At 64.7% G+C, this 56613-nt stretch carries 47 protein-coding genes and 2 tRNA genes (1 of these 49 only partly in view); 11 read left to right on the top strand and 38 right to left on the bottom strand.

Going from position 1 to position 56613, the window contains the following annotated elements; all coding sequences use genetic code 11:
* Positions 1-350 precede the first annotated feature (350 nt).
* Positions 351-1262, top strand: a complete 912-nt coding sequence (locus E8F06_RS20630) for a glycerophosphodiester phosphodiesterase (RefSeq protein ID WP_280370511.1) — start codon at positions 351-353, stop codon at positions 1260-1262.
* Here E8F06_RS20630 and E8F06_RS20625 read toward each other — a convergent pair.
* Complete coding sequence (locus tag E8F06_RS20625) at positions 1243-2007, bottom strand: SDR family oxidoreductase (protein ID WP_280370510.1); 765 nt, start codon at positions 2005-2007, stop codon at positions 1243-1245. The two genes, E8F06_RS20630 and E8F06_RS20625, sit on opposite strands and share 20 nt — an antisense overlap.
* A 470-nt stretch (positions 2008-2477) precedes the next feature.
* Here E8F06_RS20625 and E8F06_RS20620 point away from each other — a divergent pair, with 470 nt between their 5' ends.
* Entirely contained in the window at positions 2478-2801 is a 324-nt protein-coding gene (locus tag E8F06_RS20620; protein WP_280370507.1) for an antibiotic biosynthesis monooxygenase, read from the top strand.
* Between the two features lie 19 nt (positions 2802-2820).
* Here E8F06_RS20620 and E8F06_RS20615 read toward each other — a convergent pair whose 3' ends face one another.
* The 8 genes from E8F06_RS20615 to E8F06_RS20580 all read right to left on the bottom strand — a co-directional run bounded on the left by E8F06_RS20615 (position 2821) and on the right by E8F06_RS20580 (position 12383).
* Positions 2821-3753 carry an ornithine cyclodeaminase family protein gene (locus E8F06_RS20615; protein WP_280370505.1) on the bottom strand — a complete coding sequence of 311 codons (933 nt, stop codon included), beginning with the start codon at positions 3751-3753 and terminating at the stop codon, positions 2821-2823.
* A gap of 104 nt (positions 3754-3857) precedes the next feature.
* Positions 3858-4574 carry an ABC transporter ATP-binding protein gene (locus tag E8F06_RS20610; RefSeq protein WP_280370504.1) on the bottom strand — a complete coding sequence of 239 codons (717 nt, stop codon included), beginning with the start codon at positions 4572-4574 and terminating at the stop codon, positions 3858-3860.
* Positions 4571-5446: an ATP-binding cassette domain-containing protein gene (locus tag E8F06_RS20605; RefSeq protein WP_280370502.1), complete on the bottom strand. Its 876-nt coding sequence runs from the start codon at positions 5444-5446 to the stop codon at positions 4571-4573. The genes E8F06_RS20610 and E8F06_RS20605 overlap by 4 nt, the downstream gene beginning before the upstream one ends.
* A complete protein-coding gene (gene livM, locus E8F06_RS20600; RefSeq protein WP_280370500.1) occupies positions 5443-6729 on the bottom strand; it encodes a high-affinity branched-chain amino acid ABC transporter permease LivM in 1287 nt (428 codons plus the stop codon). Before livM ends, E8F06_RS20605 begins: the two co-directional genes overlap by 4 nt.
* Positions 6730-6732: 3 nt before the next feature.
* Positions 6733-7647 (bottom strand): branched-chain amino acid ABC transporter permease LivH, encoded by a 915-nt coding sequence (locus E8F06_RS20595; protein ID WP_190831501.1) that lies wholly within the window; start codon positions 7645-7647, stop codon positions 6733-6735.
* A 341-nt stretch (positions 7648-7988) separates the two neighbouring features.
* On the bottom strand, positions 7989-9110 hold the full coding sequence (locus E8F06_RS20590; RefSeq protein ID WP_280370498.1) for a branched-chain amino acid ABC transporter substrate-binding protein: 1122 nt from the start codon (positions 9108-9110) through the stop codon (positions 7989-7991).
* Positions 9111-9596: 486 nt separating this feature from the next.
* Entirely contained in the window at positions 9597-10880 is a 1284-nt protein-coding gene (locus tag E8F06_RS20585; RefSeq protein WP_280370496.1) for an FAD-binding oxidoreductase, read from the bottom strand.
* A gap of 12 nt (positions 10881-10892) precedes the next feature.
* Positions 10893-12383, bottom strand: a complete 1491-nt coding sequence (locus E8F06_RS20580) for an aldehyde dehydrogenase family protein (protein ID WP_280370494.1) — start codon at positions 12381-12383, stop codon at positions 10893-10895.
* Positions 12384-12588: 205 nt separating this feature from the next.
* Between E8F06_RS20580 and E8F06_RS20575 the strand changes: the two genes are divergently transcribed.
* Positions 12589-13482, top strand: a complete 894-nt coding sequence (locus E8F06_RS20575; protein WP_280370493.1) for a LysR family transcriptional regulator — start codon at positions 12589-12591, stop codon at positions 13480-13482.
* 282 nt (positions 13483-13764) lie between these two features.
* Entirely contained in the window at positions 13765-14784 is a 1020-nt protein-coding gene (locus E8F06_RS20570) for a DUF1338 domain-containing protein (protein ID WP_280370491.1), read from the top strand.
* A gap of 168 nt (positions 14785-14952) precedes the next feature.
* On the opposite strand, the gene azu is transcribed toward E8F06_RS20570, so the two are convergent.
* The gene (gene azu, locus E8F06_RS20565) at positions 14953-15402 is read right to left on the bottom strand and encodes an azurin (protein WP_280370489.1); all 450 of its coding nucleotides are present in this window, start codon (positions 15400-15402) and stop codon (positions 14953-14955) included.
* Positions 15403-15523: 121 nt separating this feature from the next.
* On the opposite strand from azu, the gene E8F06_RS20560 reads away from it, so the two are divergent.
* The 4 genes from E8F06_RS20560 (at position 15524) to E8F06_RS20545 (ending at position 17868) form a co-directional block, all read left to right on the top strand.
* The gene (locus tag E8F06_RS20560) at positions 15524-16147 is read left to right on the top strand and encodes a LysE family transporter (RefSeq protein WP_280370487.1); all 624 of its coding nucleotides are present in this window, start codon (positions 15524-15526) and stop codon (positions 16145-16147) included.
* A 251-nt stretch (positions 16148-16398) separates the two neighbouring features.
* Positions 16399-16986, top strand: coding sequence for a TIGR00730 family Rossman fold protein (locus tag E8F06_RS20555; RefSeq protein WP_280370485.1), 588 nt, complete (start codon positions 16399-16401; stop codon positions 16984-16986).
* Positions 16987-17044: 58 nt separating this feature from the next.
* Positions 17045-17416, top strand: coding sequence for a DUF393 domain-containing protein (locus E8F06_RS20550; RefSeq protein ID WP_280370483.1), 372 nt, complete (start codon positions 17045-17047; stop codon positions 17414-17416).
* Positions 17417-17421: 5 nt separating this feature from the next.
* Positions 17422-17868, top strand: coding sequence for a GNAT family N-acetyltransferase (locus E8F06_RS20545; protein ID WP_280370482.1), 447 nt, complete (start codon positions 17422-17424; stop codon positions 17866-17868).
* A gap of 197 nt (positions 17869-18065) precedes the next feature.
* On the opposite strand, the gene E8F06_RS20540 is transcribed toward E8F06_RS20545, so the two are convergent.
* The 7 genes from E8F06_RS20540 to E8F06_RS20510 form a co-directional block, all read right to left on the bottom strand.
* A complete protein-coding gene (locus tag E8F06_RS20540) occupies positions 18066-18914 on the bottom strand; it encodes a mechanosensitive ion channel family protein (protein ID WP_280370480.1) in 849 nt (282 codons plus the stop codon).
* A 191-nt stretch (positions 18915-19105) separates the two neighbouring features.
* Positions 19106-20041: a transglutaminase family protein gene (locus tag E8F06_RS20535; protein ID WP_280370478.1), complete on the bottom strand. Its 936-nt coding sequence runs from the start codon at positions 20039-20041 to the stop codon at positions 19106-19108.
* Entirely contained in the window at positions 20041-22539 is a 2499-nt protein-coding gene (locus tag E8F06_RS20530) for a circularly permuted type 2 ATP-grasp protein (RefSeq protein ID WP_280370476.1), read from the bottom strand. The genes E8F06_RS20535 and E8F06_RS20530 overlap by 1 nt, the downstream gene beginning before the upstream one ends.
* A gap of 93 nt (positions 22540-22632) precedes the next feature.
* On the bottom strand, positions 22633-25920 hold the full coding sequence (locus E8F06_RS20525) for a transglutaminase family protein (protein WP_280370475.1): 3288 nt from the start codon (positions 25918-25920) through the stop codon (positions 22633-22635).
* Positions 25921-26281: 361 nt separating this feature from the next.
* Positions 26282-27391 (bottom strand): SO2930 family diheme c-type cytochrome, encoded by a 1110-nt coding sequence (locus E8F06_RS20520; RefSeq protein ID WP_280370473.1) that lies wholly within the window; start codon positions 27389-27391, stop codon positions 26282-26284.
* Positions 27388-28623 carry a parallel beta-helix domain-containing protein gene (locus tag E8F06_RS20515; protein WP_280370471.1) on the bottom strand — a complete coding sequence of 412 codons (1236 nt, stop codon included), beginning with the start codon at positions 28621-28623 and terminating at the stop codon, positions 27388-27390. The genes E8F06_RS20520 and E8F06_RS20515 overlap by 4 nt, the downstream gene beginning before the upstream one ends.
* 165 nt (positions 28624-28788) lie before the next feature.
* Positions 28789-31083: a YgiQ family radical SAM protein gene (locus E8F06_RS20510; RefSeq protein ID WP_280370469.1), complete on the bottom strand. Its 2295-nt coding sequence runs from the start codon at positions 31081-31083 to the stop codon at positions 28789-28791.
* Between the two features lie 211 nt (positions 31084-31294).
* On the opposite strand from E8F06_RS20510, the gene E8F06_RS20505 reads away from it, so the two are divergent.
* Positions 31295-33202, top strand: coding sequence for a diguanylate cyclase (locus E8F06_RS20505; RefSeq protein WP_280370467.1), 1908 nt, complete (start codon positions 31295-31297; stop codon positions 33200-33202).
* Between the two features lie 68 nt (positions 33203-33270).
* Here E8F06_RS20505 and alr read toward each other — a convergent pair whose 3' ends face one another.
* From alr to rnr, 8 genes are all read right to left on the bottom strand, one after another.
* Positions 33271-34347, bottom strand: a complete 1077-nt coding sequence (gene alr / locus E8F06_RS20500) for an alanine racemase (RefSeq protein WP_280370465.1) — start codon at positions 34345-34347, stop codon at positions 33271-33273.
* A 93-nt stretch (positions 34348-34440) separates the two neighbouring features.
* Positions 34441-35835 (bottom strand): replicative DNA helicase, encoded by a 1395-nt coding sequence (gene dnaB, locus E8F06_RS20495; RefSeq protein ID WP_280370464.1) that lies wholly within the window; start codon positions 35833-35835, stop codon positions 34441-34443.
* Between the two features lie 113 nt (positions 35836-35948).
* Positions 35949-36395 carry a 50S ribosomal protein L9 gene (rplI, locus tag E8F06_RS20490; RefSeq protein ID WP_190831467.1) on the bottom strand — a complete coding sequence of 149 codons (447 nt, stop codon included), beginning with the start codon at positions 36393-36395 and terminating at the stop codon, positions 35949-35951.
* Between the two features lie 21 nt (positions 36396-36416).
* Positions 36417-37310: a hypothetical protein gene (locus tag E8F06_RS20485; RefSeq protein WP_280370463.1), complete on the bottom strand. Its 894-nt coding sequence runs from the start codon at positions 37308-37310 to the stop codon at positions 36417-36419.
* A gap of 36 nt (positions 37311-37346) precedes the next feature.
* The gene (gene rpsR, locus E8F06_RS20480) at positions 37347-37577 is read right to left on the bottom strand and encodes a 30S ribosomal protein S18 (protein WP_016495030.1); all 231 of its coding nucleotides are present in this window, start codon (positions 37575-37577) and stop codon (positions 37347-37349) included.
* 28 nt (positions 37578-37605) lie between these two features.
* Positions 37606-38013: a 30S ribosomal protein S6 gene (gene rpsF, locus E8F06_RS20475; RefSeq protein WP_280370462.1), complete on the bottom strand. Its 408-nt coding sequence runs from the start codon at positions 38011-38013 to the stop codon at positions 37606-37608.
* 206 nt (positions 38014-38219) lie between these two features.
* Complete coding sequence (gene rlmB / locus E8F06_RS20470) at positions 38220-38969, bottom strand: 23S rRNA (guanosine(2251)-2'-O)-methyltransferase RlmB (protein WP_271471159.1); 750 nt, start codon at positions 38967-38969, stop codon at positions 38220-38222.
* On the bottom strand, positions 38966-41713 hold the full coding sequence (gene rnr / locus E8F06_RS20465; RefSeq protein ID WP_280370461.1) for a ribonuclease R: 2748 nt from the start codon (positions 41711-41713) through the stop codon (positions 38966-38968). Before rnr ends, rlmB begins: the two co-directional genes overlap by 4 nt.
* A gap of 208 nt (positions 41714-41921) precedes the next feature.
* On the opposite strand from rnr, the gene E8F06_RS20460 reads away from it, so the two are divergent.
* Positions 41922-42008, top strand: a tRNA-Leu gene (locus tag E8F06_RS20460).
* Positions 42009-42117: 109 nt separating this feature from the next.
* Positions 42118-42204, top strand: a tRNA-Leu gene (locus E8F06_RS20455).
* 115 nt (positions 42205-42319) lie between these two features.
* Here the strand turns inward: E8F06_RS20455 and E8F06_RS20450 are convergent.
* The 13 genes from E8F06_RS20450 to E8F06_RS20390 all read right to left on the bottom strand — a co-directional run.
* On the bottom strand, positions 42320-44254 hold the full coding sequence (locus E8F06_RS20450) for a methyl-accepting chemotaxis protein (RefSeq protein ID WP_280370460.1): 1935 nt from the start codon (positions 44252-44254) through the stop codon (positions 42320-42322).
* A 155-nt stretch (positions 44255-44409) separates the two neighbouring features.
* The gene (locus E8F06_RS20445) at positions 44410-45705 is read right to left on the bottom strand and encodes an adenylosuccinate synthase (RefSeq protein ID WP_280370459.1); all 1296 of its coding nucleotides are present in this window, start codon (positions 45703-45705) and stop codon (positions 44410-44412) included.
* A 103-nt stretch (positions 45706-45808) separates the two neighbouring features.
* A complete protein-coding gene (locus E8F06_RS20440) occupies positions 45809-46993 on the bottom strand; it encodes an ATP phosphoribosyltransferase regulatory subunit (RefSeq protein ID WP_190831457.1) in 1185 nt (394 codons plus the stop codon).
* A gap of 34 nt (positions 46994-47027) precedes the next feature.
* Positions 47028-47213, bottom strand: coding sequence for a DUF2065 family protein (locus E8F06_RS20435; RefSeq protein WP_003453007.1), 186 nt, complete (start codon positions 47211-47213; stop codon positions 47028-47030).
* 107 nt (positions 47214-47320) lie between these two features.
* The gene (gene hflC / locus E8F06_RS20430; RefSeq protein WP_280370458.1) at positions 47321-48190 is read right to left on the bottom strand and encodes a protease modulator HflC; all 870 of its coding nucleotides are present in this window, start codon (positions 48188-48190) and stop codon (positions 47321-47323) included.
* Entirely contained in the window at positions 48190-49362 is a 1173-nt protein-coding gene (gene hflK / locus E8F06_RS20425) for an FtsH protease activity modulator HflK (protein ID WP_280370457.1), read from the bottom strand. The genes hflC and hflK overlap by 1 nt, the downstream gene beginning before the upstream one ends.
* Positions 49363-49458: 96 nt before the next feature.
* Positions 49459-50760: a ribosome rescue GTPase HflX gene (hflX, locus tag E8F06_RS20420; protein WP_280370456.1), complete on the bottom strand. Its 1302-nt coding sequence runs from the start codon at positions 50758-50760 to the stop codon at positions 49459-49461.
* Positions 50761-50772: 12 nt separating this feature from the next.
* Positions 50773-51027, bottom strand: coding sequence for an RNA chaperone Hfq (gene hfq, locus E8F06_RS20415; RefSeq protein WP_003453015.1), 255 nt, complete (start codon positions 51025-51027; stop codon positions 50773-50775).
* A 103-nt stretch (positions 51028-51130) separates the two neighbouring features.
* On the bottom strand, positions 51131-52105 hold the full coding sequence (gene miaA / locus E8F06_RS20410; protein ID WP_280370455.1) for a tRNA (adenosine(37)-N6)-dimethylallyltransferase MiaA: 975 nt from the start codon (positions 52103-52105) through the stop codon (positions 51131-51133).
* Positions 52106-52107: 2 nt separating this feature from the next.
* Positions 52108-53985, bottom strand: coding sequence for a DNA mismatch repair endonuclease MutL (gene mutL, locus E8F06_RS20405; protein ID WP_280370454.1), 1878 nt, complete (start codon positions 53983-53985; stop codon positions 52108-52110).
* Complete coding sequence (locus E8F06_RS20400) at positions 53982-55418, bottom strand: N-acetylmuramoyl-L-alanine amidase (protein WP_280370646.1); 1437 nt, start codon at positions 55416-55418, stop codon at positions 53982-53984. Before E8F06_RS20400 ends, mutL begins: the two co-directional genes overlap by 4 nt.
* Positions 55419-55426: 8 nt before the next feature.
* On the bottom strand, positions 55427-55894 hold the full coding sequence (tsaE, locus tag E8F06_RS20395) for a tRNA (adenosine(37)-N6)-threonylcarbamoyltransferase complex ATPase subunit type 1 TsaE (protein WP_280370453.1): 468 nt from the start codon (positions 55892-55894) through the stop codon (positions 55427-55429).
* A protein-coding gene (locus E8F06_RS20390) for an NAD(P)H-hydrate dehydratase (protein ID WP_280370452.1) crosses the window boundary here: on the bottom strand, positions 55882-56613 show its final stretch. Its footprint extends 768 nt past the window's final position; 732 of the gene's 1500 nt are visible here — the last part of the coding sequence; the start codon falls outside the window, past its right edge; the stop codon is at positions 55882-55884. Before E8F06_RS20390 ends, tsaE begins: the two co-directional genes overlap by 13 nt.

The raw sequence follows: 56613 nt of genomic DNA, 5'->3' as shown, positions 1-56613 counted from the left end.
CCCCACAAGAAAAGCGCGATGCCCCCAGGCGGCATTGCTGGCGGTCTCTCGGCCGGGGCCGGAGTGTGGTTGTTGGCGGGCTAGCACGCCCGGTCACCAAACCCTGTGGGGGCGATTTCAATCGCTAAGCAGACCGCAGGTCTGCCGTTCGGCCTCGCAAATTGGGGCAGCTGCGCTGCCCTTTGCGAATGAATTCGCCCCCACAAGAAAAGCGCGATGCCCCCAGCGGCATCGATTTACTTACCCACATCCCACCCCGATCACATCCCCCTCGCCTCACCGTCACGTCTTTGTCATAGTCCCCGCGTTTGATTCGGCACGCCCGTCCACGTCTTACGGATAAGAACAACATGAAGCGCTTCGCCCGATTCTTTCTCGCTCCCCTCTTCCTCGTCGTCGCCGGCCTGCTCGCGCTGGCCCTGACCAGCAGCCCGGCGGAACGGCCCGGCGTGCTCGCTGGCTTCGGTGATCAGCCCCTGGTCATCGCCCATCGCGGCGGACGTGGCCTCTGGCCGGAGAACACCCTGTTCGCCTTCGAACGCGCTGCCGCCCTCAAGGTGGACATGCTGGAAATGGACGTGCGCCGCACCCGCGACGGCCAACTGGTGGTACTGCACGACGCACGGGTGGATCGCACCACCAATGGCGACGGCAAGGTGGCCGACCTGACCCTTGCCGAGGCACAGGCCCTGGATGCCGGCTACCGCTGGAGCGCCGATGGCGGCGAGAGCCATCCCTATCGTGGCCAGGGCATCCGCATCCCCACGTTCGAGGAAGTGCTGGAGCGCTTCCCGGAGCAACCCAAGGTGGTGGAGATCAAGGTGCCCGACGCCGGGCTGGAAGAGCAGCTGTGCGCCCTGCTGGACAAGCACGAGCAGCGTGAACGGGTGCTGGTGGGAAGTTTCTACGAGCGCAGCCTGAAGCGCTTCCGCGAAGTCTGCCCCGGCGTCGCCACCTCGGCCGGCCCGACTTCAGTGCGCCTGCTGGTGGCGCTGAACTGGGTCGGCCTGGGCAGCCTGGTCAGCCCGTCCTACCAGGCACTGCAGATTCCCGAGAGCAGCGGCGGCCTGCAGGTGGCCACCGACAGCCTGATGAAGACCGCCCTGCAACGCGGCCTGGCGGTCCAGATGTGGACCATCAACGAGCAACCGGCCATGCGCCACCTGCTGGACATGGGGGCGAATGGCCTGATCACCGATTACCCGGATCGCGCCCTGCAATTGCTCGGGCGCTCGACGCGCATCACGTCGCTGAGCGATTGACGGCGAAACCCGCCCAGGTCTGGCTCACCGGCATCAGCTCCAGGCTGTTGATGTTGATGTGAGCCGGCTGGTTCATGATCCAGAAGATGGTTTCGGCGATGTCTTCCGGCTGGATGGCTTCGGCGCCGGCGTAGGTGGCGTCGTACTTGGCCTGGTCGCCGCCGAAGCGCACCAGGGAGAACTCGCTCTCGCACAGCCCTGGCTCGATGTTGGAAACACGCACGCCAGTGCCCACCAGGTCGTTGCGCAGGCTCAGGGAAAACTGGCCGACGAAGGCCTTGGTGGCGCCATACACGTGGCTGCCCGGATAGGGCCAGTTGCCCGCTACCGAACCCAGGTTGACGATGCTCGCACCACGGCCGTGGGCGATCAGGCGCGGCAACAGCAGGCGAGTGCTGTACATCAGGCCTTTGATGTTGGTGTCGACCATGGTGTCCCAGTCATCCAGGTCGCACTTGGGCGCGGGGTCGGCGCCCAGGGCCAGGCCGGCGTTGTTGATCAGGCCACGAATCTTCTCGTACCCGGCCGGCAGGCCGGCGATGGCGGCTTCCATGGCCTTGCGGTCACGCACGTCCAGCTCCAGGGTGAGCACGTCGGTCTGGGCCGAGAGCTCATCCTTGAGTGCCTGCAGACGCGCGGCGCGGCGGCCCGTCAGCACCAGCGACCAGCCGGCCTGGGCGAAGCGCCGGGCGCAGGCTTCGCCGAAACCCGAGGTGGCGCCGGTGATGAATACGGTGGAAGTCATGCTGTTCTCCTTGCTCTGGGGCACGGGCCCGTTGCGAATAGACCGGCATAGGTTACGCCATCCACAGGGGCGAGCTCCTGGCGAAAAAATCGCCAGCACCATACAGCCCGCGCCGCAACTGCACCGCAGCGATTACTCCCAAGTTTATCCACAGCTTTTCGCACAGTTGCCGGGGACAAGTCCGGGTAACCGTGCAAACGCCTGGCCGGTCGTATAACCCACTGTTTCCGTGGGATAAACCGGGAGTGATCAAATTTTGAACGTCGCAAGCCACGCAACGGAAACCGGGCATTCCAGACAGGTATCACCAAGTTATCCACAAGGTGCTTCACAGAGATTGTGAGCAGAAGCCGGGTGCAGGCCGTAACTCCGCGAGTGGCTGTCTGTGGATATCCCTATCGGACGGGCGGGACCGCCCCATCTGTTCACGGACCTAGACTTCCCTGGCTAACCACAGAGGAGATCCGACCATGGTCAAAGTCGCCTTGCTGGTACGCCTGGAAGCCAGGCCGGGGAAAGTCGCCGAAGTGGAGGAATTCCTCCGTGGCGGCCTGCCGCTGGTGCAGGCAGAGCCCGAAACCACGGCCTGGTTCGCCTTGCGCATGGGCCCCCAGAGTTTCGGCATTTTCGATGCCTTCGACAGTGAACGTGGGTTGCAGGCCCATATGGCCGGCCAGGTGGCCGCCGCCTTGATGGAACGTGCCGGAGAACTGTTCAGCACGCCGCCACAGATCGAGCGAGTGGAGGTGTTGGCGGCCAAGTTGCCCGAGGCCACGGAGGAAGAAGAGTTCTGAACATCTGTGGGAGCGCTACCTACGCGGCCTGGGACAACAGCACCTGCGCCGCAATCAGGTCTTCCAGGGCGTAGCCCACGGACTTGAACAGGGTGATCTCGCTGTTGGTCTGACGATGGCCACGGCCATGCAGCAGGTCAGCAAGTTCGAAGTGGATGCTCTGCTCGGTGATGGCACCCTCGGCGATGGCGAAGAGCAGGTCGCCGGCCTCCTCCAGCGCACCGGCGCGGGTGTCGACCACGATGCGCGAGCGGGCCACGGCGGCGCAGTCGGTTTCCCGCATGCTGGGCAGGAAGGCGCCCACCAGGTCGAGGTGGGTCCCCGGCCGCAGCCAGTCACCGAGGATCAGCGGCGAGGTGGAGGTGGTGACGCAGCTGATGCAATCAGCCTGCTGGGCGCAGGTCTGCAGGTCGGGCGCCACGTGCACGGGGTAGCCCTCGGCGGCCAGCGTGCGCACCAGTCCGGCGGCCTTCTCCGGGTGGCGTCCCCAGATATCCACACGCTCGTACTGCCGCACCACGCAATGGGCGCGGACCATGTGCGCGGCCAGGGTGCCGGTGCCCACCACCAGCAAGCGGCTGGCGTCGTGCCGGACCAGCGCGCTGGCGGCCAGGGCCGACGTACAGGCGGTGCGCCGGGCGGTGAGTTCGGAAGCCTCCAGCACCGCCAGGGGCTTGCCGGTGGCGTCGTCGAACAGGGTGAACAGCGCGGCGACCGAGGGCAGGCCCTTTTCGCCGTTGTGGGGATAAACCGTGACCAGCTTCACGCCGACGCCCTGCCCCTGCTGCCAGACCGGCATACAGAGCAGCGTGGCGTCTTGTGGCAGGGCATGGCAGGCGCGCACCGGAGCCTCGGCCGGATTGGCCAGGCCGTGGCGCAAGGCTTCGATCAGTTGTGGATAAGGCAACGCCGCGGCGACGTCGGCGTTGGTGAAAAAGCGAAGGGTTTGCATCGCGGACTCCCTGGTGGACCTGGGGTGAGCAAACAGCCCTCTCCCCCGGCCCCTCTCCCTGAAGGGAGAGGGGAGACGCTCGGGGAAAGGTTGGAGGCGGCGGGTCAGTGCCCGCCGAGGTAGGCGTTGCGGACTTCCTGGTTGCCCAGCAGTTCCTCGCCCGTGCCGCTCATGCGGATTTCACCGGTGACCATCACGTAGGCGCGGTCGGAGAGCTTGAGCGCGTGGTTGGCGTTCTGCTCCACGAGGAAGATGGTCATGCCGGTCTGGGCCAGTTCCTTGAGGGTCTGGAAGATCTGCTTGACCACGATGGGCGCCAGGCCCAGGGAAGGCTCGTCGAGCAGCAGCAGCTTGGGCCGGCTCATCAACGCGCGGGCGATGGCGAGCATCTGCTGTTCGCCGCCGGACATGGTCATGGCGCGCTGGTTTCGCCGTTCCTTCAAGCGCGGGAAGAGGTCGAACATGCGTTGCATGTCCTCGTCCGCATGGTCCATGCCGATGGGAATGGTGCCCATCAGCAGGTTCTCTTCCACGCTCATGTCAGGAAACACCCGGCGCCCTTCCGGCGACTGGGCGACGCCGTTGGACGCGACATAGTGCGCCGACCTGTGGGTGATGTCGGTGCCGCCGTAGACGATGGCGCCGTTGGCCGCGCGCGGCTGGCCGAAGATGGACATCAGCAGAGTGGACTTGCCCGCGCCATTGGCGCCGATCAGGCTCACCGTCTCGCCTTCGTTGATGTGCAGGCTGACCTTTTTCAGTGCCTGGATCGGGCCGTAGAAGACGTCGACATCCTTGAACTCCAGGAGGGGTGCACTCATGCCACTTCCTCCTCTTCGGCGCCGAGGTACGCGGCGATCACCTTGGGATCGTGGCGGACATCGTGGGGGTTGCCTTCGGCAATCACTTCGCCGTGGTCCAGCACCACGATGTGGTCGGAAATGCTCATCACCATGCCCATGTCGTGTTCGATCAGCAGTACGGTCTGGTCGTGTTCGTCGCGCAGCTTGCGGATGATCCGGCTGAGCGCTTCGGTCTCGGCCGGGTTGAGGCCGGCGGCGGGTTCGTCGAGGCAGATCAGCTGCGGCCGGGTGCACATGGCGCGGGCGATCTCCAGGCGGCGCTGCTGGCCGTAGGAGAGTTCGCCGGCCAGGCGGTTGGCGCAGTCCACCAGGTCCACCACTTCCAGCCAGTAGAAGGCGTGGTTCAGCGCATCGTCCTCGGCCTTGCGGAAGCCCGGGGTGTTGAACACGCCGGCCAGCAGGTTGCGGTTGACCCACATGTGCTGGGCCACCAGCAGGTTCTCCACCACCGACATTTCCCGGAACAGGCGGATGTTCTGGAAGGTTCGCGCGAGGCCCGCGCGGTTCACCAGGTGGGTGCCGCCAAACATCTTGTAGTGCAGGCGGCTGGCGAACTGCGCCGGGTTGACGAAGTCGGTGGGCTGGAAGGGCTCGCCCAGCACCTTGATGATGTCCGTGGTCGCGCCACGGGTGTTGAGCTGGATGCGTCCGCCGGTGGCCTTGTAGAAGCCGGTCAGGCAGTTGAATACGGTGGTCTTGCCGGCACCGTTGGGGCCGATCAGCGCGGAGATCGAGCCGCGCTTGATCTTCAGGCTGACGTCGTTGAGCGCCTTGATGCCACCGAAGTGCATCATCAGGTGCTCGACGCTGAGGATGTTTTGGTCGCTCATGGGGCTACTCCTTTACGCGGGGTGAAGCCGACACGGCTGATACGGATCAGCCCGCGCGGTCGCCAGATCATCATCACCACCATGAGCACGCCGAACAGCAGCACACGGTAGTCGGCGAAGGTGCGAAGCAACTCCGGCGCGACAGTGAGGACGAAGGCGGCGATCACCACCCCGACGGTGGAACCCATGCCCCCGAGCACGACGATGGCGAGAATCAGCGCCGACTCGAAGAAGGTGAAGGACGAGGGGTTCACGAAGCCCTGGTAGCTGGCGAAGAACACCCCGGCAAGCCCGGCGGTAGAGGCGCCCAGCATGAACGCCGAGAGCTTCACCAGCACGTGGTTCAGGCCCATGGCGCGGCAGGCGATTTCATCTTCGCGCAGCGCTTCCCAGGCCCGGCCGACCGGCATGCGGGTCAGGCGGTGCTTGATGTAGAGCACCAGCAGCACCACCAGGAAGAGCACCACGTAGATGAACAGGAACTTCAGGTTGGGGTTGTAGGCGAAGCCGAAGTACTCGTGGATGGGCACCCCGCCATCCTTCGCCCGGCGACCGAACTCCAGGCCGAAGAAGGTCGGCGACGGTACCGACATGCCGTTCGGGCCACCGGTGAAGCTCAGCCAGTTGTTGAGGATCAGGCGGATGATCTCGCCGAAGCCCAGGGTCACGATGGCCAGGTAGTCGCCGTGCATGCGCAGCACCGGGAAGCCCAGTAGCGCACCGGCCAACGCTGCGGTGAGCGCGGACAGCGGCAAGGCGGCCCAGAAGCCGAGGCCCAGGTGGTCGTAGCCCAGCGCCAGGCCATAGGCACCGATGGCGTAGAAGGCCACGTAGCCGAGGTCGAGCAGGCCGGCGAGGCCGACCACGATGTTCAGGCCCAGGCCCAGCAGCACGTAGATCAGGCCGAGGATGACCACGGTGAGCAGGTACTTGCTGGCGAAGAACGGGAAGATCACCGCGGCGACAATCAACAGCGGCACGATCCAGCGCAGCCGGCTCTTGTAGTCGGGCGCACGCACGTGCACGCCGGAGCCGGTGGTCTCGAAGCGCTGCATCAGCACTTCGCCGCGCGGGGTCTGCAGGTAGAGGCTGAGGAAGAAGCGGCCGAGCATGACCACGGCCATCATCACGCCGACGCGCTTGAACTCCAGGTTGAAGCTGTAGCCATCGAGCACCACGCCCATGATGGGCCCGAAGACGATGAGGGCGAGCAGACCGGCGATAACGGCGTCGATCAGGCTCTTCTTGATATCCAGGGGTTTCCTGGCAATGGCAGAAGTCATGATTTACACCTTGGCGACGTGCGGACGGCCCAGCAGGCCCTGGGGACGGAAGATCAGGATCAGCACCAGCAGCGAGAAGCTGAACACGTCCTTGTAGTCGGTATTCACCATGCCGGAGAACTGCGCTTCGGCGATCCCGAGGATGATGCCGCCGAGCATGGCGCCGGGCAGCGAGCCGATGCCGCCGAGCACCGCGGCGGTGAACGCCTTGATGCCGATGATGAAGCCTGCGTAGAAGTCGAAGGTGCCGTAGTTCATGGTGATCAGCACGCCGGCCAGGGCAGCCATCGCTGCACCGATGACGAACACGTAGGAGATGACCCGGTCGGTGTTGATACCGAGGATCGACGCCATCTTGCGGTCCTGCTGGGTGGCGCGGCACATGCGGCCGAGCTTGGTGCGCTGGATGATGTAGGTCAGCACCCCCATGCCGATGAAGGCCGCCACCAGGATGAACACCTTGGTGTAGGTGAGCTGCACGAAGCCGTCACCGATATGGAACTTCAGCGCGCCGTCGAGCAGGGTGGGCACGCCTTGCTGGCGGGCGCCCTGGCTGAGCTGCACGTAGTTCTGCAGGATCAGCGACATGCCGATGGCGGAGATCAGGGGCGCCAGGCGGGTGGAGTTGCGCAGCGGCTTGTAGGCGATGCGCTCAATCACGAAGCCGTACACGCCGGTCACCGCAATGGTGAACAGCAGGGTGCCAAGGATCAGCAGCGGGAAGGATTCGAGTCCGAAGAAGGCCAGGATGGCCAGGGTGATCGCGGCGATGTAGGCGGAGATCATGTACACCTCGCCGTGGGCGAAGTTGATCATGCCGATGATGCCGTAAACCATGGTGTAGCCGATGGCGATCAGACCGTAGACCGACCCGAGGGTCAGCCCGTTGATCAGCTGTTGCAGGATAATACCGTCCATCACTCTGTCTCGTCTTTTGGGGGTCCGGCCTTGGGTTCGGCCAGCTCCCGCGAGTGGAATCAGACGGGCACCACTGAAAAACCATGTCAAATCGAGCGGTTCCCCGCCCGGCTCAAGCAGAAAAGGACTTCAGCAGTTTCCCGGAATACACCGACCGGCCAGATGCGGGTGGCATCTGGCCGGTCAGCCGAGCTATATCCAGTGTCGGATCAGGATCGAGCGAGCTAGAGCCGGACAAGGCGGAAAGGGTTGAGGGACGCGGAGTTTACGACTGTAAATGAGCAGTCCCGAGACCCTTTCCAACGCTGGCCGGCCGACGCGCAGGCGATCCTGGCCGACACTCACTGCTGGGCGTATTTACCTTTGTCATCCCACTCGTAAATTACGTAGTCGGAGACTTTCAGGTCGCCCTTGGCATCCCATTCCTTCTTGCCCATCACGGTCTGCACCGGATGGCTCTTCAGCCATTCGGAAGCCTTGGCCGGTTCGTTGGAGCCTGCGCCATTGAAGCCGGCAGCCAGGGCTTGCAGGGTCGCGTAGGCGTACAGGGTGTAGCCTTCCGGCTCGAAGCCGCTGGCGCGGAATTTCTCGATCACGGCCTTGCCGTCGGCGATCTTGCGCGGGTCGGCGCCGAAGGTCATCAGCACACCCTTGGTGTACTGCGGACCGCCGGCAGTAGTGACCAGTTCGTCGGTGACGATGCCGTCGCCGGAGAGGAACTTGGCGGTCAGGCCCTGCTCACGCATCTGGCGAACCAGCGGGCCGGCTTCCGGGTGCAGGCCACCGAAGTAGACGACTTCGGCACCGGAGGCACGAATCTTGGTGACCAGGGCGTTGAAGTCCTTCTCGCCACGGGTCAGGCCTTCGTACAGGACTTCCTTCACGCCGCGCTTGGCCAGCTCCGCCTTGGTGGCATCGGCCAGGCCCTGACCGTAGGTGTCCTTGTCGTGGATGATGGCGACCTTGGTGGCCTTCAGCACGTCGACGATGTAGTCACCGGCCACGATGCCTTGCTGGTCGTCACGGCCGCACATACGGAACATGCCGGACAGGCCGCGCTCGGTCACTGCCGGGTTGGTGGAGCCGGGGGTCATGGCGATGATGCCCGCCTCGTCATAGACCTCGGAAGCAGGGATGGTGGAGGAGGAGCAGAAGTGACCGACAACGGCGATGGCCTTGTCCTGGTCGACGAGACGGTTGGCAACGGCCACGGCCTGTTTCGGCTCGCAGGCGTCGTCAGCTTTCACCAGCTTGATCTTCTCGCCGTTGATACCACCGGCGGCGTTGAGGTCTTCGGCGGCCTGGGAGGCGCCGCGCCAGTATTGTTCCCCAAAGGAGGCGTTCGCGCCGGTGTGCGGCCCGGCTACGCCAATGACTACATCAGCCTGTACTACGGAAGAAACGCCCAGTGCGGTGGTAACCGCCAGAGCCAGAAAGCCTTTTCTGAAAATCTTCTGCGACATGGAGTTTTGCTCCTGAGGTTTTTAGGGTTAGCGCTCGTGTTCAGCAAGTGGCGTGCCATTAATTCTTGTAGTTGCTCCGCGCCCTGAAAGGCTTTTCCCACCTCCTAGGTTTCTTATTTTTATTCTTTAAAATCAGTAACTTCCAAATCGCATCAAGAAAACCTGAGACAGGCCTGGAAGCCGCACAGCATCAAGGTGCCAGCACGTGCGGTAACAATAGACTCGCGGTACTCATTTGCACATCGCTGGTGCGCGAATATTCCCACTCTGCACTGTTACTGCCCCGCTCTGGACTCCCCAATCCTGCAAGAAACAACCCTGCGCCTCATAGCGGTGCAGTGCAACTTTTTTGCGACTTGCATCACGTCCCCAATGACCAGTCAGAGCTTTTCGCAGGGTGGAAATCGCTTTTCATTTCCACCGTTCGAGACCGCCCATGGTGGACCGGTGAAGCGTGGTCCACCCTACTCCAATCTTCCCTTCCTGCTAGATCACCACGCGCAGGCACTGCCCTGCGTGATAGAGCGAAAAACCCGCTTCGTAGAGCGAACTCCTGAGCCCCACCGCAGACACCGCACGCATGGGCTGGAAGGGCATCGGCAACACCGTTTCGTCACCGCTCAGAAGGTAATCGGCGAAGGCCTTGCCCACCACGCTGCCGGTGGTCACACCACGGCCGTTGTAGCCAGTGAAGGCGAGCAGCCCGGGCGCCGGCTCGTAGAGCCGCATCAGGTGGTCGGGGGTGAAATCGATGCAACCGGTCCAGGTGAATTCCCAATCCACCTTGCCGAGATAAGGGAAGTAGTGGCGCTGGATACGGTCGGCCCAGGCACGCAGGAACCAGGCCGGCTTGCGCGAGCCGTTGCCCAGGCTGCCGAGCAGCAGGCGGCCGGCGGCATCGCGGCGGATACTGCTGAGCACCTGGCGGGTATCCCAGGAACCTTGCCCGCCCGGCAGGATACGCGCGGCGGCCTCGCCCGAAAGCGGCGTGGAGGCCACCTGGTAGTAGAAACCGGGGAAGAAGTGGCGCCGCAGTTCGGTCCACTCGCCTTCGGTGTAGGCGTTGGAGGCGATCACCACCTGCGGGGCGATAGCCACGCCGTGTTCGCCGTGCACGCACCAGTTGGCGCCCTGGCGTTCCAGGCGCAGCACGGGGGAATGTTCGAAGAGCTGGCCGCCGAGGTACTTCACCGCGCGGGCCAGGCCACGGGTGTAGCCCATGGGGTTGAGGGTACCGGCGCGGCGGTCGAGCAGCGCGGCGGCGATCTTGTCGGTGCCGGTGGCTTCGCGGCAGGCGGCGCCGGTCAGCAGCTCGACCGGTGCGCCACGGCGCTGCCACTGCTCGCAGCGACTGGCGAGATCGGCCTGGCCACGGGCGTTGTGGGCCATGTGCAGGGTGCCTTCGCGGCGCAGCTGGCAGTCGATGTCATAGCGATCCACCAGGGAAAACACCAGGGACGGCGCGGCCCCCAGGGTGCGGTTGAGGCGCTCGCCAACGGTTTTGCCGAGGCCGGCTTCGATCTCATCCGGCGGAATCCACATGCCGGCATTGACCAGTCCGACGTTGCGCCCGGAACCGCCATGACCGGCGGTGTGGGCCTCCAGCAGGCAGACACGCTTGCCCGCCTCCAGCAGGTGCAACGCGGCGGAGAGGCCGGTAAAACCGGCCCCGATCACGCAGACATCGGCCCTGACCTCGCCGTGCAGCACAGGGCTTTCCGGCAGTTGTGGCGTCAGATATTCCCAGAGGCATTCCTGGCGCAGGGTCATCGAGTGCAATCCTTAGTCGAAGGTGATGCCCTGGGCCAGCGGCAGTTCGTGGGAGTAGTTCACGGTATTGGTCTGACGACGCATGTAGGCCTTCCAGGAGTCAGAGCCGGATTCGCGACCGCCACCGGTTTCCTTCTCGCCACCGAAGGCGCCACCGATTTCCGCGCCGCTCGGGCCGATGTTGACGTTGGCGATGCCGCAGTCGCTGCCCACCGCCGACTGGAACAACTCGGCCTCGCGCACATCGGTGGTGAACACGCAGGACGACAGGCCCTGGGGCACGGCGTTGTTGAGGGCGACGGCGTCTGCGAAGTCGCTGTAGCCGATCACGTAGAGAATCGGGGCGAAGGTTTCGTGGCAGACGACCGCGCTCTGGCCGGGCATTTCGACGATGGCCGGGGATACGTAGTAGGCATTCGGGAACTGCCCTTCGAGCTGGCGTTCACCACCGAATACCTTGCCGCCTTCGGCACGCGCCTGCTCCAGGGCGCGCTGCATGCCCTCGAAGCTCTGCTTGTCGATCAGCGGGCCGATCAGGTTGCCTTCCAGCGGATGGCCGATGCGCACCTTGGAGTAGGCAGCCTTCAGACGCTCGACGATCTCGGCCTTCACCGATTCGTGGGCGATCAGGCGGCGCAGGGTGGTGCAGCGCTGGCCGGCGGTGCCGACGGCGCTGAAGAGAATCGCACGCACCGCCAGGTCGAGGTCGGCGCTGGGGGCGAGGATCATGGCGTTGTTGCCGCCGAGTTCCAGCACGCTGCGGGCGAATCGGGCCGCCACACGAGGCGCCACTTCGCGACCCATACGGGTGCTGCCGGTGGCGCTGACCAGGGCCACGCGCGGGTCATCCACCAGGGCTTCGCCGGCTTCGCGAGCACCGATCACTACCTGGCTGAGGTGGGCGGGGGCCTCACTGAAATTCTTCGCCACGCGCTCGAACAGCGCCTGGCAGGCCAGGGCGGTGAGCGGGGTCTTCTCCGAGGGTTTCCACACCACCGGGTTACCGCAGACCAGCGCCAGCGCCGCGTTCCAGGACCAGACGGCGACCGGGAAGTTGAAGGCGCTGATCACACCGACCACGCCCAGCGGGTGCCAGGTTTCGCGCATGTGGTGGCCGGGGCGCTCGGAGGCGATGGTCAGGCCGTAGAGTTGGCGCGACAGGCCGACGGAGAAGTCGCAGATGTCGATCATTTCCTGCACTTCACCCAGGCCTTCCTGGGTGATCTTGCCGGCTTCCCAGGACACCAGTTCGCCCAGCTCGGCCTTGTACTGGCGCAGCACTTCGCCGTACTGGCGGATCAGCTCGCCACGGCGCGGCGCCGGCACCTTGCGCCAGGCCTGGAAGGCATCAGCGGCACGGGCGATCTTCGCTTCGACTTCGGCGCGGCTCTCCAGGCGGACGGTGCCGATGCGGCTGCCGTCGATGGGCGAATGAACGGCGTGATCGCCTTGCTGGTAGAGGGACGAATCGACACCAAGACGGTCAAGCAGTGCGGCAACCATGGGGAACTCCTGTCTCAACGAACTGATGGCCCTCTGCAGGAGCGAGCTTGCTCGCGAAGCCTTCGCCAGCAAGCTGGCTCCTACAAGTTGGGAGCCAGATGGGAATGGCACCAGTAATAGCTGCGAAAAGGGCTTGCCAACAAACGACCTTTCCGACACATATCATTCCGTTAATTCATGATCCTGCCCGCCACGAGAAACCCCGATGCTCAAACGCCACATGCCCTCGATCACCGCCCTGCAATGTTTCGAGGCAGTGGCCCGGCACCTCAGTTTCACCCGTGCGTCCGAGGAGCTGAGCCTGACCCAGAGCGCGGTGAGCAAGCAGGTGGCGCAACTGGAAGAGTTGCTCCAGCACCTGCTGTTCCGCCGTGTGCGTCGGCGCCTGCAACTGACCCCGGCCGGCTCGCTGTACCTGACCGAAGTGCGCAAGATCCTCGCCCAGGTAGAGATGTCCACCCACTACATGCTGTCCTACGGCGGCGATACCGAGGTCCTGCGCGTGGCCACCCCGCCGACCTTTGGCGCGCGCTGGCTGATTCCGCGCCTGAAGGGCTGGCGCCTGCGCCATCCGAACATCCACCTGGACCTGCGCAACGAGCTGGAGCCGAACGCCCTGGTCCAGGGCCGCAGCGACGTAGCCTTCTACTTCGGCCACGGCGCCCTGCCCGGCGCCGAGTGCATCCGCCTGTTCAGCGAGGAAGTGGTACCGGTCTGCGCCCCCGGCGCGATGCCCGAGAAACCCTTCACCGAGCCGACCCAGCTCACCGACCTGGTGCTGCTGCAGAACGCCACTCGCCCCGAGGCCTGGCACGAGTGGTTCCAGAGCCAGGACCGGCACACCGAGCACAGCTACCACGGGCCGCGCTTCGACACCTCCTACATGTGCATCCGCGCCGCCCAGGCCGGCTGCGGCGTGGCCCTGCTGCCGCGCTTCCTGGTGGAAGAGGAACTGGAGGAAGGCAAGCTGGTGATCCCCTGGGACCATCCCCTGCCCAGCCGCAATGCCTATTACCTGGCCTACCCCGAGCACGCGGCGGAAGTGCCGAAGGTGAAGGACTTCGTGCGCTGGATGCTGGAGCAGTTGGATCAGGAATGACCGGGGAAAATGGACCGAGCACTGCCCTGTCATACGGCGCGGACTTCTCTTCCGTAGGGGCGAATTCATTCGCCAAGCAGGCCGCAGGCCTGCCCCAACGCGGACTCCCCCGGGGGCCGCTTCGCGCCCCTTGGCGAATGAATTCGCCCCTACAAGTGATGCAATCCATCCCGTTCTGGGCTTCAGGAAAAAACGGAATGAACCCGCCGGTTTTTTTCGTTTGCTCCGCCGCCGCCGGGCTGCTTGGATAGGCTCATCTTTCCTTCAGCCCGGAATCGCTCCATGTCCACCAACGAACGCCTGTTTGCCCTGGTCGCCAGCGTGATCGGTGAACCCGCCGCCCGCTGGGTCGAAGCCCACGTGGAGGTCCCCGCAGGCCTGTCCGCATTTCCCCTCAACGAAACCGCCGTGCATCGCGCCTGGCTGGCCGAGGCGCTGAACCTCTGCCTGTTCCACAAACTGGTGGAGGCGGTCCCCATCGGCCGTACCTACGTGGAAGAACAGCGCGCCAAAGGCCGCCATGTGGTGTTCGACCACGGCGCGATCCGCACCGTCGACTGGCCGGACAACGGCGCCCTGCCCCGTGGCCGCCAGGCGTTCGCCCGCCTGCTGGAACCCCTGGGCTTCGCCGACGTGCGCACCTATCCGCTGACCCGGCTGAAGATGACCGGCTACGCCTACCGGCAGATGGACCTTCCCGAGGACATCGCCCAGTTCTTCGTTTCGGAGCTGCATCCGGGCCGGTTCAGCGAGAGCTTCCAGTTGGCCGTGACCCGCGTGGTGGGCGACAGCCGCGACCCGCTGGACGCCAGCCACAAGGCCGTGCTCGACACACTCTGGCGCCAGCGCCAGTGCAGCTTCGCCGAAGCCAGGCACCTGCTGCCGGCGCTCTACCGTGCCTTCGACCGTCAGCACGGCGTGGTGCACGAGCAGGACTACGAACTGCTGCGCGAGGAAAGCGTGGAGATGGCCTGGATTTCCACCGAGGGCAATATGTTCAACCACCTCACCGATCGGGTCGCCGACCTGCAGGCGGTGGTGGACGAACAGAACGCCAAGGGCCGGCCGATGAAGGCCAGCATCGAGGTTTCGGCCTCGGGCCGGGTGATGCAGACCGCCTACCGTGCAGTGCAGGTGCAACGCGACTTCGTCGATGCCGGCGGACGCGCCGTGCAGCGCGAGGTGCCCGGTTCCTTCGTCGAGTTCATCCAGCGCGAGATCGACCCCGACGACGCACGCCTGGACCTGAACTTCGACAGCAGCAACGCGCAGGGCATCTTCAAGATGACGGCAGGCCAGTAGGCGCGAATTCATTCGCCAAGCAGGCCGAAGATCTGCCCATCGCTCTGTCAGGGGGCAGCTTCGCAGCCCTTGGCGAATGAATTCGCCCCTACAGAGATCTACGCCCATGCGAGCTCCAGAAACCAAAAAGGCCGCTCAATCGAGCGGCCTCTTCGTGATCCCCGGAGGTCAGTCGACCAGGGCCAGGGTGCCCTTCATCATCGATACGTGGCCGGGGAACGAGCAGAAGAACTCGTAGTTCTCACCGGCCGCCAGCTTGGCCACATCGAAGGTTACGCTGTCGCTCTCGCCACCACCGACCATCTTGGTGTGTGCAATGATGCGGGCGTCGTCGGCCTTCAGGTAATCCTTGTCGAGGCCGGCGGTCATGCCTTCGGTGGCAATGGCCTGGGCATCGGCAGTCTTGCTCAGCACCCAGTTGTGACCCATCACGTTCTTGGCCAGCTTGCCGACGTGCTTGAGGTTCACGGTGAAGGTCTTGCAGCTCTTGCTGACCTTGATCTCTTTGGTATCGAAAGTCATCTGATCGGTGGCCTGCACATCCACGGTACATTCAGCAGCCAGCAGAGGTGCACTGGCCAGGGCCAGCACGGATGCAACGACGAGCTTGCGAATCATGGGAGTCTCCTTGGCAGAAAGGGCAGAAATGCCCCAGAAGGGAGACTGCCCTATTCGTCAGCGAGTTCCCATGACCTGCGGCAACGGGCCGCAATCCTGAAAACAAGGAAGTTCACGCCCCATGCTGTCGTTCTTCATCGCCGCCATGCTCCTCGGATTTGTGTTCAATGCCGCGCCCGGCGCGGTCTTCAGCGAGACCCTGCGGCGCGGCCTGCGGGATGGCTACCGGCCCGCGCTGATGGTCCAGATCGGTTCCCTGGTGGGCGACGCCACCTGGGCCGCCCTGGGCCTCACCGGCCTGGCCCTGCTGCTGGACAGCGCCACCGTGCGCTACCCCCTGACCATCGCCAGCGCCCTGTACCTCGCCTGGCTGGGGCTGCAATCCCTGCGCGACGCCCATCGCCCGCCGCAACCTTCGCCCGAGGATGCCGGCGCCACAGGCGGCGCCTTCGCCTCGGGGGCCGCGCTGTCACTGACCAATCCTCAGAACATCGTCTACTGGGCCGCCATGGGCGGGGCCATGGCAGCCGTTGGCGTAGCCGAGCCGACGCCCACACACCTGGCGGTGTTCTTCGGCGGTTTCATGTTGTCGTCGCTGCTCTGGTGTTTCATCTGCGCCGGCCTGGTGGACTGGTTCCGCCGCGTCGCGTCCACCCTCTGGCACCGGGTCACTTACCTCGCCTGCGGCCTCTGCCTGCTGGCCCTTTCGGGGATGACGGCGGCGGAGCTGATGAAGATCGCCTGAGCTATCGGACCGATCGAAACAAACTACGGGCGGGCCGCCGGGGCACCGTCCTAGCATGGCGCCATTCATCCACAAGGAGATACGCCATGGACTTCCTGCAAAGCCTGCTCGCCGCCTATGCCGCCGGGGCTTGCGGCGCCTCCGCCGAGTGATTGCACCCCCTACCGTTCGGAAGCTGACTACTCGAACAACTTGGAGCTCGAGGACGAAGCCGGTACTCTTGCGCGCTTTTTTCGCACCAGGAGTCCCCCATGTCCTTGCGTTCCGTCTGCGTGTTCTGCGGTGCCAGCCCCGGCGCCAAGCCGATCTACCGTGAAACAGCTGCCCTCCTGGGTCACACCCTGGCCGAGCGCGGTATCACGCTGGTATACGGCGGCGGCGCAGTCGGCCTGATGGGCACCGTGGCGGATGCGGCGCTAGCCGCCGGTGGCGAGGTCATCGGGGTGATTCCGCAGAGCCTGATGGACGCCGAAATCGGCCACAAAGGGCTGACCCGCCTGGAAGTGGTGGATGGCATGCACGCACGCAAGGCCCGCATGGCCGAGCTGTCGGACGCCTTCATCGCCCTGCCCGGCGGCCTGGGTACCCTGGAAGAGCTGTTCGAGATCTGGACCTGGGGCCAGCTGGGCTACCACAGCAAGCCGCTGGGCCTGCTGGAAGTGAACAGCTTCTACGACAAGCTCACCGACTTCCTCGACCACCTGGTGGAAGAGCGCTTCGTCCGCGACCAGCACCGCGGCATGCTGCAGGTCGGCGGCCACCCGGAAATCCTGCTGGACCGCCTGGAAGCCTGGCGTCCGTCCAGCGCGCCCAAGTGGGTCGATCGCAAGCCGCACTGACCGCCCGCCCGTCCCGGTCTTACACTGTCCGGGACGAACCTGGGGCCAGGAGTGATCGATGGCGGACGACGAGCGGATCAAGGTCTACTACAACAGCGCCTGCCCAGTGTGCAAAGCCGGCATCGAAGGCCAGAAAGGCAAGACCACCGCCTGTCAGGTGGAATGGGCCGATGTCCACCAGGACAACCGCGCGGTGGAAGAAATCGACGAGAACCTGGAATACGTCCGCGAGCGCCTGCACCTGGTGGACGAACAGGGCGTCAAGCACATGGGGATGGACGCCTTCATCGTGCTCTGGCGCCATTCGCCACGGGAGCACTGGAAAGCCCGGCTGTTCTCCCTGCCGTTGATCCACGGCCTCTCGCAACTCGCCTACAAGGCCTTCGCCCGCGCGCTCTATCGCTGGAACAAGGCCAAACACCACTGGTGACATGGATGACCACTGCAATCGAAACCCTGCCCACCCTCTCCCCCGCCGACCGCCAGCGCCTGGTCGACGTCTGGGAAGGCGCCGTGCGCGCCACGCATCACTTCCTCACTGAGGACGACATCCAGTTCTTCAAGCCTCTGGTGCGTGATGCTTACCTGGATTCAGTGAGCCTGGCCTGCTTGCGGGGTGCCGACGGGCAGGTCGCCGGCTTCATCGGCACGGTCGAGGACAAGGTGGAAATGCTCTTCGTCGACCCGGCGCAGCATGGCCGGGGCATCGGCCGCGCCCTGATGGGCCACGCCCTGGCCCACGGCGCGCAATCTGTGGATGTGAACGAGCAGAACCCGCAGGCGGTGGGTTTCTACCTGCACCTGGGGTTCGTCCAGCATGGCCGCTCGGACGTGGATGGCGCGGGCAAGCCATTTCCGATCCTGCATCTGCGCAAGGACTGAAGCCGGCCCGTCTTTTGTCGTGCTGTGGGGCGTTGATGGGTATCGCTTCGCTCCACCCATCCTACGAAGCTGACCGGGCTACCCTCACCCCAACCCTCTCCCGGAGGGAGAGGGGGTCAATTGTGCCGACATCAGCCGAGCATTTTTCCTGTAGGGGCGAATTCATTCGCGAAAGCAGGCCGCAGGCCTGCCCAAGATCACCCCTGCGGCTGTTGCACGATGATGGTCTGCGCCGGCATGGGTGCCGGGAAGTCCGCGCCCAGGGCCTCCTTGATCACCCGGTTGGTATCGAAATACACCTGCCAGTAGTTGTCGTTGTGGCAATAAGGCCGTACCGCCAGCACCGGCCCCACCAGGTTGAACTCGAGGATTTCCACATCCACCGGCGGCTCGGTGAGCACGTTGGGGATGGCGGCGATGCGCGCCTTGAGAACAGCCGCGGCTGCGTGCCAGTCGGCGGCGCCGGAGAGCTGGGCCTTGAGTTCCACGCGGCGGAATTCGTTGTGGCTGTAGTTCTGGATGGTGTCGCTGAAGATCTTGTTGTTGCCCACCAGGGTCATCACGTTATCCGGGGTGTTGATCGCGGTGGCGAACAGGCCGATCTCCTTCACCGTGCCGGTCACGCCGCCAGCGCTGATCATGTCGCCCACCTTGAACGGCCGCAGGACGATGATGAAACCGCCTGCCGCCAGGTTGGCCAGCAGGCCCGACCAGGCCATGCCGATGGCCAGGCCGACCGCCGCGATCAATGCCGCGAGACTGGTGGTCTGGATGCCGAAGAAGCCGAGGATGCCCACCACCAGCAGGACGTTCAGGGTGACGGTGATGAACGAGCCGACATAGCGCAGCACCGTCGGGTCGACTTTTTGTCGTTCCAGCGAGCGCTGGACCAGTCCGACTGCGAAGCCGATGAGCCAGCGACCCACCACCCAGAAGGCGATGGCCGCGAGAATCTTGACGCCGAAGGTGGTGGCGTACTGCATGACCGTGGTCATAAACGCGCTGACCTTCTCGGTACCCACATTAACGATGGTTGTTTCATCCATGGCAAAGCACCTTGCAGGAGAGAAGTGGCCCCGAAAAAGCTAGCACGGCGCCGGCAAAGTGCTCGCGGCAACAGCCCGCGCGCTTTTGTAGGTTGGGCTGAGGTACGAAGCCCAACGAGACGGAGTCCCGCCTGAGGCACCGACGTTGGGCCTCGCTACGCTCGGACCAACCTACAGGAGCGGCAGGAGCGTCAGATGGCGAGTTCCCAGAGTGGCATGACGGTGACGCGGACTTCCGGGTCGTGGCTGCCGCCGCCGAGGATGACCCCGCGCAGCGGCGAGACATCGGAGAAGTCGCGGCCCCAGGCCAGGGTGATGTGTTCCAGGTTGGGCAGGATGTTGTTGGTGGGGTCGAAGTCCACCCAGCCATTGTGCGGGCAGTACACCGAGACCCAGGCGTGGGAGGCGTCGGCGCCGATCAGGCGCGGCTGGCCGGGGGGCGGCTGGGTCAGCAGGTAGCCGCTCACATAGCGCGCCGCCACCCCACGGGAGCGCAAGCAGGCGAGCATCAGGTGGGCGAAGTCCTGGCAGACGCCACGGCGGCGCTCCAGCACCTCGGTCAGCGGCGTCGCCACCTGGGTGGCCTCGGCATCGAAGGAAAACTCGCTGAAGATCTTTTCCATCAGCGCCGCCGTGCCCTGCAGCAGCGGCCGCCCGGCGGGGAAACAGCCGGCGCCGAACTCGGTGAACTGGCGCTTGATGCGCACGTAGGGCGACTCCACCCGGTAGCGGCAGGCTTCCAGTTCCACGGAGGACAAGGCTCGACCGCTGAAGGCCAGGCTTGCCGGCACCTGTTCCCAGGCCGGCGAAGCAGTCAGGTCCACCTGTCCATGGGGCAGCACCTCGACCTGCAGGCGAGCGTTCACCTGCAGCTCATCGTGGGGTCGCTCGAAGGCCAGGCGCGTCAGCGGGTTGCCGAAAACGTCCGTGAGGTCCTGCCGCAGCGTGGGTTCGGGATTGATCAGCAGCTCCTGGCCGCTGCACAGCTGCCAGGGACAATCGCGCGGCCAGAGGTGCACCAGTTGCTGGGACAGGGATACCGGCGCCGAATAGCGGTAGTGGGTGTCGTGGAACACCTGGTAGCGGGCGCCCTGCACGGGGGCGATGGATTGGGCTTGCGCGCGCATCAGGTGGATACCGTTTGCTGGCTGACGTCATCGACGTGGGCAAAATAGCGCAATCCGAGGCGGTCGGAGACCTGGCCGACGTTCTGCGCGATTTCCCGCAGCAACCCCGCCAGCCCGGCAAGCACCTCGGCCACGCTTTCGCTGCCGAACAGGGGGTCTTCCAGGGTGGCCAGGTCGAAGGCCAGCAGGCGCCCGATCAGGCCACTCAGCACCAGCTCCTGAGGCGCGCCGAACTCCAGGTGCAGGCGTCCCAGGGAGCGCTCCAGGGCTTGCAGCTGGAAGCGCAGGGCGTGAGGGTTCTGTTCGTGCAGCAACAGCAGGTCGAGCACCGGAATCAGCTGTGGCGAGGCGAGGTAGCGTGAGCGGTAGGTGATGGTGCTGTTGCCCAGTTCCAGCAGCCACTCCAGCGCAACCGGGTCCCAGGCGGCACCGCCTTCGAGGAAGCCGGCGATGGCCTCGGCGTAGAACTGCACGCGCTCGATGCGGCGGCCGATCATCAGGAAGCGCCAGCCGTCATCGCGGGTCATGTCGTCGAGGGCGAAGCCGGACAGCGCGGCCAGGGACATCAGCAAGCGGTTGAGGAATTCCAGCGCTTCACCCAGGTCGGTGCGTTTCGGGTCCAGCGCCAGCGCATCGCGGTTCAGCTCCAGCACCGCGTGCCAGTTCTCCCGCGACAGCCGCCCACGCACCTGGGCCGCGGCCCAGTGCAGGCGGCGCAGGTTGGCGCTGACGCTGCTCGGCCACTCATCGTCCAGCAGGGCCGCCAGCAGGCGTTGCTCCAGCGGCTCGTGACCGCGGGGCACCAGGCCAACCGCGCTGGCCAGGCGCAGGGCCGATTGCAGGGCCTGTTCGTCGCCGTCTGCATCCACATAGCGCGACAACACCACCCGCAGCAGGCGGGCGCCGTCGTCGCAGCGTTCGCCGTAACGACCGAACCAGTAGAGGTTTTCCACCACCCGCGAAGGCAGGTACGGGTCCTGGCGGATCAGGTCGCGCGCGCCGAGGGAGCGCGGACGCAGGGGTTCGCCGACCACCGGCAGGTCGGCCAGCACCCAGGTGTCCTTGCTGGCGCCACCGCGCTGCATGGACACCACTTCGGCATCGGCCGCCGACGCCACCCGCGTCAGACCGCCGGGCATCACCCAGTAGCGGCCGTCGCTTCCGGCCACGGCAAAGACGCGCATGCCGATGGCCCGCGACTGCAGCTCACCTTTCAGCTCGTCGCCCTGCCAGACCGGCGCCTGGGACAACTGCGCCATGCGCTGGGCGACGTAGGCATGGGGATGGGCCTGGAGGCGCTTGCGCAGGGACTGCAACGCGCCATCGTGCAGGGCATGGCCAAACAAGGGCTCGAAGCTCTGGCTGGGGAAGGCGGGCTTGAACACCAACCCGTCCAGGCCCTGCAGCGATTTCTGCAGCAACTGCCCCTGGCCGCACCACCAGGTGCCCAGGGTCGGCAGCAGCAGGTCTTCCCCGAGCAGGTGCTGGCTGACCTTCGGCAGGAAGCCGAGCAATCCCGGCGACTCCAGCACGCCGCTGCCCAGGGCATTGGCCACCAGCACCCGCCCCTGACGCGCCGCATCCAGCAGGCCGGGCACACCCAGGGCGGAGTCGGTGCGCAGTTCCAGGGGGTCGCAGTAATCGTCGTCGAGGCGGCGCAGCACGGCATGGACGCGCTTCAGGCCGCCAAGGGTCTTGAGGTAGAGAGTAGCGTCGCGCACCGTCAGGTCGTGGCCTTCCACCAACGGGAAGCCCAACTGGCGGGCCAGGTAGAGGTGTTCGAAATAGGTTTCGTTGAATCGCCCCGGCGTCAGCAGCACCACCAGCGGCGTCTCACCATCGCTGGGAGCATGGCGGATCAGGGTTTCCTGCAAGGTGCGGAAGTAGCCGGCCAGGTACTGCACGCGCAGGTCGCGATAGAGCTCCGGCAGGGCCCGGGAGACGATCTGCCGGTTCTCCAGGGCGTAGCCGGCGCCGGACGGTGCCTGGGTACGGTCGGCCAGCACGTGCCAACGGCCGTCGGCATCGCGCGCCAGGTCCACCGCGTAGCTGTGCAGGAAGATGCCACCGGCGGGCTGCACGCCCTGGCAGGGCCAGAGGAAGTTGGGGTGGCCATAGACCAGCTCGCTGGGCAGCAGCCCTTCGGCCAACAGGCGCTGCTCACCGTAGAGATCGGCCAGCACGGCATTGAGCAGGCGCGCGCGCTGGGCCACGCCGGCAGCGATAGGCTGCCATTCCTCCGCCGAGAGCAGATTGGGCAGCAGGTCCAGCTCCCAGGGGCGGTCGGTGCCCTTGGGGTCGGCGTAGACGTTGTAGGTAACGCCGTTTTCCTGGATCTGCCGCACCAGCAGCTCCTGGCGCTGCAGCATCTGCGCCGGGCTGCTGCGCTCCATCTGCTGGAACAGGCGCTGCCAATGAGGGCGCACCCGGCCCTCGGCATCCAGCAGTTCGTGATAGGCCGTGGCGGTCAGGGGGTAGTTGGCTAGCAGCTCGGACATCAACAGGCTCGGCAGAAGGGCAGCAGGGAAACTTTAGCGGACGGCACGGCGCCCGGCCGCTGCATAAGCGGCCGGGGCGCTCCGTGCGTCTGCCTAGCGGCGACGCAGGTCCAGGGTCATGGGCAGTTCATTGTCGATCACTGGCGCGGAGACCTGCAGCTTGCCCGGCGTGTGCCCGTGGCGGAAGAAGCGCGCCAGGCGACGGCTCTCGGCCTCGTAGGCGTTCACCGGGAAGCTGTCGTAGCTGCGCCCACCGGGGTGGGCCACATGGTACTGGCAGCCGCCCAGGGAGCGTTGCATCCAGGTGTCCACCAAGTCGAACACCAGGGGCACCTGCACGCCGATGGTGGGTTGCAGGCAGGACGCCGGCTGCCAGGCGCGGTAGCGTACCCCGGCGATGAACTCGCCCACACGGCCGGTGGGCCGCAGCGGCACCGGTACGCCGTTGCAGGTGAGCACATAGCGGTCCTGCGCCATGCCGTTGACCTTCACCTGCACCCGCTCCAGGGACGAGTCCACATAGCGCACGGTTCCGCCGCCGGTGCCCTCCTCCCCCAGCACATGCCAGGGCTCCAGGGCCTGGCGCAATTCCAGGTCGACGCCCTTCACCTGGTAATCGCCGTATTTCGGGAAACGGAACTCGAAATGTGGGGCGAACCACTCGCTGCGCAATGGATAGCCGGCGGCATTGAACTCATGGACCACGTCGTCGAAGTCCTGCTGGACGAAGTGCGGCAGCAGGAAACGGTCGTGCAGTTCGGTGCCCCAGCGCACCAGCTTCGGCGGCTGGTAGGGCTCGTTCCAGAAGCGCGCCACCATCCCACGCAGCAGCAGTTGCTGGGCCAGGCTCATGCGCGCATGGGGCGGCATCTCGAAGGCACGCAGCTCCAGCAGGCCGAGGCGGCCGGTGCTGCTGTCGGGCGAGTAGAGCTTGTCGATGCAGAATTCCGCGCGGTGGGTGTTGCCGGTGACATCCACCAGCAGGTTGCGCAGCAGGCGATCCACCAGCCAGGGCGGACTATCCGCACCAGGCTCGGGCATCTGTCGGAAGGCGATTTCCAATTCGTAGAGGGCGTCGTTGCGCGCCTCGTCCACCCGCGGCGCCTGGGAGGTGGGGCCGATGAACAGACCTGAGAACAGGTAAGACAGCGATGGATGGTTGTGCCAATAGCTGATCAGGCTGCGCAGCAGGTCCGGACGGCGCAGGAAGGGCGAGTCCGCCGGCGTGGCGCCGCCCAGGACGAAGTGGTTGCCGCCGCCGGTACCGACGTGACGGCCATCGACCATGAACTTCTCGCTGGAAAGACGACTCTGCCGCGCGGCCTCGTAGAGGAATTCGGTGCGCTCCACCAGCTCGTCCCAGTTCGCCGAGGGGTGGATATTCACCTCGATCACGCCTGGGTCGGGGGTGACGCGGAAGTTGGTCAGGCGCGGATCGCTGGGCGGCTCGTAGCCCTCCAGCAGCACCGGGCACTTCAGCTCGCCCGCCGTGGCTTCGATGGCGGCCACCAGTTCCAGGTAGGCCTCCAGCTCGGACAGCGGCGGCATGAACAGGTAAAGCCGGCCTTCGCGAGGTTCGGCGCACAGTGCCGTGCGGGTGATGCCGGCGGCGGATTCCTGCATTCCGGGCGCACGGGGCTCGCCGGGACGTGCGGGGGTGCCGTCGCGCAACTGCTGGCGGATCAGCGCCGCGTGGCGCAAGGGTGGGAACTGCTGGCTCGGGTCGGCCGGGTTCACGTAGGGATAGTCCGCCTCGCTGACCCAGGGCTGGGAGTCCAGCGGCAGGCGATACCCCATCGGCGAGTCGCCGGGGATCAGCCGGCAGTGTTCATCGCGGAGGAACCAGCGACCGCTTTCCCAGCCATCACCCGCTGCGCTGCGCGCCAGCGGCAGGATCTGGCCCACCACCTCTCCCAGGCCGCGCTCGAATATCCGGCGCAGGCGCTCACGTTCCAGCGGGTCTGCCAGGCGGGCGTCTTCCGGGGTGACGTTGGCGGGCAACTTGCGCTCACGCCAGAGGTAGTAGAACCAGTCCTCGAAGGCCGGAAACTGGTTGTCCCCCGGCACGCCCAGTCGACTGGCCACGCGACCGAGGAAGCGCGCCGCGAGGTGGGCATCGGCGCCGTAGCTACGGCCTTCATCGGCATACAGGGCCGGGTCCTGCCAAATCGGCTCGTTGTCCTTGCGCCAGTAGCAGTTCAGCGACCAGCGCGGCAGCTGTTCGCCGGGATACCACTTGCCCTGGCCGAAGTGCACCAGGCCGTGGGGTGCGTAGTGCCCGCGCAGGCGATGGAACAGGTCGGCAGCCAAGCGGCGCTTGTTTGGCCCAAGGGCGGCGGTGTTCCACTCCGGGTCGTCGGGATAGTCGATGGCGATAAAGGTGGGCTCACCGCCCATGGTCAGGCGTACATCGCCCGCTACGAGATCGGCGTCGATGCGCGCACCCAGCTCGCGAATGGCCTGCCACTGCTCGTCGCTGTAGGGCCGGGTCACCCGGGGGGCTTCCCAGACACGCTCGACGCGCATTTCGTGAGAAAACGCGCACTCGCTTTCATCTACCCCACCGCTGATGGGCGCCGCCGAGGAAGGCTCCGGGCTGCAGGCCAGCGGGACGTGGCCTTCGCCTGCGAACAGGCCGGACGTGGGGTCGAGGCCGACCCAGCCGGCGCCCGGCAGGTAGACCTCGCACCAGGCATGCAGGTCGGTGAAATCCACTTCGGTGCCACTGGGGCCGTCGAGGGACTTCTGGTCGGCGGTGAGCTGGATCAGGTAGCCCGAGACGAAGCGCGCCGCCAGGCCCAGGTGACGCAGCAGCTGCACCAGCAGCCAGGCCGAGTCGCGGCAGGAGCCGGAGGCCAGTTCCAGGCTTTGCTCGGGCGTCTGTACGCCGGGCTCCATGCGGATCAGGTAGCGGATATCCCGCGACAGCTGCTGGTTGAGCGCCACCAGGAAATCCACCGTGCCCTTGGGCGTGAGGTCGACGCGGCCGAGGTAGTCGGCGAACAGCGGCGTGGCCGGCAGGCGGCTGAGATAGGGCGCCAGCTCGCGCTGGTCGTCAGCCGTGTAGCTGAAGGGGAACTGGTCGGCGATGGGTTCGAGGAAGAAATCGAAGGGGTTGAACACCGCCATCTCGGCGACCAGGTCCACTTCGACCTTCATCTCGCGGGTCTTGTCCGGGAACACCAGGCGCGCCAGGTAGTTGCCCTGGGGATCCTGCTGCCAGTTGATGAAGTGTTTGCCTGGCGACACCTTCAGCGAATAGCCGAGGACGCGTGTGCGACTGTGGGGTGCCGGGCGCAGGCGGATGATCTGCGGACCGAGGTTGACCTCACGATCGTAGCGATAGTGGGTGACGTGATGCAGTGCGACATGGATCGACACGGCGTGCCTCCTGCGAGCCTGGGCGATGACGGGAGTCGCGCAAGACTTGTGCCAGCCCCCGAACCACGGATTTCGGCCCTTCCGAGCACCGGAAAAGGGCCACCTTCGCACCCGGATGACCCGGCCGCACAAAAATGGTTCGCGGCGGACCAGCAGGTGAGACTCAAGCCTAGCGGTCGAAGATGAAGGAGAAGGGAACACGCACCGGACTGGTTAGGCCGATTGGGTATAACGGGCTATCAAGGGTGAATGACCTCTGTAGGGGCGAATTCATTCGCCAAGGGCAGCGAAGCTGTCCCCTTCAACAAGGGCGGGCAGACCTTCGGCCTGCTTGGCGAATGAATTCGCCCCTACAAGTGGACTAGCACCCGTCCGGCAAGCCAGCAATCCAGCGGGTCAATAGCTCCAGCCCTTCGCGGTGAGCGGTGGAACGGCCCAGCTCGGGCATCATCACGCTGGGGTCGGTGCTTTCCACGCGGTAGATCAGCACGGACGCGTCGGGCTGGCCGGGGTGGATATCCACCAAGCGGTCGCCGGAGCCCTTGCCCGCCGCCACCGGCTGCTTGCACAAGCCGAACGGGATGCCGAGCGGCGTGGCCGGATCGAGATAGAGGCCGGACGTGCGTGCCGGTCCCTTGGGGTTGTGGCAGTGGGAGCAGTTGATGTCGAGGTAACTGCGCGCCTGCTGCTCCAGGCTTTCATCCTTGCGCGGGGCACTGGCCAGGGCGTTTCGCGGGATGCCTTCAGGCGCCGGCAGTCCTTGCAGCAATCCCTGGCGCTGCCAGCGTTGCAGCTGGTTATCCACAGCGTCTGGATAGGCCAGGTCACGGTTCAGGTGACGAGCCTTGGGTCCCAGCGGCTGCACGCCTGCGCCATGGCGCTCCTCGTGGCAGCCGGCGCACTGGTTGGCGTCGGGCACCTGGTAGTCCACCGCCAGGTTGCCGCCCTGCCCGTCCTGCAGTTCCAACGCCGCGCTGGCGCCGGTCCATTCCAGGGTGGCTTCCTGCTGCGCCTCGTCCCACACATAGGGCAGCGCCACCCAGCCCTGCCGCTGGCGCAGCAGCACGCGGGTCTCCACCAGCCTCACCTTCGCGAGGTCCAGCCCCTTGGCCGGGTCGCGGTCATCCGTGGTGTTCTTCAGCAAACGACCCTGTTCGTCCTTCGGGTAGTAGAAGGTCTTGGTCAGCACGGTGCCGACGGGAAAGTCGAAGCGCTCCTCGCCGTAGCGTGCCGCCCGCCCCGCCGGCATCCAGACGGTGCGCAGCTTGTGGGCGTAGTCGCTGAACAGGGGCGTATTGAGGTCGTAGGCCAGGGCTTCTGTGACTGGACGCAGGTGGCCTTCGGCGCGCTGCAGCATGCCCCAGCCGCTGAGCTTTTCCGGGTAGGCCTCGCCCTCTGGCAGATAGAGGGGTTCATCCTGCTGGCCACAACCAGACAGCAGCAGGAACGCCAGGCAGATGGCGAGCCTCATGAACCCTCGCGCTCCCCGGCGCTGGCCAGTACCACTTCCGGCAGCGGTGGCAACTTGCAGCGGTGAGCGCCCATGTCGGTGCTGATGTTCTTGAAGTTGTTCGGTCCGTCGACATTGACCAGGGTGGCCGCGCCGTTGTCGACGCAGATGCCCAGTTCCGCCGGCAGCTTGCCGTCCACCAGCCGGGCCGGATTCACGTAGCCGTCCCAGAGGATGTCCGGCAGGCGGCCATCGATTCCGAACTGGGCGATCTTCAAGGCTTTCAGCTCCAGGTGATCCGGGCTGTCGCCGGCGGGGCCGAAGCGGTTGCCGTGAATGGCGATGCGTTCGGGGTAGGGATCGAAGTCCTGGGTGGTGGAGAGGTCGCTGTAACCGGTGCTGAAGTAGCTGCTGACGATGACATTGGCCGTGCGGTGGTTGCCGATGTCGTTGTCGAAGATTTCCACATCGTCGTTGGAGTTGATCACCACCCCGGAGCCGGCCGGTACGCTGGCCACCGGCGTGCCCTTGTGGCCGAAGTTGTCGTGGTTGTTGCCCTCCACCTTGTTGCGGTAGATGCGCGTGCCGTGCCCCGGCTGCTGCAGGTTGGGCATGTTGAACACCAGGATGCCGCCGGTATTACCCGTAGCGACATTGTCGTAGACGTCTGCGCCGATGGTGTTCTCGATCTCGATGCCGGCGACGTTGCGTTCGGCGCGGCTATTGCGCACCACCACGTTGCGCGACTGGCCGACGTAGATGCCGGCGTCGGACGCACCGATGGCCACCGCGCCTTCGATCAGGGTGTTCTCCGTCTGCACCGGGTAGATGCCGTAGGCGCCGTTCTCGGTGGCCGGGCCGTTGGTCCATTCGGTGCGCACATTGCGGATGACGATGTTCCGTCCGCCGACCACCTTGAGGGCGTCGCCCTTGCTGTCTTCCAGGGCGAGGTCTTCGATGGTGAAGTCCGAGGCGTCCACCAGCAGCCCTTCTGCGCCAGCCTTCTGGCCCTTGAAACTGAGGATGGTCTTGTCCATGCCGGCGCCCTTGAGGGTCACGCCGCTGACCTTGAGGCTGAGGCCTCGGTCCAGTTGCCAGGTGCCGGCAGGGATTTCGATGACGGTGCCGGGCTTGGCCTTGATCAGGCGTGTCTGCAAGTCCTTCTGGAAATCGGCATGGGTAACGGGAGAGTCAGCCTGGTCGCCACAGCCGGCGAGCAGGAGGGCAAGAGCCAGTAGAGAGAAGGGGCGCATGGGGCGGTACCGGGTTCTTCTTGTAATTTTGGCACTATAGTGCCAAGCATCATTCTGTAGGAAGAAGCCGACAGACGACAGTGTAGGAGCGAGCCATCGCGAGCAGAGCTCGCTCCTACCAAGAGCCCGGATACGAAAACGCCAGCCCGAAGGCTGGCGTTTTTATCAGCGCGGCGCGACGGGCCGCTTGGCGGGCTTCTTCTTGCCCCCCTTCTCCGACGCTGCGGCCTTGTTCTCGGCCTGCTTGCGGGCGAAAGCGGCGGCCTTGGCCTGTTCGCGCTTGTCCCAAGGCTTGCTGCCGTCGCTGGCGCGGGGCGGCAGGCCGGTGTGCTGGGTGAGCATCTTGCCGGCGGCGCCGACCTTCTTGCTGCCGGCCGGGGTGGAGTTCTTGCGACGGGCGCTGTGGTACTCGTCACTGGCAGGCTGGTAGGTCGGAATCAGGTGGTGCTTGCCGTTGCCTATCAAGTCAGCGCGGCCCATGCGCTCCAGTGCGGCGCGCAGCATCGGCCAGCCCTTCGGATCGTGGTAGCGCAGGAAGGCCTTGTGCAGACGACGCTGTTCCTCGCTCTTGACGATCGTCACCCCGTCGCTCTTGTAGGTGACCTTGCGCAGTGGATTCTTGCCCGAGTGGTACATGGCGGTGGCGCTGGCCATGGGCGACGGGTAGAAGGCCTGCACCTGGTCCGCGCGGAAGCCATTGCGCTTGAGCCAGAGGGCGAGGTTCATCATGTCCTCGTCCGTGGTGCCGGGGTGCGCGGCAATGAAGTACGGGATGAGGTACTGCTCCTTGCCCGCTTCCTTCGAGAACTTCTCGAACATCTGCTTGAAGCGGTCGTAGGAGCCGATCCCCGGCTTCATCATCTTGTCCAGCGGACCGCGCTCGGTGTGCTCCGGAGCGATCTTCAGGTAGCCGCCGACATGGTGGGTGACCAGTTCCTTGACGTATTCCGGCGACTCCACCGCGAGGTCGTAGCGCAGACCCGAGGCGATGAGGATCTTCTTCACACCCGGCAGGGCGCGCGCCTTGCGATACAGCTCGATAAGCGAGCTGTGGTCGGTGTTGAGGTTTTCGCAGATGCCCGGGAACACGCAGGACGGCTTGCGGCAGTGCTTCTCGATCTCCGGGTCCTTGCAGGCGATCCGGTACATGTTCGCGGTCGGCCCGCCGAGGTCCGAGACCACACCAGTGAAGCCCGGAACCTTGTCGCGCATCTCTTCGATCTCACGAATGATCGAATCATGCGAGCGGTTCTGGATGATCCGCCCTTCGTGCTCGGTGATGGAGCAGAAGGTACAGCCGCCGAAGCAGCCACGCATGATGTTCACCGAGAAGCGAATCATCTCGTAGGCCGGGATTTTTTCCTTGCCGTACGCGGGGTGCGGAACGCGGGCGTAGGGCATGCCGAAGACGTAGTCCATCTCTTCGGTGGTCATCGGGATGGGCGGCGCGTTGAACCACACGTCCACATCGCCATGACGCTGCACCAGCGCACGGGCGTTGCCGGGGTTGGTCTCCAGGTGCAGCACGCGGTTGGCGTGGGCATAGAGCACCGGGTCGTTGCGCACCTTCTCGAACGACGGCAGGCGGATCACGGTCTTGTCGCGGGTCAGGCGCGGGTTGGGCAGCAACTGCACCACCTTGGCCTCTTCCGGATCGTCGACCGGGCCCTTCTCCTGCTCGATGGCACAGGCGGCGGTGTCCTGGGTGTTGACGTAGGGGTTGATGATCTTGTCGACATGGCCCGGGCGGTCAATCCGGGTGGAGTCGATCTCGAACCAGTCCGCTGGGGTGTCACGGCGAATGAAGGCGGTGCCACGCACATCGGTGATGTTTTCGATGGATTCGCCCCAGGACAGGCGCTGGGCGATCTCGACCACGGCCCGCTCGGCGTTGCCGTAGAGGAGGATGTCGGCGGTGGCGTCCATGAGGATGGAGCGGCGCACCTTGTCCTGCCAGTAGTCGTAGTGGGCGATACGGCGCAGGGAGGCCTCGATGCCGCCCAGTACCACCGGCACGTGGGTGTAGGCTTCCTTGCAGCGCTGGCTGTAGACCAGGCTGGCGCGGTCCGGGCGCTTGCCGGCGACGCCGCCGGGGGTGTAGGCGTCGTCGGAACGGATCTTCTTGTCCGCGGTGTAGCGGTTGATCATGGAATCCATGTTGCCCGCTGCGACGCCGAAGAACAGATTCGGCTCGCCGAGCTTCATGAAGTCGTCTTTCGAGCGCCAGTCCGGCTGGGCAATGATGCCCACGCGGAAGCCCTGGGCTTCCAGCAGGCGGCCGATGATGGCCATGCCGAAGGACGGGTGGTCGACGTAGGCATCGCCGGTCACGATGATGATGTCGCAGGAGTCCCAGCCGAGCTGATCCATCTCTTCCCGGCTCATCGGCAGGAAGGGTGCGGGACCGAAACACTCGGCCCAGTACTTCGGATAGTCGAACAGCGGCTTCGCAGCTTGCATATTTTTTGACCAGCGGGCTTTTTTACGGGGCGCGGAATATAGCACAAATTTTGAGCAAATCCGACGCTGACACTCGGTTTCTTCAGGGGCTGAATGCAAGGCTGTAGGAAATAGCGTACAACGTGATCACAAATACTCCGGGTCGCTATACTTTTGCCGACCTACAAACCGCCAGGCCGCAGTAGTAAATAACTTACAAGGAGCGTGTGCGGTGCGACGTCCGATCCTTACCCTCTTCCTGCTCTTGTGCTGGCTGGGCCTGACCGTGCCGGCCCAGGCAGCCTTCGAACTGACGCAGCAAAGCAGCGGTGCGACGCTCAATGGAGCGATCGACCTGCTGGAAGACCCGGACGGCACGCTGGACATCCAGGACATGGCCAGGCCGGAGGTGCAACAGCGCTTCACCCCCGCCAACGGCCGCGCCACCGTCGGTCAGAGCCGCAGCGTGTGGTGGGTGCGGGTGCAGCTCAGCCGCAGCGGCGACGCCCCGCAGCAATGGTGGCTGGAGAACTCCGGTATCACCGTCTATCGCGTCAGCCTGTTCCTGCCGGATAGCCAGGGCGGCTGGAGCCGGCGGGAAAGCAGCGAAGCCCTGCCGTTTGCCGAAACCCGCGACTATTCCTACCGGCGCATGCTGTTCAAGCTGCCGGAAATCGGCGCTGAGCCCCTCACCCTGTACTTGCGCAGCTATGACCCGGCGGGCAACTCCTTCCCCCTGAAGGTGTGGCAACTGGATGACCTGAAGGAGCTGAAGTCCACCGAGAACCTCGGTTTCGGCCTGGTCTACGGGGTGATCCTGGCGCTGTTCCTCTACAACCTGTTCATCCTCGTGGCGCTGCGCGACAAGGCCTACCTCTGGTACGTGCTGGCCACGTCCTCGGCACTGGTGTTCATCCTCAGCATGACCGGGCACGGCTTCCAGTACTTCTGGCCCGACGCCCCGGTACCGGCGTGGCTGGACCGCATCACCCTGCCCTCGCTCTGGGGCATTTTCGTCATGCGCTTCACCCAGGAGCTGCTCTACACCAAGCGCGGCCTGCGCTGGTCCGACCGCCTGTTCAACGTGGCCTGCGTGCTCTACGCCGTCGCCATCCTGATCAATTTCTTCGGTTATCGCGCCGAGGGCGCCGTCCTGATCGCCGTTACGCCGATCGTGACCGTACCCACTGCACTGATCAGCGCGGTGATCCGCTGGCGCCAGGGCTTCATTCCAGCGCGCTTCTACCTGATCGGCTACGGCACCGTGCTGGTCAGCACTGCGGTGCTGGTGATGCGCGCCGCCGGCCTGATCCAGCCGATCAACTTCACCGCCTACATGTTCCCCGTTGCCATCGCGGCGGAGTCGATCCTGTTCTCCTTCGCCCTTGCCTACCGCATCCAGATGCTCAAGCAGGAGCGCGCCGCCGCCCTGGTGCAGGCCGACCGTGAGAAGGCGGCCCGCCTCGCGCAGATGCAGGCCAGCGCCGATGAACTGCAGGCCGCCGTCGTCGCCCGGACCGCCGAACTGGCCGCCGCCAACCTGCGCCTCTGCGAGCGCGAACGGGAGCTGGAACACGCTGCCTTCCACGATGCGCTGACCGAACTGCCGAATCGCCGCTACCTGATCGAACGCACTGATTCGGCGCTGGCCAACGCCAAGCGACACGAGGAACCGCTAGCGCTGATGCTGATCGACCTCGACCACTTCAAGCCGATCAACGACCGCTTTGGCCATGACGCTGGCGACGAAATGCTACGCACCATAGGCCGGCGCCTGCGCCAGCATGTGCGTGGCGGCGATGCGGTGGCGCGCCTGGGCGGTGACGAGTTCGCCGTGCTGATCGGTGGAGCGGATGCCGAGGCCGAGGCGTGCGACCTGGCCCGGCGCCTGCTGGAAGAGCTGGCCGTTCCCATGTGCTACGGCGCGGAACAGCTGACGGTAAGCATCAGCATCGGCATCGCCCTGTTCCCGCAGCATGCCCGGCACTTCTCCGGGCTCTACCAGACCGCCGACCAGGCCCTGTACAAGGTCAAGGCCCGGGGTCGCTCGGGCATGGTGTTGTTCGGCGAGGACGGCGAGCTGTCGGATGAGGCCAGCCTGCAGCTGGATGTGCTGAAGATCCGCAGCGGATTGCTTTAAGAGGCCGCCTGGCTGACCGCAGGCAGGAATCATTGGTGCGCGCGGCGCACCTACCCTCTACACGCCACTCAGGCGAGATAGCGCCTCGGCACCCGCGTGGTGACCTTGGTCAGCAATTCGTAGCCAATGGTGCCGCAGGCCTGGGCCAGTTCATCCACCGGAAGCTGGGCACCCCAGAGTTCAACCGGATCGCCGACCCGGGCGTCCGGCAAGTCACTGAGGTCCACGGCGAGCATGTCCATGGATACCCGCCCCGCGAGCGGCACACGCTGGCCGTTGACCACGACCGGAGTGCCGCTGGGTGCGTGGCGCGGATAACCGTCGGCGTAGCCGCAGCTCACGGTCCCGATACGTGACGGCCGGGTGGCTTCCCAGGTCGCGCCGTAGCCAACGCTTTCACCCGCCGCGATCTCGCGCACGGCGATCAGTTGCGCGCTGAGGGTCATGGCCGGCTTCAGGCCCAACTCGGCGGCGCCGAGGTCGGCAAGTGGTGTCGCACCGTAGAGCATGATGCCGGGACGTAGCCAGTCCATATGGGAGGCGGGCATGGTCAGGATCGCGGCGGAGTTGGCCAGGCTGCGCTGGTCGAAGTCGAGCTCCAGCAGGTCGAGGAAGGCCTCCAGCTGCACCTCGTTCAGGGTGTGGCCACGCAAGTCGGCGCAGGCGAAATGGCTGATCAGGTTGAGCTCGGCAACCTGGGCTGCGCCACGCAGGCGGGCATGCCAGTGGCGCAGTGCCTCAGGGGAGAATCCCAGGCGGTGCATGCCGGAATCCAGCTTGAGCCAGACGTTGAGCGGGCGTACCAGCGGCGCGGCGAGCAGCGCTTCAGCCTGTTCCACGCCCTGAACCACCAGGTCCAGGCCGAGTTGGGCGGCCAGTTGGTACTCGGCAGGTTCGAAGCAGCCCTCCAGCAGCAGAACACGCGCCTCATCATCGAGGGCCCGCACTTCAGCGGCCTCCTCCAGGCAGGCCACGGCAAAGCCATCGGCCTCGCCACGCAGGCTGGCAACCACCTCGCGCACCCCATGGCCATAGGCATTCGCCTTGACCACCGCAAAGGCCTGCCGGCCCGGCGCGCAGCGCTTGGCGACGGCGTAGTTGTGGCGGATGGCGGAGAGGTCGACAGCGGCGATCAGTGGGCGCATTGAGGCAGGCTCATGAACGAAAACGGGCGCCCATCATACCGCCTGGTCGCCCGTATTCATTGATCCAGCGCGACTGGGCGCGCGGACTGCCCGTTACTCGTCGTCGAACTGGTAGGCGCCTGGCGCGAGGTTCTCGAAACGCGAGTACTTGCCGAGGAAGGCCAGCCGCGCGGTGCCCAGCGGACCGTTACGTTGCTTGCCGATGATGATTTCGGCCACGCCCTTGAACTCGGTCTCGGGGTGGTACACCTCATCGCGGTACACGAACAGGATGATGTCGGCGTCCTGCTCGATCGCCCCGGATTCGCGAAGGTCGGAGTTGATCGGGCGTTTGTTCGGGCGCTGTTCGAGGCCCCGGTTCAGCTGGGACAAGGCGATCACCGGGCAGTTGAACTCCTTGGCCAGGGCCTTGAGCGAGCGCGAAATCTCGGAGATCTCGTTCACCCGGCTATCGCCGCTGGAACCGGGAATCTGCATCAGCTGCAGGTAGTCGACCATGATCAGGCCGATCTCGCCGTGCTCTCGCGCCAGGCGGCGGGTACGGGCGCGCATCTCGGAGGGCGAGATGCCGGCGGTGTCATCGATGAACAGCTTGCGGTCATTGAGCAGGTTGACTGCGGACGTCAGGCGCGGCCAATCGTCGTCGTCCAGGCGGCCGGCGCGGACCTTGGTCTGGTCGATGCGACCGAGGGACGCGAGCATACGAATCACGATGGATTCGGAGGGCATCTCCAGGGAATACACCAGGATCGCCTTGTCGCTGCGCATCAGGGCGTTTTCCACCAGGTTCATGGCGAAAGTGGTCTTACCCATGGACGGACGGCCGGCAACGATGATCATGTCGGCCGGCTGCAGGCCGCTGGTCAGGTTGTCCAGGTCGTTGAAACCGGTGGACAGGCCGGTAATGGCATCGCCGTTGTTGAACAGCTCGTCGATGCGGTCGATGGCCTTGACCAGGATGTCATTGATCCCCACCGGGCCGCCGGTCTTCGGCCGCGCCTCGGCGATCTGGAAGATCAGGCGCTCGGCCTCGTCGAGAATCTCTGCTCCAGTCCGTCCCTGGGGCGCGTAGGCGCTGTCGGCGATTTCGGTGCTGATGCCGATCAGCTGGCGCAGGGTGGCGCGCTCGCGAATGATCTGCGCGTAGGCCTTGATGTTCGCCACCGACGGTGTGTTCTTCGCCAATTCACCGAGGTAGGCCAGGCCGCCCACCTGGGGCAGTTGCCCTTCCTTGTCCAGTTGCTCGGACAGGGTCACCACGTCGAATGGCGAGTTGCGCTCGGCCAGCTTGAAGATGGCGCGGAAGATCAGCCGATGGTCATGACGATAGAAGTCGCCGTCGGACACCTGGTCGAGCACGCGCTCCCAGGCATTGTTGTCCAGCATCAGGCCCCCGAGGACGGCCTGCTCGGCCTCGATGGAGTGCGGCGGCACCTTGAGGGCGGCAGTTTGCAGGTCGAACTGTTCCGGGGCGGTGATTTCGTTCATGGGCTCGGAAAATTCTCGGGCTGGAAAGACATCGGGCACGTCACCGCTTTCGCAATGACGTGCCCGATGTTAGCGAGCCGGCACCTGAGTGCAAGCTCACTTCGACGGCTTGCTTAGCCGGCAATCACGATCAGCTTGACCGCAGCTTCGACGTCGGTGTGCAGGTGCAGTGCAACGTCGTACTCGCCAACTTGACGGATGGTGCCGTTCGGCAGGCGGACTTCAGCCTTGGCAACCGGAACGCCAGCGGCGGTCAGGGCGTCAGCGATGTCGTGGGTGCCGATGGAACCGAACAGCTTGCCTTCGTCGCCGGCGCTGGCAGTGATGGTCACTTCCAGTTCGGACAGCTGGGCAGCGCGGGCTTCGGCAGCGGCTTTCTTGTCAGCAGCCTGCTTTTCCAGCTCAGCGCGGCGAGCTTCGAACGCAGCAACGTTCTCGGCGGTAGCAGCGGTGGCCTTGCCTTTCGGCAGCAGGAAGTTACGGCCGTAGCCGGACTTTACGTTCACCTTGTCGCCCAGGTTGCCCAGGTTGGCGATTTTTTCCAGCAGGATGACTTCCATTTGGGAATTACCTCTTAACTTTTAACCTTCACCGTTCGCAGGGCCGGCGCCATTCTTGCGCGCCTTGCGTCCGCGAAAATCAATCAGACTGTCGACGATGGCCAGAACCACCAGCAACGGATAGATCAGTTGCATGAACAGCAGCAGCGACACGTACAAGCCCACCAGCCAGAAACCGGCCAGCCCACCCTGCTTCGCCAGACCGTGCACCAGGGCCAGGCCGGCGAATGCCAGCGGCACGCTGCAGATCGGCGTCAGCATCGCCAGCTCCTGGCCCAGGTTCGGACCCAGCAGCATGGCGGCCAGCAGGCCGAAAGCCAGTGCCGGCGGCAGCTTCAGCGCACGAAACTCGTCGCCGAAACCACCGGGGTTGTACAAGGCTGCCTGCCAGTAGCGGCCGAGCATCAGGCTCAGCACGCTGACCAGCTGCAGCAGCGACGCGATCAGGCCGGTCAGGACCGGCGCGACCATGGCTCCCAGACGCGCTCGCTCGTCATCCGCCAATTGCGAATAGACGTTACCCATCACCTGCGGCATGAGCTTCTGCAGCTCAACCGCCATGGCGGTTATGGGCTCGCGGAACACCGCGCCCAGCACCAGGCCGTACAACAGACCAAGCGCCACGCTGATCATCAGCACCCGCGTCCAGGACACGCTGGAACGCAGCACCAGGGCCAACCCCAGCGCGCCAAGCAGCACCATCAAGGTGCGCGGCTCGCCGAAGTACCACCAGCCAAGAGCTGGCAGCAGAGCCCAGGCAATGATGCCGAGAGCATCGTTCACACCACGCCGCAGCAGCACCAGGCTGCCCGCGGCTGCGCTCAGCCAGAACATCAGGGGCAAGGTCGCTGCACCTACCACCACAAGGGTGGCCTGCACACGACCGCGCATGATGAACTCTGCCAGAGCGCGCATTGCGATCTATCCCTTACCTAGGTCGACCGACCGAGATCAACGGCCGTGGCTGTCGGTGTAGGGCAGCAGGGCCAGGTAGCGGGCGCGCTTGATAGCGGTAGCCAGCTGACGCTGATACTTGGCTTTGGTGCCGGTGATACGGCTCGGAACGATCTTGCCGGTTTCGGAGACGTATGCCTTCAGGGTGTTGAGATCCTTGAAGTCGATCTCTTTCACGCCTTCAGCGGTGAAACGGCAGAACTTACGACGACGGAAGAAACGTGCCATGAACTTGGCTCCTCAATAGATCCGTGGATTACTCGTCAGCGTTGTCGCTGTCTTCGCCTTCGGCGGCAGCGTCAGTCTCAACGCGCTCACGGCGCTCACGGCGCTCGTTGCGGTTTTCCTCGGCCTTGAGCATCTCGGACTGGCCAGTGATGGCTTCGTCGCGACGGATGACCAGGTTACGGAGGACGGCGTCGTTGTAGCGGAAGTTGTCTTCCAGCTCGGCGAGGGCTTTGCCGCTGCACTCAACGTTCAGCATCACGTAGTGAGCCTTGTGAACGTTGTTGATGGCGTAGGCCAGCTGACGACGGCCCCAGTCTTCCAGGCGGTGAATCTTGCCACCGTCTTCTTCGATGAGCTTGGTGTAGCGCTCAACCATGCCGCCAACCTGCTCGCTCTGGTCCGGGTGAACCAGGAAGATGATTTCGTAATGACGCATAAATGCTCCTTACGGGTTGTAGCCTGCCAACATCGTGGTCAGGCAAGGAGTGAATATCTCGTTTGGGCTTGCCGGGCCGGGGACGTGCGCGAGCCTGCCCCCACGGCAAGGGGCGACATTCTAGAGAAGGGCTGAATGCCGCGCAAGGTGAATTGGCGAAACTTTGAACAACCCCGGACGGCAGCGGAGCCGTCCGGGGCAAACCGTCACTGGGGACGGCTGCGGCGCTGGCGGACCGCCTCGAACAGGCAGACGCCGGTGGCCACGGAGACGTTCAGGCTGCTGACGCTGCCGGCCATGGGCAGTTTGACCAGGTAGTCGCAGTGCTCGCGGGTCAGGCGGCGCATGCCCTTCCCTTCCGCCCCCATGACCAGCACGGTCGGCCCGGTCATGTCCTGCTGATAGACCTCCTGCTCCGCCTCGCCGGCGGTACCGACCACCCAGAGGCCCTTCTTCTGCAGTTTTTCGAGGGTGCGCGAGAGGTTGGTCACCGCCACCAGCGGCATGACCTCCGCCGCGCCGCAGGCCACCTTGCGCACGGTGGCGTTGAGGGTGGCGGACTTGTCCTTGGGCACGATCACCGCCAGCACGCCGGCAGCGTCGGCAGTGCGCAGGCAGGCGCCCAGGTTGTGCGGATCGGTGACGCCATCCAGGGCGAGCAGCAAGGGCGCGCCGGGGGTGCGCTCAAGCAGTTCGTCGAGCATGTTCTCGCCCCAGACCTGGCTGGGGCTGACCTCGGCCACCACGCCCTGGTGGACGCCTTCGGCCCATTCGTCCAGCTCGTGGCGATCCTTGTGACCCACCGCGATGCGATGCTGCCCGGCCAGGTCGAGAAGGACCTGGACCCGCGGATCGTGCCGGCTTTCCGCCAGCCACAACTGTTTGACGCGTTTGGGGTGATGGCGCAGGAGCGCCTCCACGGCATGCACGCCGTAGACCTTTTCCAACTGACTCATTTCTTGACCTTGCTACCGGGCGCCTTGGGTTTCGGCGGCCCTTTACGGTGTTTCGTGGGTTTGCTGGCTGCCTTCGCCGCCTTGGCTTTCTTCTTCGGCGGCTTGGCGGTGGCACTGGCGTCGTCCTTGCCAGGCTTGTCCAGCAGCTTCTGCGCCGGACGCGTGCCCTTGCTGGACTTGGCGCCCTGACGCGCTTCGTTAAGCAGGGCCTGCTTCACCGCACGGCTCTTGTTCACATCAGTATTGCCGAGCATCTCCTCGGCCTGGGCGAGCATCTCCGGCGGCACGGCAGGCAGCGCCTGGACCTTGCCGGCGCGCTGCCGGCGCGGTGCCACGGCCGCCCTCGGTTCCTGCTGGAGGGCGGGGGCATCCCGCTGGGCGTGGCGAGCAGCCCCCTTGGCGCCCCGGCTGCGGCCCTTGCCGACCTTGGGCTCGGCGGCCTTGGCCTTGCCTTTGGCCGGAGCGGACTTGTCGGTACCGCGATTCTTGCGCCCGACCGGCGCAGTGAGGACGTTGTCGGAGAGCTCGAAGTCGATCTTGCGTTCGTCCAGATCGACCCGCGCTACCACGACTTCCACCTGGTCGCCCAGACGGAAGCTGCGGCCACTGCGCTCGCCGGACAGACGATGGTGGATCGGGTCGAAGTGGTAGTAGTCACCCGGCAGCGCCGTCACGTGCACCAGGCCTTCGACATAGATGTCGATCAGCTCGACGAAGATGCCGAAGCCGGTCACCGCCGAGATCACACCGGGGAAGGTTTCGCCCACGCGGTCGCGCATGTACTCGCATTTCAGCCAATTGGTGACGTCGCGGGTTGCCTCGTCAGCGCGCCGCTCGGTCATCGAGCACTGCTCGCCCAGCTGGAACAGGCGCGCCTCGTCGTACGGATAGATGCGCGCCTTGGGCATGCTCGCCGCACCAGCGCGCTGCACATGCGCACTCTCGCGCTTGGAGCGGATCAAGCTGCGGATGGCACGATGCACCAGCAGGTCCGGATAGCGACGGATGGGCGAGGTGAAGTGGGTGTAGGCGTCGTAGTTGAGGCCGAAGTGCCCCTCGTTGTCCGGGCTGTACACGGCCTGACTGAGGGAACGCAGCATCACCGTCTGGATCAGGTGGAAGTCCGGGCGCTCGCGGATTTTCTCCAGCAAGGCCTGGTAGTCGCTCGGCGTCGGTTCGTTCTTGCCGCGATTGAGAGACAGACCCAATTCGGCGAGGAATTGGCGCAGCTTGTCCAGACGCTCGCTCGGCGGACCTTCGTGAATACGGTAGAGCGAGGGGATCTCGTGCTGCTGCAGGAAGCGCGCGGTGGCCACGTTGGCGCACAGCATGCATTCCTCGATCAGCTTGTGGGCATCGTTGCGCTGGGTCGGCAGGATCTCGGAGATCTTGCGATCGGCGCTGAAAACGATGCGGGTTTCCTGGGTCTCGAAGTCGATTGCCCCACGCACCTGGCGCTGGGCCAACAGCACCTTATAGAGCTTGTAGAGCTGCTCCAGGGGCTTGACCAGATGCGGCAGCTGCTCGGCGAACTGCTGGGCTTCGGTGGATTCCGGGGTTTCCAGGAACTGGCTGACCTTGGTGTAGGTGAGCCGCGCGTGGGAATGGATCACCGCCTCGTAGAACTCGTAGCCAGTCAGCTTGCCCGCGCGGGAGATGGTCATGTCGCAGACCATCGCCAGGCGATCCACCAGGGGGTTCAGGGAGCAGAGGCCATTGGACAGCACCTCCGGCAGCATCGGGATGACCTTCTCCGGGAAGTACACCGAGTTGCCGCGGTTGCTCGCTTCCTCGTCCAGCGCCGAACCCACCTTTACATAGTGGGAGACGTCGGCAATGGCGACGATCAGGCGCCAGCCGCCACCCTTGCGGGCCTCGGCATACACGGCGTCGTCGAAGTCGCGGGCGTCCTCGCCGTCGATGGTGACCAGGGGCAGGTCGCGCAGGTCAATGCGCTTCTCCTTGTCCTTCTCGGCCACTTCGGGCTTGAGCTTGGCCGCTTCCTTGATCACGCCGGCAGGCCACTCATGGGGGATGTCATAGCTGCGCAGGGCGACTTCGATCTCCATGCCCGGCGCCATGTATTCGCCCAGCACCTCCACCACTTCACCCTGGGCCAGGCGGAAGTTGCTCGGCCACTGCTCGATCTTCACCTGGACGAACTGACCATGCTTGGCAGCGCCCTGCTTGCCGCTGGGCACCAGGACTTCCTGCTGGATCTTCGGGTTGTCGGCAACTACCCGGGCAATCCCGCTTTCTTCAAAGAAGCGGCCAACCAGTGTTTCGTGGGCCCGCTCAATGATCTCCACCAGTGCGCCTTCGCGGCGGCCACGGCGGTCGACACCAGCCACCCGGGCCAGGGCGCGGTCGCCATCGAACACCAGGCGCATCTGCGCAGGGCTGAGGAAAAGGTCTTCGGAGCCGTCGTCGGGAATAAGGAAGCCGAAGCCGTCGCGGTGGCCGCTGACGCGTCCGCAGATGAGATCGAGTTTGTCCACAGGCGCGTAGGTACCGCGACGGGTATAGATGAGCTGGCCATCGCGCTCCATGGCGCGGAGCCGGCGGCGCAGTGCCTCCAACTGCTCATCAGTGGTCAGGCCGAACTCTTCCACCAGCTGTTCACGACTGGCTGGGGCGCCGCGCTCATCGAGGCGCTGCAGGATCAACTCGCGGCTGGGGATGGGGTTTTCGTATTTTTCCGCCTCGCGAGCGGCCTCGGGGTCGAGGTTCTGCCAATCGGCCATCAGGGGGTGATCACCTTTTTATCCATAGAGGGATTTGCCATGGGTCTTATTGAAGCGCGAATTCAGATTGTCGGTCAGCTTAGTCCGAAGAATAATTTTTTTCGCGCTCAGGGGTTTACAACACAAAAGTCGGCTCGTATAGTTCGCGCCCACAGCGTCGCTGAGACGTTGTAAAGGAAGCAGATGAGCAATCATCGCATCCAGAAGTGCCCAGGTGGCGGAATTGGTAGACGCACTAGGTTCAGGTCCTAGCGGTGGCAACACCGTGGAAGTTCGAGTCTTCTCCTGGGCACCACTTCTTTGAAGCCGAGCCGCAAAGCTCGGTTTCTCGTTTAACGGATAGTATGGTTCCGTATCGTTCAACGATGAACACCATATAAGTCGATGAGCAATCATCGCAATGTGCCCAGGTGGCGGAATTGGTAGACGCACTAGGTTCAGGTCCTAGCGGTGGCAACACCGTGGAAGTTCGAGTCTTCTCCTGGGCACCACTCTTAAACAAAGCCGAGCTCTGCTCGGCTTTGTGCTTTCTGGCTTCCGGACACCCCATAACGACCGCCAGATCAGGGGCCGAGCCTGCGCCCCGCCCCTCTCCCGTATTCCTTTTTATGCCTTGAACTGCCCCAGGCTGGCCTTGAGCTGGTCCGCCAGGCCGGCCAGCACGCGCCCGCTGCTGGCGGTCGCCGCCACCGCTTCAGCCGCCAGGCTGGCTTCGGCGTGAATCACATCCACCCGGCCACGTACGCCATCGGCACCCGCCGCCTGGTGTTCCGCTGCTCGAGCCGCAGCCTGCACCGCGCCATGCACCTGCTCCACCGCCTGCTGCACGCTTTGCTGCAAACGCTCGCTGTCACGCAGCGCCTCCAAACCTTCCACCGCGCGCTCGCGAGCCTGGGAAATAGCCGAAACCGCTTCGCGCGCACCGGTCTGCAGCGCGGCGATATGCTCCTGGATGTCGCCCGTGGATTGCTGGGTCTTGCTGGCCAGCGCGCGCACTTCGTCGGCAACCACGGCGAAACCGCGACCACTCTCCCCCGCCCTCGCCGCTTCGATGGCCGCATTCAGCGCCAGCAGGTTGGTCTGCTCGGCAATGCCGTGGATAACCGACAGCACCATCTCAATCTGCTCGCTCTGGCGCGCCAGCCGCTCGATCACCTCGGAACCGTTCTGCACACGCGCTTCCAGGTTCTCGATCAGGCCACCCACCTTGCGTGCGATTGCCGCGTTGTCCTGGGCGGCCTGACGGATATCGCCCACTTGGCGCAAAGCGTCCTGCATGGCCTGGCTCTCGGATTGAGCCTCGGCCACCATGCCTGCCAGCGCACTGAGACTGCCTTCTACTTCGCTGCGCTGGCGATGGGCCGCCGATTCGGCGGACTGGCTGCGCTCGGACAGCGCCTTGATCTCCAACCCGGTGCGCTGCGCTACATCACCCGCCTCGCGGACGATGGGCTGCAGCTTGTCGACGAATCGGTTCACCGCCGTGGCCATTTCCCCGACCTCGTCACGACTATCGATACGAACCCGACGCGTCAGATCACCCTCTCCGGCCGCCAGATCGTTCAGCGCATCGATCAGCAAACGCAGACGAACCACCACGCGGCGCCCCAGCACCACGGCCAGCACCAGCAATACGCCAAGCCCAACCAGCGCCAGTCCCAGACCGATGCGCCAGCGCAGCTCATCAGCCGCCGATTCCACAGCCTGGCGAGTACCCTCACTCATGCTTCCAGCCGTCTCGCGGGCCGATTGCAGGCGCGCGGTCAACGCGGCGCTGCTCTCGCTGGCGGCTCCGGAAAGGCTTTCGCCAACCAGCTCGCCACCACTGGCGATCAGGGCGGAGAAGCGCTGGTCCAGCGCCTTCAGCTGCTCCTCTACCGCCGCGGTGGAAACCCCCATTCGCACCTTGCCGATCTCCACGCCGTTGGGACTGATGGAAGCCTCCACCAGATAAACGGATGGATCGCCGGCAGCCGCATTCAGCACCTTGTCCAGAGCCCGCTCGCCCTGCCCCTTGGCCAGCAGTGCCTTGATCAGCGGGTTCTCGCGATTGAGATAGCGGGTCAGGTGCTGACCGCTGGCATCGTCATAGATGACGAAAAGCACACTGGGATTGCGCTGAGCGCGGCGGGCGAATTCGGAAAGCGTGGGCACGTCGTTGTCCCACATGGCCCGAGGCGCGACAGCAGCGAGCAGTTGGGCCAGGTCGTTGGCCGACTCCTTGAGATTCTGCTCAAGCGTCTGGCGCAACTGGCCCTGCTCCTGCTGGAGGCGCGCACTGAGCGCAGCCCCCAGGCGTTCGCGCGTCTTGCCGGAAAGCGCACTGAGGCTACCGGACACTTCCTGTCCGGCCTGTTCGAGATCACCCGCCAGGCGCTGGGTGTCACCACCCAGGCGAACACCCAGTTCGTCCACTAGGGAATTCACGGTGCTCCGCGTGAGGGCAACGGCCACCAGCACCTGCACCAGCAAGGCAACCCCAAGGGCGATGAACACCGGACGCAACAAACGGCTCTGCAACAAAGACAGGATGGCTGACACGACTTGTGGCTCCTTAACGACCGTTACCGCTATAACGGCGACAACCCGGATTTATAAAGTGCCAGCAAGGTGCGTGCCGACCAGCAGCGCGACATTTGAAACCACTAAAACGACGAAGGGCCGCACTAGGCGGCCCTTCTGGGGAGTCGGAAGACTCAGGCGTACGGGTGACGCAGGATGATCGTCTCGTTACGGTCGGGACCAGTGGAGATGATATCGATGGGCGCACCCACCAGCTCTTCCACGCGCTTGATATAGGCGCGGGCGTTTGCCGGCAGTTCTTCCAGGCTCTTGGCACCGACGGTGGATTCACTCCAACCCGGCATTTCCTCGTAGATCGGCTGCAGGCCGATGTAGCTGTCGGCGTCGGTCGGCGCATCTTCCAGCAGCTCGCCGTTGGCACCCTTGTAGCCGGTGCAGATACGGATGGTTTCCAGGCCATCGAGCACGTCCAGCTTGGTCAGGCACAGGCCAGAGATGCTGTTGATCTCGATGGCGCGACGCAGAATCACGGCATCGAACCAGCCGCAGCGACGGGCGCGGCCAGTGGTCGAACCGAATTCATGACCACGCTTGGCCAGGAAGGCGCCGGTCTCATCGAACAGCTCGGTCGGGAACGGACCGGAACCCACGCGAGTGGTGTAGGCCTTGGTGATACCGAGGATGTAGTCGAGGTACAGCGGGCCGAAACCGGAGCCGGTGGCGGTGCCGCCAGCGGTGGTGTTGGAGCTGGTGACGTACGGGTAGGTGCCGTGGTCAATGTCCAGCAGCGAGCCTTGCGCGCCTTCGAACATGATGTAAGCGCCCTGCTTGCGCAGTTGGTGCAGGCGAGCAGCGACGTCGATCATCATCGGCTTGAGCAGCTCGGCGTAGGCCAGGGCTTCGTCGAGGGTCTTCTGGAAGTCGACCGCCGGCTCCTTGTAATAGTGCTGCAGGACGAAGTTGTGGTAGTCCAGCAGCTCGCCCAGCTTGGCGGCAAAACGCTCGCGGTGGAACAGGTCGCCGATGCGCAGGCCGCGACGGGCCACCTTATCTTCGTAGGCCGGGCCGATGCCGCGACCGGTGGTGCCGATCTTGGCGTCGCCACGGGCCTTTTCACGCGCCTGGTCCAGGGCAACGTGGTACGGCAGGATCAGGGTGCAAGCCGGGCTGATGCGCAGGCGCTCGCGCACCGGTACACCTTTCTCTTCCAGCTTGGTGATTTCGCGCATCAGCGCATCGGGCGCAACCACTACGCCGTTGCCGATCAGGCACTCGACATTCTCGCGCAGGATGCCGGACGGGATCAGGTGCAGCACGGTCTTCTCGCCATCGATCACCAGGGTGTGACCGGCGTTGTGGCCGCCCTGGTAACGCACGACGGCGGCAGCCTGGTCGGTCAGCAGATCGACGATCTTGCCCTTACCCTCATCACCCCACTGGGTGCCCAGGACTACGACATTCTTACCCATAACACTTGTCCTCTTCGCAGAAGCTCGATGCCGGCAGCCGCCGGCGGAAAACACGGAAACTCGTTAGTGGCCGGCAGTCTCACACCGGCCATGAAGCCACTTCCTAGGAAAGCGCTGCCACCTGCCAGCGCCCGTCACGCAGGAGCAACTGGCGATCGCAACCCGCTTCCGACGCACTTGCAACTTCCTGCCCCGGCAGGGCCTGCACCACGCGCTGCCCATCGGAACGCAGGCGTTTGACCTCGTACCACAGATAAGGGTCGTGGCTGTCCGGCGCCCAGATACCGGGAATCGGCTGGTCCAGCGCCATGTTGCCCAGGGTCACCAGAGTCTTCAGGTCGGTAGAGAAACCGGTTGCCGGACGGGCACGACCGAAATCGGCGCCGATGTCGTCATAGCGGCCGCCTTGGGCGATGGACTGCCCGACGCCCGGAACGAAAGCGGCGAAGACCACCCCGGTGTGATAGTGGTAGCCGCGCAGCTCGCCCAGATCGAAATAGAGCGGGAGTTCGGGATAGCGCAGTTCCAGGGCGTCGGCGATGGCGATCAGCTCGTCCAGCGCGCGATGCACGTCTTCCGGCGCATCCATCAGCACGCCCTGGGCCAGATCCAGCACTTCGCGGCTGCCACAGAGCTCGGCCAGGGAGCGGAGCATGGACGCCAGTTCGTGCGGCAGGTCTGCGGTCAGCTCAGCAACTTCGTCTACCGCCTTGCGCTGCAGGGCATCGAACAGGCTGCGCTCGACTTCACCGGAAAGACCGGCAGCCCTGGCCAGGCCACGGTAAATACCGACGTGGCCAAGGTCCATGTGCACGTCCGGCACAGCAGCCAGCTCGAGCATTTCGAGCATCAGACTGATGACCTCGACGTCGCTCGCCGGACTGGCATCGCCATAAAGCTCGGCACCCAGCTGGATCGGGCTGCGCGAAGTGGACAGTGCGCGCGGCTTGGCGTGCAGCACGCTGCCGGCGTAGCACAGGCGGTTCGGACCTTCACGGCGCAGGGTATGGGCGTCGATACGCGCCACTTGCGGCGTGATGTCGGCACGGAACCCCATCAGGTGACCCGACTGAGGGTCAGTCACCTTGAAGGTGCGCAGGTCGAGGTCCTGACCGGCACCGGTCAGCAGGGACTCGAGATATTCGATATGCGGAGTGACTACGAAGTCATAGCCCCAACGCTGGAACAGATCCAGCACCTGGCGGCGGGCTGCCTCGATGCGTGCCGCCTCGGGCGGCAGTACTTCTTCGATACCGTCTGGCAGCAGCCAGCGATCTACCGTTGCCATTTCGCCAATCCCCTCTCAACCGGGCGGCAAGCCATCAGTGAAGCAGATAAAGGAGGCCAGTCCCCAGCAACATGCTGGACAGGCCCATCAGGCGGAGATGGCGGTCCTTGAACTCCGCCAACCCAAGCACCGCGGCGCGCCAACGGCGCGGATAGAGGAAGGGCAGGATGCCTTCCAGCACCAGCATCAGACAAAAGGCAATGCCGAGTTCCTGCCACATGATTCCCGCGGACGCAAAAAAGCCGGGATTTCCCGGCTGACCCATGATAACACGTTTTCCCTGACGGTCACCCCGGCGGACGATGAGTGTCCACCGGGGGCCTTGCGTCAGCGTGCAGCCTTGTCCAGATAGCGGAAGAAATCGCTATTGGGGTCCAGCACCATCACGTCGCTCTTGTTGGCAAAGCTTTCGCGATAGGCCTGGAGGCTGCGGTGGAAGGAGTAGAACTCCTGATCCTGACCGTACGCCTTGGCATAGATTGCGGCCGCCTTGGCATCACCGTCACCTCGGGCTTCCTCGGCTTCACGATAGGCCTCAGCGAGCAGCACGCGGCGCTGACGATCGGCGTCGGCACGAATGCCTTCAGCCAGTTCCGAACCCTTGGCACGGTGCTCGCGAGCTTCACGCTCACGCTCGGTGCTCATCCGCTCGAACACGCTGCGGTTCACTTCCTTGGGCAGGTCGATAGCCTTCACCCGCACATCCACCACCTCGATGCCCAGCTCCTTGCTGGCCATGCGATTGAGGGCAGCCGTGATGTCCGCCATCAGCGCATCGCGCTCACCGGATACCACTTCGTGCAGGGTGCGCTTGCCGAACTGGTCGCGCAGGCCGGCTTCAAGACGACGGGACAGACGCTCGTCGGCAATCTGCTTCATGCCGGAAGTCGCGGTATAGAAACGCTCGGCATCAGCCACGCGCCACTTGGCGTAGGCATCCACCATCACCGCTTTCTTCTCCAGGGTGAGGAAGCGCTGGGTCGGCGAGTCCAGGGTCAGCAGACGCGCGTCGAACTTGCGCACTTGGTTGACGTACGGAATCTTGAAGTGGATGCCGGGCTGGACGTCAGCCTCGACGATGCGGCCGAACTGCAGGAGCACCGCCTTCTCGGTCTGCGACACGATGTACAGGCTGCTCCAAAGGAGCAGTGCCACCACCACGCCGCCGATCAGGGCAAACAGTGATTTATTGCTCATCAGCGACTCTCCCTGGAACGCAGATTGCGCTGCTGCAAGTCAGTGGCGACGCGCGATCCGAGGTCGCTGCCGCTCGCGGCGGCCGATGCTGCCGGCGCTACCGGCGCCTGGCTGGAGCCACGGTTATCGATCATCTTGTCCAGCGGCAGGTAGAGCAGGTTGCTCTGTCCGTCCTTGCCGGAGACCAGCACCTTGCTGGTGTTGGCCAGCACATCCTGCATGGTTTCGAGGTACAGACGCTGGCGAGTGACTTCCGGCGCCTTGTGATACTCGACCAGCAGCTTGCTGAAGCGATCGGCTTCACCCTGGGCACGAGCAATCACTTCATCGCGGTAGCCATTGGCGTCCTCGATGATGCGCTGGGCCTGGCCACGAGCCTCGGGCACCACGGCATTGGCGTAGGCTTCAGCCTGGTTCTTGGCGCGCTGCTCGTCCTCACGGGCACGGATCACGTCGTCGAAGGCTTCCTGCACTTCACGCGGTGCTGCCGCGCTCTGCACGTTTACCTGGGTAACGGTGATGCCGGTGCGGTAGGTGTCGAGGAAGCGTTGCAGACGCTCCTTGATCTCGCTCGCCATCAGCTCACGGCCCTCGGTCAGCACCTGGTCCATCTCGGTAGAGCCGACGACGTGACGCAGGGCACTCTCGGTGGCGTGCTGCAGGCTGACTTCAGGCTGGTCGACGTTAAGAACGAAGTCCTGAAGGTTGCTGATCTTGTATTGGACGGTGAGCGGCACTTCGACGATGTTTTCGTCCTCGGTGAGCATCTGCCCCTGCTTGCTATAGGCACGCTCGCGGGTGACGTTCTCCTGGAACTTGCGATCGATCGGCGGGAAGTAGATGTTCAGGCCGGGGCCGACAGTCTCGTAGTACTTGCCGAAGCGCAGCACCACGGCCTGCTCCTGCTCATCCACCACATAGACCGCGCTGTACAGCCAGACCACGGCAAGCAGGGCCAGGCCGATGCCGAGCAGGCCGAAACCGCCCGATCTGCCGCCGCCATCATCGCCGCCGCCGCCACGTTTCTTGCCGCTGCCGAACAATCCGTTCAGGCTGTCCTGCAGCTTGCGGAAGGCCTCGTCCAGGTCCGGTGGCCCTTTGCGGTCGCCACCACGGCGTCCACCCCAGGGGTCCTGGTTATTCGAGTTGCCACCCGGCTCGTTCCAAGCCATAGCGCTCTCCATACTGATAAAGCAAAGACGCGCCCACGGCGCGCCCGCCCATGCTACCCAAGCCCGCAGCCCACCGCAAAATCACCTAAACGGGCTTTATTGCAAAGTGTGTTGCTCTAGAAACTCGCTCGGCTGCCAGCCTTCGCGACTGACCAATCGATTCAACTCAACGCGCGGCAGACGCACTGCGAGGAGAATCTCACCGACCTCGTTGTGATCCTCGGTCTGCACCGCACCAAGGGCAAAGAACTGGGCCCGCAACCGGCCGAAACGCTGTGGCAGTCGCAGGGTACCCACGAACAGGTCCTCACCCAGCAACTCGGCTACCGCCTGCTCCAGCAGCTCCAGGCCGCTGCCGTCGCGCGCAGACAGCCACACCCGTTCGGGTTTGCCGTCTCCATCGCGCTGGATATGCGGCTCGACGCTTTCCAGCAGGTCGACCTTGTTATAGACCTCCAGCATAGGCAGGCCTTCAGCGCCGATCTCGCCCAGCACTGCCAGCACCTGCTCGATCTGCGCCATGCGCTCTGGCTCATGGGCGTCGATCACATGCAGCAGCAGGTCAGCGCTGGCAGATTCTTCAAGGGTAGCCCGGAAGGCCTCCACCAGCTTGTGCGGCAGGTGACGAATGAAGCCCACGGTGTCGGCCAGCACGATCGGACCCAGGTCATCCAGCTCAAGCCGGCGCAGGGTCGGGTCGAGGGTGGCGAACAACTGGTCAGCGGCATAAACCTCGGAAGTGGTCAGCGCATTGAACAGCGTGGACTTGCCAGCGTTCGTGTAGCCGACCAGGGACACGGAGGGAATATCCGCACGCTTGCGCCCACGACGGGCCTGCTCGCGCTGGCTGCGCACCTTCTCGAGACGCTGCTTGATCTGGCGAATACGAATTCGCAGCAAGCGACGGTCGGTTTCCAACTGGGTTTCACCCGGACCACGCAAGCCGATACCACCTTTCTGGCGCTCAAGGTGAGTCCAGCCACGCACCAGGCGCGTGCTCATATGGTTGAGCTGGGCCAGTTCGACTTGCAGCTTGCCCTCATGGGTGCGGGCACGCTGGGCGAAGATGTCGAGAATCAGACCGGTACGGTCAAGCACCCGGCACTCGAAGGCGCGCTCGAGGTTGCGCTCCTGGCTGGGCGTGAGGGTGTGATTGAAGATGACCAGTTCAGCCTTCTCGGCCCTCACCAGGTCATGCAATTCATCAACTTTGCCGCTGCCGATCAGGTACTTGGCCGTTGGCTGGTGACGGGTAACGGAGACGAATGCCACCGTGTCCGCACCGGCCGAACGTGCAAGTTCCAGGAATTCCTGCGGGTCTTCGCGCGCCTCGGGATCTTGACCTTCCAGATGAACCAGGATGGCCCGTTCACCACCGCCAGGGCGTTCGAAAAACAAAGCAGTCTCCTATCAGGCGTTACCCGGCTCAGGCTGCTCCTGCTCGGAGGCGCTGGGCAGGCGTACCGGACGACTCGGTACAACGGTGGAAATGGCGTGTTTGTAGACCATCTGGCTGACAGTGTTCTTCAGCAGAATCACGAACTGGTCGAAGGATTCGATCTGGCCTTGCAGCTTGATGCCGTTTACCAGATAGATGGAAACCGGTACGCGTTCCTTACGCAGGGTATTGAGGTAAGGGTCTTGTAGCGAATGCCCTTTTGACATGTGCCGCTCTCCTTTAGGGATCAATCGTTTTAGTTTTCAAATGACAAGAAAAGATGACTGGTATCCGCCCTACCCCCAAGGATAGACGGTAACCGGTGAGGTCTCAGCTCAATATGGAGACCGACCTCAGGTATTTCAAGGTACGCGGCAGATTGTCGCAAGCCAGGCTGTCCAACCAGTACAGATCGGACCAACTGCGTAACCAGGTGAACTGTCGCTTGGCGAGTTGACGAGTGGCGATGATGCCTCGCTCCTCCATCTCGTCCCGGGTCAGCACGCCATCCAGGTAATCCCAGGCCTGGCGATAACCGACCGCCCTTATAGACGGCAGTCCCGCATGCAAGTCACTTCTGCGGCGCAGCGCTTCGACCTCTTCGATGAAGCCCTGTTCCAGCATCAAGCGAAAACGTTGCGCAATTCTTTCGTGCAGTACCTGGCGATTCGCCGGCGCAATGGCCAAGTGCGCGACAGTATACGGCAAATGCGCCGTTCCTGGCGTGTTCCCGGCCGTATTTTGCGCAGCCTGACGCTGTCGATGGGCGGTCATGGTGAGCCCGCTGACCTTGTAGACCTCAAGTGCGCGAGTCAGCCGCTGGGGGTCGTTGGGATGGATACGCGCGGCAGATTCCGGGTCGACCGCTGCCAGCTCCCGATGCAGAGCATCCCAGCCTTCGCGGGCGGCACGGGCTTCCAGCTCGGCGCGCACCTCAGGGTCGGCGCTGGGCATATCCGCCAACCCCTCCAGCAACGCCTTGTAATACAACATGGTGCCGCCCACCAGCAGCGGAATCCTCCCCCGGGCGGTGATTTCCGCCATGGCAGCCAGTGCATCGGCGCGGAATTCAGCGGCGGAGTAACTTTCGGCCGGATCGCGGATATCGATCAGCCGATGGGGAAATTCGGCCAGGGTGGCCTTGTCCGGCTTGGCGGTGCCGATGTCCATGCCGCGGTAGATCAATGCCGAATCGACACTGATCAATTCGCAATGCAGCGTCCGCGCCAACTCCAGCGCCAGGTCAGTCTTGCCGGCGGCAGTGGGCCCCATGAGAAAAATTGCCGGCGGCAGCCGTTCAGTCATGATCAGCGACCGCGCAGGAACAGCTTGTCCAGGTCATCCATGCCCAGCTGCGTCCAGGTCGGACGCCCGTGGTTGCACTGGCCGCTGCGTTCGGTGTGTTCCATATCTCGCAGCAGGGCATTCATTTCCGGCTGGGTCAGACGGCGATTGGCACGCACGGCGCCATGGCAGGCCATGGTGCCCAGCAATTCATTCAGGTGCGCCTGGATACGGTCACTGGTGCCGTATTCCAATAGATCGGACAGGACGTCGCGTACCAATTGCGAGGCCTCTGCCTGTTTCAGGAGGGCCGGAATCTGGCGAATAGCCAGGGTTTCCGGACCAAGGCGCTGCAGTTCAAAGCCCAGGCGGCGGAACCACTCGCCGTGCTCCTCGGCGCAATCGGCCTCGCGCTGGCTGACGGCGATGGATTCCGGTACCAGCAACGGCTGCCCCTTGAGCCCTTCACTGGCCATGGCGACCTTCAGCCGCTCATAGGTGATGCGTTCATGGGCCGCGTGCATATCTACCAGCACCAGCCCCTGGGCATTCTCCGCCAGGATGTAGATGCCCTTGAGCTGAGCCAGGGCGTAGCCCAGCGGCGGCACATCGCCCTGGGCTTCCGGCAGCGCGGCAGGTGCGGAGGCGCCGGGCAGCGGTGCGAAGTACTCGCGATAGGCGCCCTGGGCCTCGGCGATCGGTACGGCAGGTTGCGGACGCGGCGCCTGGTAGCCCCCTGTCGGCGGGCGCCAGGCTGGCTCGGCGGCAGGCCGCTCCAGCACATTGGCCGCGAGACTCATCTCACCCTGGGGACCAAACTCGCCAGCGGCAAGGCCGGTCGGACGCACGACGGCATCGGTCGCAGCCGGCGCAGCCAGTTGGTCTTCAGGACGCACCTCGCCCAAGGCGCGGTGCAGGGTGCCATAGAGGAAGTCGTGGACCATGCGACTGTCACGGAAGCGCACTTCGTGCTTGGTCGGGTGCACGTTGACGTCGACGACCGCAGGATCGACCTCGAAGAACAGCACGAAGGTCGGGTGCCGGCCGTTGTACAGCACGTCGCGATAAGCCTGGCGCACCGCGTGGGCGACCAGTTTGTCGCGCACCATACGTCCATTCACATAGAAGTACTGCAGATCCGCCTGGCTGCGGGAAAAGGTCGGCAGGCCAACCCAGCCCCAGAGATGCAGGCCGTTACGCTCCACCTCGATGGGCAGAGCCTGCTCCAGGAACGCCGGCCCACAGACCGTGGCGACGCGGCGGGCGCGGGCAATGGCGTCGCGCGCCTCATGGAGGGCGAAGATGGTCTTGCCGTTATGGCGCAGATGGAACGCCACATCGAAGCGGGCCAGGGCCAGGCGCTTGATGACTTCCTGCAGGTGATCGAATTCGGTCTTCTCCGCACGCAGGAACTTGCGTCGTGCGGGCGTGTTGAAGAACAGGTCTCGCACTTCCACCGAGGTACCGACGGGGTGGGCGGCAGGCTGAACCCGTGCCTCCATGTCACGACCTTCGGTCTCCACCTGCCAGGCCTGGTCGGCGTCGGCGGTACGCGAGGTCATGGTCAGGCGCGCAACGGAACTGATGGAGGCCAGCGCTTCGCCACGGAAGCCCAGGCTCATCACCCGTTCGAGGTCTTCCAGGTCGCGAATCTTGCTGGTGGCGTGACGCGCCAGGGCCAGCGGCAGGTCCTCGGGCGGAATACCGCCCCCATCGTCGCGCACCCGCAACAGCTTGACGCCGCCCTGCTCCACCTCGACGTCAATGCGCCGGGCACCGGCGTCCAGGCTGTTTTCCAGCAGTTCCTTGATGACCGAGGCGGGACGCTCGACCACCTCACCGGCGGCGATCTGGTTCGCCAGCCGCGGAGTGAGCAGCTGGATACGCGGCAAGTTGCTCATGGCTGGGCCGCCAGGGTCGCGGCTGGGATGTTGAGGACCTGGCCAACCTTGACGTTGTCGCTGGACAGAGAGTTGGCTTTGCGCAGTGTCGCAACGCTCACCTCATAACGCTGGGCGATCAGCGCCAGACTTTCGCCGGAGGTCACGACATGCTCGCGTGGACCGATGGCGATCTTGCCCTGGTCACGCAGCCAGGCGATGTAGGTGCCGGGCGGCGGGTTCTGCTGGAAGAACTGTTTGACGCCAGCCTTGATCGAGCGCGCCAGTGCCTGTTGGTGGCCCGGCGAAGCCAGCTTCTGCGATTCGTTATGGTTGGAGATGAAGCCGGTCTCCACCAGGATCGAGGGGATGTCCGGCGACTTCAGCACCATAAAGCCGGCCTGTTCCACCCGGCGCTTATGCAGCGGGGTGACCTTGCTGACGTTGGACAACACCTTCTGGCCAACATTGAGGCTGGAGGACATGGTCGCGGTCATCGACAGGTCGAGCAGAACGCCAGCGAGCATGCGGTCCTTGTCGTCAAGGCTGACACTGCCATCTCCGCCAATCAGGTCGGAGCGGTTTTCGTTATCAGCCAGCCAGCGCGCGGTTTCCGAGGTTGCACCGCGATCGGACAGGGCAAATACCGAAGCACCGAACGCGCTGCGACTGGGCGCGGCATCGGCGTGGATGGAAACGAACAGGTCAGCACCCTTCTTGCGGGCGATTTCGGTTCGCTTGCGCAACGGGATGAAGTAATCGCCGGTACGTACCAGCTCGCCACGGAAGCCCTTCTCCTGGCTGATCTGGCGCTGCAGTTCCTTGGCGATGGCCAGGGTCACGTTCTTCTCGTGCTGGCCCTTGGGTCCGAGGGCACCCGGGTCTTCACCGCCGTGGCCGGCGTCGATGGCGACCACGATGTCACGCTTGCCACCCGGCACCGGCGGCAGCTTGCTGGGCGCCGGCTGGGTCGGCGTCACCGGCGGTTGCGGCGTGCTCGGCGCGGTGGCCACTTGGGGCGCACTGGCTTCGCTGGCGGCCGCTTCCGGGTCGAACAGGTCCACCACCAGACGGTTGCCGTACTGCTGGTTGGGCGCCAGGGAGAAGCTCTTCGGCGTCACGGCGGACGACACGTCGATCACCACGCGCAAGTCGGTAGGGCTGCGCTGGGCGGAGCGGACACTGGTAATCGGGGTGTTGCTGAGGGACAACTGCTCCAGCTTGGTTGCCAGCTGGGCGCCATTGATATCGATGACGATGCGGTTGGGAGCCGTCAGGGTGAAGACGGAGTGCTGCACCGGTCCGGATAGATCGAAGACCAGTCGGGTATTGTCAGGCGCGCGCCAAAGCCGCACCCCGCGGACCTCCGCGGCAGCCAGGACATCAGCGGCGAACGCCGCAAGTAGAACCCCAATCCCGGCAAACAGTGCGCGCGAGCGCATACCCCACCCCATCTTTGTTTTCATGCTCCCAAGGCCAGGGCGGCACACCATGCTTCGCCACGTTTGGTATGTGGCGAAAAACGCAGCGAACGGCCGCCCGCTTGCGGCGTAATGTTAATGTCCAGGTCGGCCTTTGGCAAAATGCCGGCGCCCCGCTGGGGCCACTCGATCAGGCACAACGCGTCGCCTTCGAAGTAGTCGCGGATACCCAGAAATTCCAGTTCTTCCGGGTCGGCCAGACGATATAGATCGAAATGGAAGGCGCGCTTGTCACCTATTTCATAAGGCTCGACCAGGGTGAAGGTGGGGCTTTTCACCGCACCGCCATGACCCAACCCCCGCAGGAGGCCGCGAGATAGCGTGGTCTTGCCCGCTCCAAGATCCCCGTGCAGATAGAGAATGCCGTGCCCTTCGGTCAGGGTCGCGAGACGAGCGCCGAGGGCCATCATGGCCTCCTCGCCTTCGGCATACAGGATCACTTCAGGCACGGTGCAAACTCCTCGAGCAACTGACGAATGGTCGGAATGAGATCACTGGCTGCCAGCCCCCGGCCGCCCCGGGCCAGGCTCTCGCCCGCGCAGGCGTGTAGCCAAACGGCCAGGCGGGTGGCCGAGTAGGCGTCCATCCCCTGGGCGAGCAAGGCACCTATCAACCCGGCGAGTACATCGCCGAGCCCGGCTCCGGCCATGACCGGATGGCCGCGATCACAGAGTGCGAGACGGCCATCGGGGGCCGCCACCAGACTGCCGGCGCCCTTAAGCAGGACGACAGCATCGAATTTCTGCGCCAGAGCAAGCACCGCGCGCGGCCGGTCGGCCTGAACCTCGGCAGTGGAAATTCCCAGCAGGCGCGCGGCCTCGCCCGGATGAGGCGTGATCACGCTGCCCGCAGGCAGGCGGACGTGCTCGCCCGCCAGCATATTGAGCGCATCGGCGTCCCATACCTGGAACGATTCCAGGCCAGCGAGGACGCTGAGCAGGCTGCGCCCCCAGGCGTCCTGCCCCAGGCCAGGCCCCGCCACCACCACATCAGCCCTGTCCGCCAGGGCCAGCAGCTGGTTGGCCGAGCTCACGCCGGCACACATCACTTCCGGACGCCGTGCCAGAGCGGCCATCACGTGCTCCGGCCGGGTCGCCAGCGACACCAGCCCGGCCCCGCTTCGCAGCGCACTCTCCGCCGCAAGCAGCGCTGCGCCGCCCAGCCCACG

The sequence above is a fragment of the Pseudomonas sp. BN411 genome (genome assembly GCF_029871235.1).
Classification (GTDB): Bacteria; Pseudomonadota; Gammaproteobacteria; order Pseudomonadales; family Pseudomonadaceae; genus Metapseudomonas.
This window is presented reverse-complemented; position numbering and strand designations above follow the sequence as displayed.

Coding starts and splice junctions, on each gene's coding strand:
- E8F06_RS20630 (WP_280370511.1), top strand. CDS start 351: ATGAAGCGCTTCGCCCGATTCTTTCTCGCTCCCCTCTTCCTCGTCGTC.
- E8F06_RS20625 (WP_280370510.1), bottom strand. CDS start 2,007: ATGACTTCCACCGTATTCATCACCGGCGCCACCTCGGGTTTCGGCGAA.
- E8F06_RS20620 (WP_280370507.1), top strand. CDS start 2,478: ATGGTCAAAGTCGCCTTGCTGGTACGCCTGGAAGCCAGGCCGGGGAAA.
- E8F06_RS20615 (WP_280370505.1), bottom strand. CDS start 3,753: ATGCAAACCCTTCGCTTTTTCACCAACGCCGACGTCGCCGCGGCGTTG.
- E8F06_RS20610 (WP_280370504.1), bottom strand. CDS start 4,574: ATGAGTGCACCCCTCCTGGAGTTCAAGGATGTCGACGTCTTCTACGGC.
- E8F06_RS20605 (WP_280370502.1), bottom strand. CDS start 5,446: ATGAGCGACCAAAACATCCTCAGCGTCGAGCACCTGATGATGCACTTC.
- livM (WP_280370500.1), bottom strand. CDS start 6,729: ATGACTTCTGCCATTGCCAGGAAACCCCTGGATATCAAGAAGAGCCTG.
- E8F06_RS20595 (WP_190831501.1), bottom strand. CDS start 7,647: ATGGACGGTATTATCCTGCAACAGCTGATCAACGGGCTGACCCTCGGG.
- E8F06_RS20590 (WP_280370498.1), bottom strand. CDS start 9,110: ATGTCGCAGAAGATTTTCAGAAAAGGCTTTCTGGCTCTGGCGGTTACC.
- E8F06_RS20585 (WP_280370496.1), bottom strand. CDS start 10,880: ATGACCCTGCGCCAGGAATGCCTCTGGGAATATCTGACGCCACAACTG.
- E8F06_RS20580 (WP_280370494.1), bottom strand. CDS start 12,383: ATGGTTGCCGCACTGCTTGACCGTCTTGGTGTCGATTCGTCCCTCTAC.
- E8F06_RS20575 (WP_280370493.1), top strand. CDS start 12,589: ATGCTCAAACGCCACATGCCCTCGATCACCGCCCTGCAATGTTTCGAG.
- E8F06_RS20570 (WP_280370491.1), top strand. CDS start 13,765: ATGTCCACCAACGAACGCCTGTTTGCCCTGGTCGCCAGCGTGATCGGT.
- azu (WP_280370489.1), bottom strand. CDS start 15,402: ATGATTCGCAAGCTCGTCGTTGCATCCGTGCTGGCCCTGGCCAGTGCA.
- E8F06_RS20560 (WP_280370487.1), top strand. CDS start 15,524: ATGCTGTCGTTCTTCATCGCCGCCATGCTCCTCGGATTTGTGTTCAAT.
- E8F06_RS20555 (WP_280370485.1), top strand. CDS start 16,399: ATGTCCTTGCGTTCCGTCTGCGTGTTCTGCGGTGCCAGCCCCGGCGCC.
- E8F06_RS20550 (WP_280370483.1), top strand. CDS start 17,045: ATGGCGGACGACGAGCGGATCAAGGTCTACTACAACAGCGCCTGCCCA.
- E8F06_RS20545 (WP_280370482.1), top strand. CDS start 17,422: ATGACCACTGCAATCGAAACCCTGCCCACCCTCTCCCCCGCCGACCGC.
- E8F06_RS20540 (WP_280370480.1), bottom strand. CDS start 18,914: ATGGATGAAACAACCATCGTTAATGTGGGTACCGAGAAGGTCAGCGCG.
- E8F06_RS20535 (WP_280370478.1), bottom strand. CDS start 20,041: ATGCGCGCGCAAGCCCAATCCATCGCCCCCGTGCAGGGCGCCCGCTAC.
- E8F06_RS20530 (WP_280370476.1), bottom strand. CDS start 22,539: ATGTCCGAGCTGCTAGCCAACTACCCCCTGACCGCCACGGCCTATCAC.
- E8F06_RS20520 (WP_280370473.1), bottom strand. CDS start 27,391: ATGAGGCTCGCCATCTGCCTGGCGTTCCTGCTGCTGTCTGGTTGTGGC.
- E8F06_RS20515 (WP_280370471.1), bottom strand. CDS start 28,623: ATGCGCCCCTTCTCTCTACTGGCTCTTGCCCTCCTGCTCGCCGGCTGT.
- E8F06_RS20510 (WP_280370469.1), bottom strand. CDS start 31,083: ATGCAAGCTGCGAAGCCGCTGTTCGACTATCCGAAGTACTGGGCCGAG.
- alr (WP_280370465.1), bottom strand. CDS start 34,347: ATGCGCCCACTGATCGCCGCTGTCGACCTCTCCGCCATCCGCCACAAC.
- dnaB (WP_280370464.1), bottom strand. CDS start 35,835: ATGAACGAAATCACCGCCCCGGAACAGTTCGACCTGCAAACTGCCGCC.
- rplI (WP_190831467.1), bottom strand. CDS start 36,395: ATGGAAGTCATCCTGCTGGAAAAAATCGCCAACCTGGGCAACCTGGGC.
- E8F06_RS20485 (WP_280370463.1), bottom strand. CDS start 37,310: ATGCGCGCTCTGGCAGAGTTCATCATGCGCGGTCGTGTGCAGGCCACC.
- rpsR (WP_016495030.1), bottom strand. CDS start 37,577: ATGGCACGTTTCTTCCGTCGTCGTAAGTTCTGCCGTTTCACCGCTGAA.
- rpsF (WP_280370462.1), bottom strand. CDS start 38,013: ATGCGTCATTACGAAATCATCTTCCTGGTTCACCCGGACCAGAGCGAG.
- rlmB (WP_271471159.1), bottom strand. CDS start 38,969: ATGAGTCAGTTGGAAAAGGTCTACGGCGTGCATGCCGTGGAGGCGCTC.
- rnr (WP_280370461.1), bottom strand. CDS start 41,713: ATGGCCGATTGGCAGAACCTCGACCCCGAGGCCGCTCGCGAGGCGGAA.
- E8F06_RS20445 (WP_280370459.1), bottom strand. CDS start 45,705: ATGGGTAAGAATGTCGTAGTCCTGGGCACCCAGTGGGGTGATGAGGGT.
- E8F06_RS20440 (WP_190831457.1), bottom strand. CDS start 46,993: ATGGCAACGGTAGATCGCTGGCTGCTGCCAGACGGTATCGAAGAAGTA.
- E8F06_RS20435 (WP_003453007.1), bottom strand. CDS start 47,213: ATGTGGCAGGAACTCGGCATTGCCTTTTGTCTGATGCTGGTGCTGGAA.
- hflC (WP_280370458.1), bottom strand. CDS start 48,190: ATGAGCAATAAATCACTGTTTGCCCTGATCGGCGGCGTGGTGGTGGCA.
- hflK (WP_280370457.1), bottom strand. CDS start 49,362: ATGGCTTGGAACGAGCCGGGTGGCAACTCGAATAACCAGGACCCCTGG.
- hfq (WP_003453015.1), bottom strand. CDS start 51,027: ATGTCAAAAGGGCATTCGCTACAAGACCCTTACCTCAATACCCTGCGT.
- miaA (WP_280370455.1), bottom strand. CDS start 52,105: ATGACTGAACGGCTGCCGCCGGCAATTTTTCTCATGGGGCCCACTGCC.
- mutL (WP_280370454.1), bottom strand. CDS start 53,985: ATGAGCAACTTGCCGCGTATCCAGCTGCTCACTCCGCGGCTGGCGAAC.
- E8F06_RS20400 (WP_280370646.1), bottom strand. CDS start 55,418: ATGGGGTGGGGTATGCGCTCGCGCGCACTGTTTGCCGGGATTGGGGTT.